The 53,376-nt window shown below is 62.3% G+C and carries 61 protein-coding genes and 2 pseudogenes (1 of these 63 cut by a window edge); 31 read left to right on the top strand and 32 right to left on the bottom strand.

From position 1 onward, the window contains the following. The first annotated feature begins 76 nt into the window (after positions 1 to 76). Positions 77 to 556 carry an Hsp20/alpha crystallin family protein gene (locus NKI39_RS08875; RefSeq protein ID WP_352831442.1) on the top strand — a complete coding sequence of 160 codons (480 nt, stop codon included), beginning with the start codon at positions 77 to 79 and terminating at the stop codon, positions 554 to 556. An 87-nt stretch (positions 557 to 643) separates the two neighbouring features. On the opposite strand, the gene NKI39_RS08870 is transcribed toward NKI39_RS08875, so the two are convergent. Then, a complete protein-coding gene (locus NKI39_RS08870; RefSeq protein ID WP_352458287.1) occupies positions 644 to 1,054 on the bottom strand; it encodes a CBS domain-containing protein in 411 nt (136 codons plus the stop codon). 315 nt (positions 1,055 to 1,369) lie between these two features. On the opposite strand from NKI39_RS08870, the gene NKI39_RS08865 reads away from it, so the two are divergent. The 6 genes and pseudogenes from NKI39_RS08865 to NKI39_RS08840 form a co-directional block, all read left to right on the top strand. Further along, complete coding sequence (locus NKI39_RS08865; RefSeq protein ID WP_352471473.1) at positions 1,370 to 2,086, top strand: phosphoribosyltransferase; 717 nt, start codon at positions 1,370 to 1,372, stop codon at positions 2,084 to 2,086. Positions 2,087 to 2,097: 11 nt separating this feature from the next. After that, on the top strand, positions 2,098 to 2,775 hold the full coding sequence (locus NKI39_RS08860; protein ID WP_352471474.1) for a dienelactone hydrolase family protein: 678 nt from the start codon (positions 2,098 to 2,100) through the stop codon (positions 2,773 to 2,775). 122 nt (positions 2,776 to 2,897) lie between these two features. Continuing rightward, positions 2,898 to 3,398: a DUF6496 domain-containing protein gene (locus tag NKI39_RS08855; RefSeq protein WP_352451168.1), complete on the top strand. Its 501-nt coding sequence runs from the start codon at positions 2,898 to 2,900 to the stop codon at positions 3,396 to 3,398. Between the two features lie 370 nt (positions 3,399 to 3,768). Next, on the top strand, positions 3,769 to 4,656 hold the full coding sequence (locus NKI39_RS08850) for an arginase family protein (RefSeq protein WP_352831440.1): 888 nt from the start codon (positions 3,769 to 3,771) through the stop codon (positions 4,654 to 4,656). A gap of 190 nt (positions 4,657 to 4,846) precedes the next feature. Next, positions 4,847 to 7,378 (top strand): NAD-dependent epimerase/dehydratase family protein, encoded by a 2,532-nt coding sequence (locus tag NKI39_RS08845; protein ID WP_352831438.1) that lies wholly within the window; start codon positions 4,847 to 4,849, stop codon positions 7,376 to 7,378. A gap of 225 nt (positions 7,379 to 7,603) precedes the next feature. After that, positions 7,604 to 7,870 (top strand): annotated as a pseudogene (locus NKI39_RS08840) (substrate-binding domain-containing protein); the annotation flags it as partial. Between the two features lie 20 nt (positions 7,871 to 7,890). Here NKI39_RS08840 and NKI39_RS08835 read toward each other — a convergent pair. The 5 genes and pseudogenes from NKI39_RS08835 to betI all read right to left on the bottom strand — a co-directional run bounded on the left by NKI39_RS08835 (position 7,891) and on the right by betI (position 11,296). Further along, entirely contained in the window at positions 7,891 to 8,685 is a 795-nt protein-coding gene (locus NKI39_RS08835; protein WP_352540227.1) for an inositol monophosphatase family protein, read from the bottom strand. A 54-nt stretch (positions 8,686 to 8,739) separates the two neighbouring features. Continuing rightward, complete coding sequence (locus NKI39_RS08830; protein ID WP_352831437.1) at positions 8,740 to 8,955, bottom strand: hypothetical protein; 216 nt, start codon at positions 8,953 to 8,955, stop codon at positions 8,740 to 8,742. A 45-nt stretch (positions 8,956 to 9,000) separates the two neighbouring features. Further along, positions 9,001 to 9,192, bottom strand: a pseudogene (locus NKI39_RS08825) (aspartate aminotransferase family protein); the annotation flags it as partial. 12 nt (positions 9,193 to 9,204) lie between these two features. Next, a complete protein-coding gene (locus tag NKI39_RS08820; RefSeq protein ID WP_352831435.1) occupies positions 9,205 to 10,503 on the bottom strand; it encodes a flavin monoamine oxidase family protein in 1,299 nt (432 codons plus the stop codon). Between the two features lie 76 nt (positions 10,504 to 10,579). Next, positions 10,580 to 11,296, bottom strand: a complete 717-nt coding sequence (gene betI, locus NKI39_RS08815) for a transcriptional regulator BetI (protein WP_502898552.1) — start codon at positions 11,294 to 11,296, stop codon at positions 10,580 to 10,582. A 72-nt stretch (positions 11,297 to 11,368) separates the two neighbouring features. Here betI and NKI39_RS08810 point away from each other — a divergent pair, with 72 nt between their 5' ends. Further along, positions 11,369 to 11,629 (top strand): hypothetical protein, encoded by a 261-nt coding sequence (locus NKI39_RS08810; protein WP_352831459.1) that lies wholly within the window; start codon positions 11,369 to 11,371, stop codon positions 11,627 to 11,629. A 2-nt stretch (positions 11,630 to 11,631) separates the two neighbouring features. Beyond that, positions 11,632 to 11,892: a hypothetical protein gene (locus NKI39_RS08805; RefSeq protein WP_352814978.1), complete on the top strand. Its 261-nt coding sequence runs from the start codon at positions 11,632 to 11,634 to the stop codon at positions 11,890 to 11,892. 42 nt (positions 11,893 to 11,934) lie between these two features. Here the strand turns inward: NKI39_RS08805 and NKI39_RS08800 are convergent, their stop codons facing one another. From NKI39_RS08800 to NKI39_RS08785, 4 genes are all read right to left on the bottom strand, one after another. Beyond that, positions 11,935 to 12,993, bottom strand: a complete 1,059-nt coding sequence (locus tag NKI39_RS08800; RefSeq protein ID WP_352500772.1) for a dipeptidase — start codon at positions 12,991 to 12,993, stop codon at positions 11,935 to 11,937. A gap of 186 nt (positions 12,994 to 13,179) precedes the next feature. Continuing rightward, complete coding sequence (locus NKI39_RS08795; RefSeq protein ID WP_352451160.1) at positions 13,180 to 13,479, bottom strand: GNAT family N-acetyltransferase; 300 nt, start codon at positions 13,477 to 13,479, stop codon at positions 13,180 to 13,182. After that, positions 13,472 to 14,107 carry an alpha/beta hydrolase gene (locus NKI39_RS08790; RefSeq protein WP_352821307.1) on the bottom strand — a complete coding sequence of 212 codons (636 nt, stop codon included), beginning with the start codon at positions 14,105 to 14,107 and terminating at the stop codon, positions 13,472 to 13,474. Before NKI39_RS08790 ends, NKI39_RS08795 begins: the two co-directional genes overlap by 8 nt. 10 nt (positions 14,108 to 14,117) lie before the next feature. Next, positions 14,118 to 15,050: a VOC family protein gene (locus NKI39_RS08785; protein WP_352831431.1), complete on the bottom strand. Its 933-nt coding sequence runs from the start codon at positions 15,048 to 15,050 to the stop codon at positions 14,118 to 14,120. Positions 15,051 to 15,258: 208 nt separating this feature from the next. Between NKI39_RS08785 and NKI39_RS08780 the strand changes: the two genes are divergently transcribed. Then, positions 15,259 to 16,851 (top strand): alkaline phosphatase family protein, encoded by a 1,593-nt coding sequence (locus tag NKI39_RS08780; RefSeq protein WP_352831429.1) that lies wholly within the window; start codon positions 15,259 to 15,261, stop codon positions 16,849 to 16,851. 52 nt (positions 16,852 to 16,903) lie between these two features. Here the strand turns inward: NKI39_RS08780 and NKI39_RS08775 are convergent, their stop codons facing one another. After that, positions 16,904 to 18,271 carry a PRC-barrel domain-containing protein gene (locus NKI39_RS08775; RefSeq protein ID WP_352540232.1) on the bottom strand — a complete coding sequence of 456 codons (1,368 nt, stop codon included), beginning with the start codon at positions 18,269 to 18,271 and terminating at the stop codon, positions 16,904 to 16,906. 252 nt (positions 18,272 to 18,523) lie between these two features. Here NKI39_RS08775 and NKI39_RS08770 point away from each other — a divergent pair, with 252 nt between their 5' ends. Further along, complete coding sequence (locus NKI39_RS08770; protein ID WP_352821302.1) at positions 18,524 to 19,444, top strand: diacylglycerol/lipid kinase family protein; 921 nt, start codon at positions 18,524 to 18,526, stop codon at positions 19,442 to 19,444. A gap of 58 nt (positions 19,445 to 19,502) precedes the next feature. Here NKI39_RS08770 and NKI39_RS08765 read toward each other — a convergent pair whose 3' ends face one another. Then, positions 19,503 to 19,676, bottom strand: coding sequence for a hypothetical protein (locus tag NKI39_RS08765; RefSeq protein WP_292659198.1), 174 nt, complete (start codon positions 19,674 to 19,676; stop codon positions 19,503 to 19,505). Positions 19,677 to 19,822: 146 nt separating this feature from the next. Here NKI39_RS08765 and NKI39_RS08760 point away from each other — a divergent pair, with 146 nt between their 5' ends. Next, on the top strand, positions 19,823 to 21,349 hold the full coding sequence (locus tag NKI39_RS08760) for a sensor histidine kinase (RefSeq protein ID WP_352613535.1): 1,527 nt from the start codon (positions 19,823 to 19,825) through the stop codon (positions 21,347 to 21,349). Between the two features lie 48 nt (positions 21,350 to 21,397). On the opposite strand, the gene NKI39_RS08755 is transcribed toward NKI39_RS08760, so the two are convergent. Both NKI39_RS08755 and NKI39_RS08750 read right to left on the bottom strand, forming a co-directional pair. After that, positions 21,398 to 21,877 (bottom strand): hypothetical protein, encoded by a 480-nt coding sequence (locus NKI39_RS08755; RefSeq protein ID WP_352540234.1) that lies wholly within the window; start codon positions 21,875 to 21,877, stop codon positions 21,398 to 21,400. 10 nt (positions 21,878 to 21,887) lie between these two features. Next, positions 21,888 to 22,214, bottom strand: coding sequence for an ElaB/YgaM/YqjD family protein (locus NKI39_RS08750; RefSeq protein ID WP_023678546.1), 327 nt, complete (start codon positions 22,212 to 22,214; stop codon positions 21,888 to 21,890). A gap of 110 nt (positions 22,215 to 22,324) precedes the next feature. Here NKI39_RS08750 and NKI39_RS08745 point away from each other — a divergent pair, with 110 nt between their 5' ends. After that, on the top strand, positions 22,325 to 22,822 hold the full coding sequence (locus NKI39_RS08745; protein ID WP_352821300.1) for a response regulator: 498 nt from the start codon (positions 22,325 to 22,327) through the stop codon (positions 22,820 to 22,822). A 29-nt stretch (positions 22,823 to 22,851) separates the two neighbouring features. Here the strand turns inward: NKI39_RS08745 and NKI39_RS08740 are convergent, their stop codons facing one another. Next, complete coding sequence (locus NKI39_RS08740; protein ID WP_023678544.1) at positions 22,852 to 23,403, bottom strand: sigma-70 family RNA polymerase sigma factor; 552 nt, start codon at positions 23,401 to 23,403, stop codon at positions 22,852 to 22,854. 3 nt (positions 23,404 to 23,406) lie between these two features. Further along, positions 23,407 to 23,610: a NepR family anti-sigma factor gene (locus tag NKI39_RS08735; protein ID WP_023678543.1), complete on the bottom strand. Its 204-nt coding sequence runs from the start codon at positions 23,608 to 23,610 to the stop codon at positions 23,407 to 23,409. 217 nt (positions 23,611 to 23,827) lie between these two features. Between NKI39_RS08735 and NKI39_RS08730 the strand changes: the two genes are divergently transcribed. From NKI39_RS08730 to NKI39_RS08710, 5 genes are all read left to right on the top strand, one after another. Further along, the gene (locus NKI39_RS08730) at positions 23,828 to 24,622 is read left to right on the top strand and encodes a response regulator (RefSeq protein ID WP_352471123.1); all 795 of its coding nucleotides are present in this window, start codon (positions 23,828 to 23,830) and stop codon (positions 24,620 to 24,622) included. Positions 24,623 to 24,848: 226 nt separating this feature from the next. Next, entirely contained in the window at positions 24,849 to 25,013 is a 165-nt protein-coding gene (locus NKI39_RS08725) for a DUF1328 domain-containing protein (protein ID WP_023678541.1), read from the top strand. Between the two features lie 191 nt (positions 25,014 to 25,204). Next, complete coding sequence (locus tag NKI39_RS08720) at positions 25,205 to 26,239, top strand: sensor histidine kinase (protein ID WP_352451150.1); 1,035 nt, start codon at positions 25,205 to 25,207, stop codon at positions 26,237 to 26,239. A 131-nt stretch (positions 26,240 to 26,370) separates the two neighbouring features. Then, a complete protein-coding gene (locus NKI39_RS08715; protein ID WP_352685923.1) occupies positions 26,371 to 26,541 on the top strand; it encodes a hypothetical protein in 171 nt (56 codons plus the stop codon). A 346-nt stretch (positions 26,542 to 26,887) separates the two neighbouring features. Next, positions 26,888 to 27,133 (top strand): YMGG-like glycine zipper-containing protein, encoded by a 246-nt coding sequence (locus NKI39_RS08710; RefSeq protein ID WP_006328050.1) that lies wholly within the window; start codon positions 26,888 to 26,890, stop codon positions 27,131 to 27,133. 98 nt (positions 27,134 to 27,231) lie between these two features. Here NKI39_RS08710 and NKI39_RS08705 read toward each other — a convergent pair whose 3' ends face one another. The 4 genes from NKI39_RS08705 to xylF form a co-directional block, all read right to left on the bottom strand. Further along, positions 27,232 to 28,854, bottom strand: a complete 1,623-nt coding sequence (locus NKI39_RS08705) for a CHASE domain-containing protein (RefSeq protein ID WP_352821298.1) — start codon at positions 28,852 to 28,854, stop codon at positions 27,232 to 27,234. Between the two features lie 129 nt (positions 28,855 to 28,983). Next, the gene (locus NKI39_RS08700) at positions 28,984 to 29,784 is read right to left on the bottom strand and encodes an ATP-binding cassette domain-containing protein (RefSeq protein ID WP_352831427.1); all 801 of its coding nucleotides are present in this window, start codon (positions 29,782 to 29,784) and stop codon (positions 28,984 to 28,986) included. 15 nt (positions 29,785 to 29,799) lie between these two features. Then, on the bottom strand, positions 29,800 to 31,164 hold the full coding sequence (locus tag NKI39_RS08695) for a sugar ABC transporter permease (protein ID WP_352831425.1): 1,365 nt from the start codon (positions 31,162 to 31,164) through the stop codon (positions 29,800 to 29,802). A 141-nt stretch (positions 31,165 to 31,305) separates the two neighbouring features. After that, complete coding sequence (xylF, locus tag NKI39_RS08690; protein WP_352685929.1) at positions 31,306 to 32,346, bottom strand: D-xylose ABC transporter substrate-binding protein; 1,041 nt, start codon at positions 32,344 to 32,346, stop codon at positions 31,306 to 31,308. Between the two features lie 285 nt (positions 32,347 to 32,631). On the opposite strand from xylF, the gene NKI39_RS08685 reads away from it, so the two are divergent. Continuing rightward, positions 32,632 to 33,876 (top strand): ROK family protein, encoded by a 1,245-nt coding sequence (locus tag NKI39_RS08685; protein WP_352685931.1) that lies wholly within the window; start codon positions 32,632 to 32,634, stop codon positions 33,874 to 33,876. Between the two features lie 9 nt (positions 33,877 to 33,885). Here the strand turns inward: NKI39_RS08685 and phoB are convergent, their stop codons facing one another. The 6 genes from phoB to pstS are packed head-to-tail and all read right to left on the bottom strand — an operon-like array spanning position 33,886 to position 39,097. Continuing rightward, entirely contained in the window at positions 33,886 to 34,575 is a 690-nt protein-coding gene (gene phoB / locus NKI39_RS08680; protein ID WP_031212149.1) for a phosphate regulon transcriptional regulator PhoB, read from the bottom strand. Positions 34,576 to 34,591: 16 nt separating this feature from the next. Then, entirely contained in the window at positions 34,592 to 35,299 is a 708-nt protein-coding gene (gene phoU, locus NKI39_RS08675; protein WP_023678534.1) for a phosphate signaling complex protein PhoU, read from the bottom strand. 32 nt (positions 35,300 to 35,331) lie between these two features. Beyond that, on the bottom strand, positions 35,332 to 36,135 hold the full coding sequence (gene pstB, locus NKI39_RS08670) for a phosphate ABC transporter ATP-binding protein PstB (protein ID WP_352451144.1): 804 nt from the start codon (positions 36,133 to 36,135) through the stop codon (positions 35,332 to 35,334). After that, entirely contained in the window at positions 36,132 to 36,983 is an 852-nt protein-coding gene (gene pstA / locus NKI39_RS08665; protein WP_352613520.1) for a phosphate ABC transporter permease PstA, read from the bottom strand. Before pstA ends, pstB begins: the two co-directional genes overlap by 4 nt. 3 nt (positions 36,984 to 36,986) lie before the next feature. Beyond that, entirely contained in the window at positions 36,987 to 37,976 is a 990-nt protein-coding gene (pstC, locus tag NKI39_RS08660) for a phosphate ABC transporter permease subunit PstC (protein ID WP_352831423.1), read from the bottom strand. A 59-nt stretch (positions 37,977 to 38,035) separates the two neighbouring features. Then, the gene (pstS, locus tag NKI39_RS08655) at positions 38,036 to 39,097 is read right to left on the bottom strand and encodes a phosphate ABC transporter substrate-binding protein PstS (RefSeq protein ID WP_352685935.1); all 1,062 of its coding nucleotides are present in this window, start codon (positions 39,095 to 39,097) and stop codon (positions 38,036 to 38,038) included. A gap of 653 nt (positions 39,098 to 39,750) precedes the next feature. Between pstS and NKI39_RS08650 the strand changes: the two genes are divergently transcribed. Next, a complete protein-coding gene (locus tag NKI39_RS08650) occupies positions 39,751 to 40,104 on the top strand; it encodes a hypothetical protein (protein WP_352831421.1) in 354 nt (117 codons plus the stop codon). An 84-nt stretch (positions 40,105 to 40,188) separates the two neighbouring features. Here the strand turns inward: NKI39_RS08650 and NKI39_RS08645 are convergent, their stop codons facing one another. Next, on the bottom strand, positions 40,189 to 41,160 hold the full coding sequence (locus NKI39_RS08645; RefSeq protein WP_352831419.1) for a DUF2865 domain-containing protein: 972 nt from the start codon (positions 41,158 to 41,160) through the stop codon (positions 40,189 to 40,191). Positions 41,161 to 41,493: 333 nt separating this feature from the next. On the opposite strand from NKI39_RS08645, the gene NKI39_RS08640 reads away from it, so the two are divergent. After that, a complete protein-coding gene (locus tag NKI39_RS08640; RefSeq protein ID WP_352768213.1) occupies positions 41,494 to 41,709 on the top strand; it encodes a hypothetical protein in 216 nt (71 codons plus the stop codon). A gap of 137 nt (positions 41,710 to 41,846) precedes the next feature. Here the strand turns inward: NKI39_RS08640 and tolA are convergent, their stop codons facing one another. From tolA to NKI39_RS08620, 4 genes are all read right to left on the bottom strand, one after another. Further along, positions 41,847 to 42,251 (bottom strand): cell envelope integrity protein TolA, encoded by a 405-nt coding sequence (gene tolA, locus NKI39_RS08635; protein ID WP_352471136.1) that lies wholly within the window; start codon positions 42,249 to 42,251, stop codon positions 41,847 to 41,849. 364 nt (positions 42,252 to 42,615) lie between these two features. After that, complete coding sequence (locus NKI39_RS08630; RefSeq protein WP_352831418.1) at positions 42,616 to 43,482, bottom strand: glutathione S-transferase family protein; 867 nt, start codon at positions 43,480 to 43,482, stop codon at positions 42,616 to 42,618. Between the two features lie 27 nt (positions 43,483 to 43,509). Then, positions 43,510 to 44,091, bottom strand: coding sequence for a VOC family protein (locus NKI39_RS08625; protein ID WP_352540244.1), 582 nt, complete (start codon positions 44,089 to 44,091; stop codon positions 43,510 to 43,512). 406 nt (positions 44,092 to 44,497) lie between these two features. Further along, positions 44,498 to 44,938, bottom strand: a complete 441-nt coding sequence (locus NKI39_RS08620) for an SRPBCC family protein (protein WP_008873905.1) — start codon at positions 44,936 to 44,938, stop codon at positions 44,498 to 44,500. Positions 44,939 to 45,053: 115 nt separating this feature from the next. On the opposite strand from NKI39_RS08620, the gene NKI39_RS08615 reads away from it, so the two are divergent. From NKI39_RS08615 to NKI39_RS08590, 6 genes are all read left to right on the top strand, one after another. Continuing rightward, on the top strand, positions 45,054 to 46,121 hold the full coding sequence (locus NKI39_RS08615) for an adenylate/guanylate cyclase domain-containing protein (protein WP_352540245.1): 1,068 nt from the start codon (positions 45,054 to 45,056) through the stop codon (positions 46,119 to 46,121). Between the two features lie 472 nt (positions 46,122 to 46,593). Beyond that, positions 46,594 to 47,319: a hypothetical protein gene (locus NKI39_RS08610; protein ID WP_352831416.1), complete on the top strand. Its 726-nt coding sequence runs from the start codon at positions 46,594 to 46,596 to the stop codon at positions 47,317 to 47,319. 645 nt (positions 47,320 to 47,964) lie between these two features. Next, entirely contained in the window at positions 47,965 to 48,303 is a 339-nt protein-coding gene (locus tag NKI39_RS08605) for a hypothetical protein (protein WP_352831414.1), read from the top strand. Positions 48,304 to 48,409: 106 nt separating this feature from the next. Continuing rightward, the gene (locus NKI39_RS08600) at positions 48,410 to 50,203 is read left to right on the top strand and encodes a phage tail tape measure protein (protein WP_352831412.1); all 1,794 of its coding nucleotides are present in this window, start codon (positions 48,410 to 48,412) and stop codon (positions 50,201 to 50,203) included. 84 nt (positions 50,204 to 50,287) lie between these two features. Next, positions 50,288 to 50,422 (top strand): hypothetical protein, encoded by a 135-nt coding sequence (locus NKI39_RS08595; protein ID WP_352704493.1) that lies wholly within the window; start codon positions 50,288 to 50,290, stop codon positions 50,420 to 50,422. After that, complete coding sequence (locus NKI39_RS08590) at positions 50,415 to 50,783, top strand: hypothetical protein (protein WP_352831410.1); 369 nt, start codon at positions 50,415 to 50,417, stop codon at positions 50,781 to 50,783. Before NKI39_RS08595 ends, NKI39_RS08590 begins: the two co-directional genes overlap by 8 nt. Before the next feature lie 142 nt (positions 50,784 to 50,925). Here NKI39_RS08590 and NKI39_RS08585 read toward each other — a convergent pair whose 3' ends face one another. After that, the gene (locus tag NKI39_RS08585; RefSeq protein ID WP_352831408.1) at positions 50,926 to 51,219 is read right to left on the bottom strand and encodes a helix-turn-helix domain-containing protein; all 294 of its coding nucleotides are present in this window, start codon (positions 51,217 to 51,219) and stop codon (positions 50,926 to 50,928) included. Between the two features lie 41 nt (positions 51,220 to 51,260). Here NKI39_RS08585 and NKI39_RS08580 point away from each other — a divergent pair, with 41 nt between their 5' ends. The 4 genes from NKI39_RS08580 to NKI39_RS08565 all read left to right on the top strand — a co-directional run. After that, entirely contained in the window at positions 51,261 to 51,983 is a 723-nt protein-coding gene (locus NKI39_RS08580; protein ID WP_352831406.1) for a hypothetical protein, read from the top strand. Next, on the top strand, positions 51,973 to 52,377 hold the full coding sequence (locus tag NKI39_RS08575) for a hypothetical protein (RefSeq protein WP_352831405.1): 405 nt from the start codon (positions 51,973 to 51,975) through the stop codon (positions 52,375 to 52,377). Before NKI39_RS08580 ends, NKI39_RS08575 begins: the two co-directional genes overlap by 11 nt. Before the next feature lie 67 nt (positions 52,378 to 52,444). Then, entirely contained in the window at positions 52,445 to 53,047 is a 603-nt protein-coding gene (locus tag NKI39_RS08570; RefSeq protein ID WP_352831404.1) for a hypothetical protein, read from the top strand. A 4-nt stretch (positions 53,048 to 53,051) separates the two neighbouring features. Beyond that, positions 53,052 to 53,376: the beginning of a head maturation protease, ClpP-related gene (locus NKI39_RS08565; protein ID WP_352831402.1), read on the top strand. Its footprint extends 524 nt past the window's final position; 325 of the gene's 849 nt are visible here — the first part of the coding sequence; the start codon lies at positions 53,052 to 53,054; the stop codon falls past the right edge of the window.

Below are 53,376 nucleotides of genomic sequence, written 5' to 3'. Positions count from 1 at the left end.
GGGTGGACGAGTTTTGTTTGCCGTCGCCGATCACATGGCGACGAGTGATGCAGACACAAAAAACAGGAGAAGAACCATGGCACATCACGAGTTGGCGCCCCGGACGCCATCGCGCAGCCTCTACCCATCCGCGCGCGACCCGCTCACGTCATTCCACCGGCAGATTGACCGCCTGTTCGACGACTTCTTCGCGCCGATGGCCGAAGCGACTACGGCCGGCGATCTTTGGCCGAGCGTCGACGTACATGAAACAGACCAAGCCTATAAGGTCACCGCCGAATTGCCGGGGCTCGAGCAGAAGGACGTTGAGCTCAAGCTGCGCGAAAACACCCTCTTTATTACGGGCGAGAAGCGTTCGGAGCACAAGGAAGGCGAAGGCGGCCGCACCTACAGCGAACGCAGTTATGGCCGGTTTCAGCGGACCATCCCGCTGGAAGCGGAGATCGATGCCGACAAGGTGCAGGCCACTTTCAGAAACGGCATTTTGGCTGTCGAGCTTCCGAAGAACCCCGCTGCAAAGGACAAGACACGCCGCATAGAAGTGAAAGCGCGATAGTTGCCAAACTGAAGGCTGCCTGAGCAGGCGGCGTTCAGCCCAGATGGAGAAGAACGGCGAGCACGGCGGCAACCGCCCAGCGAGCGTCTAGCGCCGGGGATCGTCCGTTGCCTCGGAAACGCCTTCGAGAGCGATTTTGGCGGCTTCCTTATCGGTCCGCCCGAGGTCGGCCAGGGCAATGACGCCGACGAGGCGCTTGTCGTGATTGATCACCGGAAGACGACGCACCTGATGCTTGGCCATGATCTTCGCCGCATCGGTGATATCGGCGTCATCGAAGCACCAATAGACATGCTCGGACATGACCTCGCGAACGGTCGTGTTGCCGGCTGAGCGCTCCTCGGCGACGCCGCGCATCACGATGTCGCGGTCCGTCACCATGCCGACCAGCCTGTCATTCTCGCCGACCGGAAGGGCGCCGAGATTGTCGGCACGCATTTTCCGGGCGGCATCCCTGATTGTCGTGTTCGGGCCGACCAGTTCGGTCCGACGGCTCATGATCTCCTGAACTTGCATGGGATATTCCTTTCCCTGATTGCTGAGGCAACAAGTCGCCAGACGGCCCTGTTGCCACGCATCGCTAGATTGCCAGCTGGCCGGACGAGGCATGTACGGATCACTATCTTCGATCTTCCCGATCCGCGCTGAGGCGCGTGCCGGTGCCGGCACCTCGCGATCGAAACTATTCTTGGAACGTCCAGGCAGCGAGCGAGTTCCAAAATGGTACCGGTGCCGCAGCCATCCCACGGAATGTGGACGCAGGCTGGTGAAAAAACATCCACCGGGAAAACAGATGCACGCGGATTGAAGGTCATGGCTATCATCTTTTCAGATCGCCGCGAGGCCGGGCGGCAACTCGCCGGGGAACTCGTTCGCTTTGCCGGCCGCGACGATGTGATCGTATTGGCGCTGCCCCGAGGCGGCGTGCCGGTCGGCTACGAGGTCGCGCAGGCACTCAAGGCACCGCTCGACGTCTTCGTCGTGCGCAAGCTCGGCGTCCCCGGCCACGAGGAACTGGCCATGGGGGCGATCGCGCCCTCAGGCGTACGTGTCCTGAACGACGAAATCGTCAACGGTCTCGCGATCCCGCCACATGTCATCGACGCGGTCGCTGCAAGGGAGGAAAAAGAGCTTCTGCGCCGCGAGCACCTCTATAGGGACGGGCGACCCCCACCGCAGTTGAATGGACGAACCATTATCCTCGTGGATGACGGGCTTGCGACCGGATCGACCATGCGGGCCGGGATCAAGGCGCTGCGAAAAAACCACGCCGCCCATATTGTCGCGGCCGTTCCCGTCGGTAGCCCCGACACTTGCGACGCGATGCGGGCGGACGCCGACGAGGTCGTTTGCGCGACGACACCAGAGCCGTTGCTGGGTGTCGGGCGCTGGTACGTGGATTTCTCGCAGACGAGCGATGAAGAGGTCCGCGCGCTCCTCGCCAGGTCCGGGCCCAAGCCCGCCGCTTCCGAAGAGGAATTGGCTGGGCGCGCGGGCGCGGGTCCGGCGCCTGGCACCAGATCGACATAGCGGAGATGGATATGGACCGGGATAGCGAGCACGTCGTGCATGTTCCCGCGGGACCTGTCACGCTTGAGGGCAATCTTTCGTTGCCCTCGGATGCTCGTGGCCTTGTGCTCTTTGCCCATGGCAGCGGAAGCAGCCGCCACAGCCCGCGCAACCGCTACGTGGCAGGAAGGCTGAACGAGGCGAACCTCGCCGCCTTCCTCATCGACCTGTTAACGGCCGAAGAGGAGCGGATCGACCAGGTCACGGCCGAGTTGCGCTTCAATATCGGACTGCTCGCCGACCGGCTGGTCGGCGTCACGGATTGGCTCGGCGCCTCGCCGGAAACATCGGGGTTGCGTCTTGGCTATTTCGGCGCGAGCACGGGCGCCGGTGCCGCCCTGGTGGCGGCGGCCGAGCGGCCCGACCAGGCCGCGGCCGTGGTTTCGCGTGGTGGCCGGCCCGATCTTGCAGCGCACGCCCTGCCGCGCGTCCGGGCGCCGACCTTGCTCGTCGTCGGAGGCGCGGACAAGCAGGTGATCGCGCTCAACCGCTCGGCGCTGGCGGCGCTCCACTGCGAGAAGGAGCTCGCCATCGTCCCTGGCGCGACGCACCTGTTCGAGGAACCCGGCGCCCTGGACGAAGTCGCGGGCCTGGCGAGCCGATGGTTCTTGCGCCATCTGATTTCGGACAGATCGGCGTCGACGTCCTGACAGCTGGGGCTTGGATCACCAGTCCCGGGATCATTTGCGTCCTCAACGCGTTATGATCCTCATAAGACCGCGCGCAGCTGCAACCCGAATGGCTGTCGCAACCCGTATGAGGGAGAAAGACAATGCCGGACAAGAAAACCATCGAGAAGGCCCGAAAGGACAAGCGCGAGGGCAAATCGCCGAGCACACAGGCCGGCGAGTTCGTGCACGAGGAGATCGATAAAATCCGCCGCGGCGAGCACGGCGCGCGCTCGACGCAGCAGGCCATCGCCATCGGGCTTTCCGAGGCAAGACGCGCAGGCGTAGACCTGCCCCCGCCCAAAAAGGGCAAGGTGAAGGAGAGCACGCGCAAAAGCGCCGAATACGCCTATGAGGCCGGCCAGGGTGAACGCACGCCGAAACGCCGCCCGCGGGTGTCGAAAGCCGTCTCCAAGGTGCTCGAGCACGAGCCGAGGAGTACGGCGTCGCACGAGGCGCTGGCGCAGCAGGCCAAGCGTGCGGCCTCGCGCCGGACGGCTGAGGAGCGCTCGGCCGCTGCCAAGAAGGCCGCCGAGACGAAAGGCGCCAGCGGAAGGAAGGCGGCGGCGCAGAAGGCCGCCAGAACGCGCGCGCACCACGCATAGTTCAAAGACGGCAGTTCGCCTCCTGGAAATCCGATATGGCCCAAGCGACCGGTATCGAGATCTGCCCCGGCAGCGCGGGACAACGCCGCTGCCCAAGGCGAGCCTGCATCCGCGGGACAACATCGACTTCGAAATCACCGCTGACGAAACGGTGGCGCTGAACGAGCAATACTCGTCGCTCGCGATGCTGCCTGACGCGTGACACCGACCGGAGGTACACGGCGGCAAGGGCAGCGGGAGACCGGTCAGGAAAGCGCAGCCTGTTTCTTGAGCATGATGCGTATCGCCCATAACGCGGAGAACTCTGATCATGACCTCAGCTGCCAGCACGACAATGCCGCGAGACACCACTCAGACGAGACATATCGCTTTGCTCGGCGCGCCCTCTAATCTTGGGCTGATGCCGCAGGAGGGTGAGCCGGAGCCCGGCGTGTGGAAGGCGCCGGAGACACTTCAATCGCTTGGTCTCGCCGACCGTTTAGGCGCCGGTCCGTTGCGCTCGGTTCGGGCTCCGCCTTATCGGCCTGAGGTGGATCCTGCGACGGGCGTGCGCAATGCCCAGGCCCTGCGCCAGTATTCCAAGACGCTTGCCGAAGCGGTCGACGAGGAGCTGAACTCGGGAGGGTTCCTGCTCATGCTCGGCGGCGATTGCAGTGTGTTGCTTGGCCCTGCGCTCGCGCTACGGCGTCGTGGCCGCTACGGCCTTATCTTCTTCGATGGGCACACCGATTTCAAATTGCCGGATACCTCGCCGTCAAAGGGAGCCGCGGGCATGGATTTGGCCTTCGTGACCGGCCATGGCCCGACGCTCCTGACCGATTTCGGCGAGCACACTCCTTTGGTCCGTGAGGCCGACGTAGTCGCGTTTGGCTATCGCGATGTGCAGGACCCCGCGACTTACACGTCCAAGGCCGTCTTCGACACCGATGTTCACCGGATGGATTTGGCTGAAGTGCGGCGGCGCGGCTTCGCCGATGCGGCACGCATAGCGCTTGACGCGATCGCAGGGCAGGACATCGAGGGTGTATTCGTTCACTTCGATGTCAACGTGCTGGACAGCGAGATCATGTCGGCTGTCGATACGCCGGAGGCCGGCGGTGTCTTGCCCGACGAAGCTGTCGAAGCCCTTCGCACATGGTGCAACGATCCACGCGTGATTGGGATGGAGGTGACGATCTATGATCCCGACCGCGATCCGGATCGTCGCTGTGGCGAGCTGCTGATCGACATTCTGGTCGCTTCCCTTCGCGGCCGGTAGACCAATGGGAGTCCTGCACTTGTGCACAAATGCAATCCGCCGGCACGAATGGCCGTCGGTCTGACGGATCGCCGCGCGCACCCATTCTGTGGTGCTACCTCATCGGGAACCGTTCTCAACGAACATGGTTCGGAGTGTGCGACCGAAGCATTCGGCTTCTTCTACCCGGCTATCGCCAAGGAGATTCGCCATGACCGGCAAAACCCGTCCCACCGTCCTGATCACAGGCAGCAGCGGGTTTCTGGGCCAGGCCATCGCTCGCGGCTTGATGGAGCGCTACGACATCATCGGCCTTGATGTTGCCCGACGATCTTTGCCCGGCGTCGAGACGATCGAGATCGACCTTACCTCGGACGCGAGCGTGGCGAAGGCACTGGCCGAGGTACGCGAGCGGAGCGGCGGCCGCGTTGCCTCGGTGATCCATCTCGCGGCTTATTACGACACGACCGGCGAGGATAATCCGAAATACGGCGCGGTGACCGTCGAGGGAACGCGCCGGCTGCTGAACGCGCTGAGGGGGTTCGAGACGGAGCAGTTCGTGTTGTCGAGCACGCTGCTGGTGCATGCGCCGAGCCCGGCAAAGGGCGCCAGGATCGACGAGCGATCGCCGATCGATCCGGCCTGGGCCTATCCGAGATCGAAGGCCGAGACCGAGACGCTGATCCAGAAGGAGCACGGCGACATCAAGGTTGCGATCCTGCGACTGGCGGGTGTCTATGACGAGGATTGTCACGCGGCCTTCATCGCCCAGCAGATCGCCCGCATTTTCGAGCGCATGCCGACCGCCTATCTTTTCACCGGCGACATCACCACCGGCCGGCCCTACCTGCATCTGGACGATCTCGTCGACGCCGTGGTGCGCACCGTCGACCGGCGTAGCGCGCTTCCAAACGAGACCGTACTGCTGATCGGCGAAGAAGAGACGCCGTCCTACGACGAGATGCAGAAGCAGATCGGGCAGCTCCTGCATGGCGAAACCTGGCGGACCCTGTCCCTGCCAAAAGAGGTGACGAAGCTCGGCGCCTGGATGCAGGAGAAGGTTCTCGACCAGGAGTCCGACATCAAACCATGGATGATCGAGAACGCCGACGATCACTACGAGACCGACATCTCCCGCGCCAGGCGCCTGCTTGGCTGGAACCCGCGGCACAGCCTGACCGCTACCTTGCCGGAAATGATCCGGCGGCTGAAGGCGGATCCTACCGACTGGTATAAGAAGAACAAGCTTGAACCGTCGGCGGCCGCCGCTTCCGCGCCCGAGCTCGACCAGGCCGCCGAACGGCTGCAGCGCCCGCTCGAGCGCTCGGACGACGAGGTCGAGGCGGAAACCGAACGCCGCCGGGCCGCAACGCTCTGGGCGCCGCTGACCAACGTTGCGATCGGGCTGTGGCTCGTGGCGTCGCCCTTCACGCTCGGCCTGTTCGATCCCGCTTCAGCACCGATTCCGCCGGCGCTCGGACATGAGATCGCCTCGCCGGAGACGCGCGACGGCAGGCTCGGCATCAGTGAGATTGTATCCGGCCTCGCCATCCTGTCGCTGGCGCTCGTCGGCATGCGCCGGCGCTGGCACGGGCTGCAATGGATCACCGCCTCGATCGGGGTTTGGGTGATGTTCGCGCCGCTGCTGTTCTGGACCACCAGCGCCGGAGCCTACGCGACCGACACGTTGGCCGGCATGCTGATCGTCGCGTTCGCGGTGATGATCCCGCCGACGCCGGGTATCAGCCGGCGTGCCCTTGCCGCCGATGACGACCGCCCGCTCGGCTGGAGCTATTCGCCCTCCCTCTTCACCCAGCGCATTCCCATAATCGGCCTCGCCTTTGTCGGCCTGTTCGTCTCGCGCTATCTCGCTGCCTATCAGCTAGGGCACATCGACAGTCTTTGGGATCCGTTCTTCGGCCCGGGCGAAACGCCGGCCGGCAATGGCAGCGAGGCGGTGGTCACCTCCTGGGTCTCCAAGGGTTTTCCGATCGCCGATGCCGGGCTGGGCGCCTTCGCCTATGCGCTGGATATCCTCGCGGGCGCGATCGGCGACCGCCGCCGCTGGCGCACCATGCCATGGATGGTGCTGCTGTTCGGCTTGCTGGTCATCCCGCTCGGCGTGGTCAGCGTCGGCTTCATCATCATCCAGCCGCCGCTCATCGGGGCGCTGTGCACGCTCTGCATCGTCCAGGCTGCCGTCACGGTCGTGCTCATCCCCTATTCGGTCGACGAGGTGCTGGCGAGCTGCCAGTATCTTTGGCGTGCGAAACAGGCGGGAGAGCCGTTCTGGCGCACATTCTGGTGCGGCGGCCCGGCGCTTTCGGAGGACCAGACGCCGACGCCGGATCTCGACCGGCCGCTATCGGCAGTGGCGCGGGACTTCGTCACTGGCGGTGTGAATTTCCCCCGGACCCTTGTCGCCAGCACACTCGCCGGCGCCCTGCTGATGATCACGCCGCTTGTCTTCGGCACCAGCCCGCCGCTCTACTTCAGTGACCATGTCACCGGCTGCCTGGTCATCATGATCGCCGTTACGGCGATGGCCGAGGTGGCGCGCGCCGTCCGCTTTGTGAACATAGCGCTTGGAGCCTGGATCGCCCTCTCTCCGTTCATGCTCCCCGGCGGCGCGGCGGCGAGCCTCGCCAATCTGGCGATCGGAGCGCTGCTGGTCGGGCTCAGCCTGCCGCGCGGCACGCGCAGCGCTGCGCATTATGGCGGCTGGGACCGGGCCATCGTCTGAGAATGTTCGGCGGCGCAGGACGGTCGGCCAGGTGGCTGCAAAGATTGATCCGCATCAACCTGTCGAACACATCGAGCGGGAAGTCGGCGAAAGGCGCAAAGGCGGCCGTACCCTTCCAACTTGAATTTTCCGCGTATCTGCATTTCATAAGTCGGCAAATAAATTAGGGAGGAATTTCAACATGATAAAAGGGCAATTCTCTGCGCCGGCATCCTCGCCGCCGGTATGTGGGCCGCGTCGTCATCGGCGTCCGCCGAAAGCCTGACCATGTCTTGCGGCGTTGACGAGGTCTGGTGCCAGCAGACGGCGCGGGCGTTCGAGGAGAAGACCGGCATCACCGTCAATATGACCCGCAAGAGCGCTGGCGAATTCTATGCGCAATTGCGCGCCGAGGCCGCCAACCCAAAGGGAGACATCTGGTGGGGCGGAGCCGGCGATCCGCATCTGCAGGCAGCCGAGGAGGGCCTGACAGTGGAATACAAATCGCCGCTGCTCATGCGGGCCGGTTCTGATCAAAGCTTGAAGGATTGCACGCAGAGCTGGCGGACCTGGGCGAACACGCCGCTGCCGGCGCAAATCACCAGCGCGCCGTTTGCCAGCACCGTCTTTGGGTCGGGCTTGACTATAGTGCCGCCGGCTTCTTCCACCAGCAGCATGCCTGCCAGGCAATCCCAGGCGTTCATATGCTCTTCGACATAGCCGAGCAGCCTGCCGGCGGCCGCATAGGCGAGCATCAACGCGCCGGATGCGTTACGGAAAAACACGCCGCCCTGTGAAAACAGCAAACCGATGAGCGTTGCGACGTTCTGCATTTCGGCGCGGTTGGAAAAGCCGGTGCCCAACGAGCCGTCGGTCAGGCTGGTGGCCGCGCTTGCCCTGATCGGCTTGCCGTTGAGAAAAGCGCCGCCGCCCTTACGGCAATGGAACGTTTCGCCGGTAGAGGGCTCGTGGATGACACCCACGACAGTGTCGCCGTCCTTGGCGCAGGCGATGACCACACACCAGGCCGGAATGCCCCGCACGAAATTCGCGGTGCCGTCGATCGGATCTATCACCCAGACATGCCCGCTAGATCCGGTGACCGAGGCATGCTCCTCGCCGACAATTCCATCGGTCGGGTAAGCGGCTTTCATTGCCGCACGGATGAACAGCTCGACCTCGCGGTCAGCCTGCGAGACCATGTCCTGATGACCTTTGTTCTCGATGGCGAGGCTGTCGAGGTCGCGAAAATACTTCAGGCCGAGCGCGCCGGCGCGCCGCGCGAGATCGATGGCGAACTGTTCGCGCGTTGCTGTGTCGGGTGTCATGAGATCCTTGGGATGGCGAATGTGATCTGAGGAAAATACCCCAGCCAAAGAAGCTTAGCGGTGAAGATAAGAGCGTGCAAATGACGAGCCCTGCCTTTTGCAGGGCGGCCCCGAGGCCGACCGGTCTTCCATGCGCCCGACAGCGACAGTCGCGCTCATACGGGTCCGGGTCATGTCGCCTTCGATATAGATGATCTGGCCGGTCATGAAGCTCGACGCGTCGGAAACCAGGAAGATCGCAGCACCGCCCAGTTCATCGACCTCGCCCACCTTGCCAGCGGCCGACCAATGCCACGGCTTGCCGGCGATAAACGCCTATCCCCGCCAGACATCTTCGCGGCGCAGATCGTCCATCGCGCGCGAAATGCCTTCGCGCAGGATCGACACCATATCGTCGATCTACTGGCGCTTGATGATTAATGGCGGCGACATCACGCACATGTTGATCAGTAGCCGGACCAACAGGCCGAGCTCGTGGCAATGCGCGTCGATGCCGGTCGGCACCTCGATCCGCCTCGCTTATGACCCTGAGGCTCTGCTGGCGATAACCTGAATAATTTTTTGCGCAGCAGTGCGACCGGCGACGATCGCGCCCTCGACATAGCCCGGAAATGACGGCGACAGCTCCGACGAGGCAAAATGCACCGGCGGGGCGCCCGCCCGGATAATGCATTCGGCATCCGTTGCCGCCGCATCGACGATCGAATCGCTGTAACCGCCGCCGCTCCAGTGATCCCCGGTCCAGTCGCGATGGCTGAGATCGGTGACGCCGGCCGCCTCGATACCGAGCGCATCTTGCAGCTTTGATGTCACCGTTGCGCGTAGCGCCGCGCTGTCCATATCCCGCCAGCGCTGCGCCAGCGGCCCGCCGATGAAGACGACAAGTGCTGCATGATCCTCGTCCTTGCTGGCATCGCAGGCAAAAAGTCCGTGCGGCTCCCGCCACATCACCATGCCGCTCAAGCCCCTGTCGCGCCAGAAAGCCTTGGGATAGCGCACCAGCATTTTGATCACCGCGCCGCTTTGCCAGACGCCGAGGGCTCTCTCCAGCGCAGCCGGCAGCGGCGGCACGAAATCCACTCTCGAGGCCATCATCGGCGGTAGCGCGACCAGTACCGCTCGTGCCTCGGTCACGCCGGCAGGCGAAACGACGCGAACCCCTCCCGGCCCGTGCTCAATGGCCTTGACAGCTATATTCAGCCGCAGTCGATCGCCGAGATCCCGCGCAAGATCATCCGCCAGCGAATGCATGGTTTCGCCCACGAAATACTGCAATTCCGACACCTCATTGGTGATGCGGCGATCATTGTCGATCAAGTACCAAAGCGGCAGCGTTTCCATTGCCAGGCACCACAGGCCCTCGATCATCGACCGAAAGGCGGCCTTGGCATCGTCGGGATCGTTCTGGCGATCGAGCCATGCCGCGACTGTCAAGCCGGCGATGGCCGGGTCGGTCGGTGCGATCGCGTTCATCCGCTCGCGCATTCGCATCGCGGTGCCGTAAGTGCGCCCGGCTTGCGCCTCGCTCATTCGCGGCTGTGTGACGAATTCGCCTGCGACATGGGTCTCGACCAATGTCTTGCCGCGCGCTCGCACCAGCGCCATTAATTCCGGCATGTCTTCGCACAAGAACTGGCCGCCGCTGTCGATCCGCTCGCCGAGCCCGTTCTGCACGGCTTCGACGCGGCCGCCGACACGGTCGCGGGCTTCGAGCAGCACGACATCGATGCCGGCGTGGTTCAATTCACGCGCGGCCGACAGGCCGGTGAAGCCGGCGCCGACGATGGCCACATCGGCTCGTTCGATCTTGAACTTCATTGGCCGGCCTTGATCTTCTCGAATGTCAGGCGCCGGATCATTGTCTTCATTGCTGGTCCACCCTCTTTTTGATGGTTCATGCCGGCCTGGCACCGCGGGCTGCTGAGTTCGGATAGTGCTTGGGGAATGCCGCAGACAGGAACTCGTTCGCGGCCTGCAGCGCCGTCTCGCGTGTGGCGTCCTCGGTGCCCATCATCAAATGCAGCCACAGACCATCCAGCATGGCGCTGAGCGCCAGCGCCATGACTTGCGGCTCATAGGCATAGAAGCCGCTCTGCTTGAGCGCCGCGCAAAGATCGACGAATATGTTCTGGTAGACGGCATCACGTGCGCTGCTCAGCGCCTGATATTTCGGTCGCGATTTGGCCTCGCCCCAGAAGGCACACCAAGCAGCCAGCTTGCGCTTGTTGCAGATCGAGCGGTTGAAATCGGCTGCCACCAATGCCTGCAGCTGGCGGGCGGGATCATCGCCGGCCCTTTGCAAGGCGCTGCGCCAATGCGCCGAATACTCGTCATGCATGTATTGCAAAGTGGCGACGAGCAGCTTCTCCTTGCTCTCGAAATGGAAATTGACGATGCCGCGCGACAGGCCGGCGCCGTCGGCGACGTCGGCCATAGTCGTTTCCGAATAACCGCGCTTGGCCAATGAATCGATAGTCGCTTCGATCAGTTGAACCTGCCTTGTCTCTTTCGACGCTTTGCGGCCGCGCTTTTCGGAATCGCTTTTTCGCGCCGGTTCGAGGAGGGCTTCGCGCGCCTCTGTTGTCTTCATCGGGGTGATGGTCTCCAGCATCGCCGGCTAGCCGACCGGCATCGGCCGCGAAGATCAGTGGGACGGTGTTTGCCACTGTCAAGCACCTTCTGCATGGCTGCCCATATTCGAATGTTCTCGTCGAGATTGCATCCTTGGATAAAACGTCGTCGAAGGCATCCGTCGGCGAAAGGCAGCGATCCCGGCGATGGAGACCAGATCAGCGCCGCCGAGCCCGCCTGCAGCGGACCTTGGGTCGAGATCTACGCCGGGCGCGAGCTGCAATATCAAAAGCTGCTGAAGCGTGCCAAACTGGTGCCGCGGCTGGTCGTCAGGCTCGGCCGCCGCACTGCCAATCCGCCTGCGGATTTCTAAATATGGCCGACGACACCGACAGTCCCAAACTCGCCGCCGAAGCCGCCGAACAGTGGCAGCTGATCAACACACCGCTCGGCGAAAAATGGTCGGGCCGCACCCGCTATGCTGCGGCCATGTTCTTCTACAAACGCGGTGAGATGAGCGCTGAAACGCTGGAGGCCTACCGTATTTGTGCCAGGCTGGATTCGACCGATCCGCTGCCGATCATCCGCGACCGCGGCATTGGCCAGGACTGGCTTAAACGCATGGGTTTCGAATAGTCGGCCTCCAAATCGCATTCCGGTCAAGCCGGCATCACCCGCTTAGCCGATGGTCTTTTCCAGCATGCCGAGCCAGTTGCGATAGGCGATCTTCTCGATCAGCGCGCGCCCGAAGCCGCGAGCCGCGAAAGCGTCGAGCAATCTTGGCAGGCCGGCAACGTCGCCTATCACGGCCGGGATCATGGCGCCGTCGAAATCCGAGCCCAGGCCGACGCCGTCTTCGCCCAGCGCCTGCAGCAGCGAATCGACATGGCGCACCATGATGTCGAGACTGGTGTCGGCGTTCATCCTGCCGTCCTCACGCAGGAACCCGGTGGCGAAATTCAGCCCGACCATGCCGCCGGAGTCGCGGATCGCGCCGAGCTGCCATTCGGTGAGGTTGCGCGAATGGCCGCAGATCGCGTGCACGTTGGAATGGGTCGCGACCAGCGGTGCGTCGCTGATCTCGACGACGTCGCGGAAACCTTTTTCGTTGAGATGCGAAAGATCGATCATGATCTTCAGCTGGTTGCAGGCTTTCACCAGCGCCTTGCCGGCATCGGTCAGCCCCGGCCCTGTATCGGGCGACGACGGGAAACGGAACGGCACGCCGTGGCCGAAGGCATTGGGACGGCTCCAGACGATACCGAGCGAGCGCAGGCCGGCTGCGTGGAGGACATCGAGCAGGGTGAGCTCAGGGTCGATCGCCTCGACCCCTTCGATGTGGAAGACCGCCGCGATCGAGCCTTGCGCCATCGCCTTCCTCACATCGCCGGCGGTGCGGCAGACAGTGAGCGCCGAAGCCCGCTCCAGCCTGAACAGGATCGAGGCCATCGCTATGGTGGAGTTGAGCGCATCGGCGCGCGGAACCTCGGGCGGCATGGGCTCGCTGTCGCTCGGCGCCAGCGGCACCGCGCCGCGCTTGGATTTCTCGACAGGCGGCGGGAAGATCGCGAACATGCCGCCGGCAAATCCGCCTTTCTTCGCGCGCGGCAGGTCGATGTGGCCACTCGGCGTCCCCTCGACGAACAGCTTTTCGACGTCCGCATCCTTCGACTGGTAGAGCCTGAGCAGCGTGTCGTTGTGGCCGTCGAAGACGGGAATGAGATCGGATTCGGTCATGGAGGGCCATTCGGTTGAAGTGGTCGGGCCGCGGAGGGCGAGCCGGTTGTTGCCAATACTTAGGCAAGGCGAGCGCTCTGCGCAAATCCCGCATGTTTGCCTTATGTTTGTACGCCGCCAATGGTCGAAGCGGCACGCGGTAAAGCCGCGCACCCTTTGTCCTGTCATTCATCGAGGGGCAGTCTCTTACCGCTTCAGCACGTCCGCCCATTCCGGATGGCGGCGGAACTGAGCATTGGCGAACGGGCAAAGCGGGATGATCGTCTTGCCCGCCGCACGTGCATCCTCGACGGCACGGGTGACGAGGCGAAGTCCCGCGCCCTGGCCGCGAAATGCATCCGGCACTTCGGTATGGTCGATGATGATCTGGTGCTCGCCGACCTTGGTGAAGGTCATCTCCGCCTCGGCGCCGCTCGGCCCACGCAGGAAGTAGCGGCCCTTCGAGCCGCGGTCCTCCAGCTCGATCTCCGGCAATAGGTCAGACATGGCTTGCGGTCCTTTCATCCGGCGCTACGGCGAACAACTGCCGCGCCGCCTCGATCTCGCTCGGCCGCACCTCATGGCCGCCGTCATGCCACTCGACTGTGACATCGGCACCATCGGCGCGCAAATAGGCTTCAAGCCGCGCCGTCAAATCAGGCGGACAGATCGGGTCTCGCCTGCCGGCGGTGACCAGGATGCGGCTGCCGTCAAGGCTGCCCTTGACCTCCGGCTCGAACGGGATCAGCGGATGCATCAGCACCGTTGAGTCGAACAGCGAGGGTTCGGCAAACAGCACCGAGGCCAGGATGTTGGCGCCGTTGGAATAACCGAGGCCTAGCACCAAAGATGGCTTTGCCGCCTCGACATGTGCCTTGACGAAGCCGGCCATCTTGTCCGTCGCTCGCGTGAGATCGCCCATGTCGTAAACGCCCTCGCCGGTACGGCGAAAGAAGCGTGCGGCGCCTTGTTCCGAGACATCGCCGCGCGGGCCGACGATCGTCGCTTGCGGCGCAAGATCGCGCCCAAGCGACAGAAGCTGATCCTCGTCACCGCCAGTGCCATGGAAGACGAAGAGCAACGGTCCGCCCAGCGAACCGGGCAGCACCTTGTGAATATACGAATCCTTGCTCATAACCCTGCCCTCAGTCTTCCAGTTTCTGCAGATGCTGCTCGAGATAGGGCCGCAAATGCTGGTGTTGCGACGGCAGTTTCAGCGCCTCGCCGAGATGGGCGGTATCCTCGTCGCGGTCGAAGCCCGGCTCGTTGGTGGCGACTTCGAACAGCACGCCCCCCGGTGTGCGGAAGTAGATCGCCCAGAAATAATCGCGGTCGATCACCGGCGTCACCTGATAACCTGTATCGAGGAGTGCCTTGCGCACTTCGATCTGCTTGACGCGGTTCTCGACGGCGAAAGCAACATGGTGGACCGAGCCGGCGCCGAGATTGGCGAAGCCGGCCCCTGGCAGCGATTCGATATGGACGACGTCGGCGCCGTTGCCGTTCTTCACCGCCAGCCGCCTGATGTTGCCGGACTTGTCGACCTCCTCATAACCCATGAATTTCAGCAGCTCTTCGGTGGCGCCGCCATCTTTCAGCCTGAGCGACACCGAGTGAAAGCCGCGGATCGCCACGTCGGTGGGAATGCCACCCTTGGCCCATGGCGCACGGTTGTCCGCTCTGTCTTCGACCAGCGCAAACCCGTCGCCGTCGGGACCGGCGAACGCAAGACGCTTCTCGCCGAACGTCTCCTCATGGGACAGCCCGGTGACGCCTTGGTCGGCAAACCGTTTCTCCCAATAGCCGAGCGTGCCCTCAGGCACCGAGTAAGCGGTGGTGCCGACCTCGCCAACGCCATGGCGGCCCTTGCCGATGTTTGGAAACGGGAAATAGGTCATCACCGAGCCGGGTGTGCCGACCTCGTCGCCGTAATAGAGGTGGTAGACATCGGGTGCGTCGAAATTGACGGTTTTCTTGACCCGCCGCAGACCGAGCGTCCCGGTGAAGAATTCATTGTTCTGGCGCGCATCGCTGGCCATCGAGGTGACGTGATGCAGGCCCTTGACCTGGTCGAGCATGTTTCTGCTCCTTTCCTTGTGCCGGTGCGGCCCTTGCCGCTGTCCACGCAAATATGAGCATCCGCCTCCTGGCCGCAAAGGCGGCAAACACAGAATGGACTGTGCTGTTAAAGTGAACGACGAAGCAGGTTTTGTTCACCATTCGGCAAACTGGACCGGCTTGCATACTCGCCGAAATTGCGCTCCATGAGCGACGCATGTAGCCAGCATGAGGATACAGCGGTTGAGTGGAAAACGCCCCAATATTCTCCTGATCACCTGCGACCAGTGGCGGGGCGACTGCCTGTCAGCTGCTGGCCACAAGGTGGTAAGGACACCGAATGCCGACGCGCTGGCTGCCGAGGGCGTTTTGTTCCAGAAGCACTATGGCGGCGCCGCACCTTGCTCGCCGGCGCGCGCCTGCCTCTACACCGGCCTCTACCAGATGAACAATCGTGTCTGCCGCAACGGCACACCGCTCGACGCCCGCCACGGCAACATAGCCCTCTGGGCACGCGCCCTCGGCTATGATCCGACGCTGTTCGGTTATACCGACATGGCGCGCGACCCGCGCACGCTGGCGCCTGGCGACCCGCAGCTGAAAAGCTATGAAGGCGTGCTGCCCGGCTTCACCGTGCGCCAGCTTCTGCCCGAGCACCAGAAGCCCTGGCTGTCATGGCTCAAGGCGCGCGGCGTCGATGCCGGCGCCGGCTCCCCCGCCATTCACCGCCCGGCGGGCGAAATCCTGGAAAACGACGGCGCGATCAGCAACGGTCCGCCAATCTATTCGAAGGACGAGACGCCGTCGGCCTTCCTGGCCGGCGAATTCATCCGCTGGCTCGGCGAGCAGGAGCGCGATGCCCCGTGGTTCGCGCATCTTTCCTTCATCAGCCCCCACCCGCCCTTCATCGTGCCGGCGCCTTACAACGCCATGTACAATCCGGCCATCGGTCCAGCTTTTGACCGCGCGGAAAGCTGGCAGGCCGAAGCAGCAAGCCACCCTTATCTCGCCTATGAACTTAGCCGGCAGGAACGGTCGAAATTCCGTCCCGGCTCGGAGGGCAAGGTGCGCGACTGGGGCGACGACAATTTTCGCCGCATCCGGGCGCTCTATTACGGCATGATCTCGGAGGTCGACGCGCAGCTTGGCCGTGTCTGGCAAGCGGTCAAGGCGGCCGATGCATGGGACGACACCGTCATCGTGCTGACCTCCGATCACGCCGAGATGATGGGCGATCATTTCATGCTGGGCAAGGGCGGCTTCTTCGACGGCAGCTTCCATATTCCGCTGGTCATTCGCGATCCGCGCCGCCACAAGGCGGCCGGCAGCAGTGTCGACCGCTTCACCGAGGCGGTCGATTTGGCACCCACCTTGGTCGAGCTCACTGGGCTCGAGCTCACTGGCGGCGAAGTCCTGCCGCATCTCGACGGCCGCTCGCTGGCGCCTTTCCTGGACGCAACGGAGCCGGACAATTGGCGCGATGCGGCGCATTGGGAGTTCGATTTCCGCTCGATTGCGGATGGTGATGCAGAACGCTATTTCGGCATCGGTCCGCGTCAGTGCAATCTCGCCGTCATCCGCACCCAAAAGTTCAAATATGTGAATTTCGGCGGCGGCCTGCCGCCCTTGCTCTTCGACCTGGAAAAAGATGCCGGCGAGCTGACCAACGTCGCTGACGACCCAGCCTATCTGCCGGTGCGGTTGGAATTTGCCGAGAAGTTGCTCGCCTGGCGGGCCGAGCATCTCGACCAATCTCTGGCGCTCGCCGAATTGACGGACAATGGCGTTGCCGGCCATGTCGCGGGCTTTCCCTCGACATAAACAAAGCCCGCGCCGTTGCCGGCGCGGGCTTCTCTGTCGGCCTGTGTGCTGCTTAGCGCATGATCATGCGCTGTTTGTCGCGATTTTGCGCATAGCTGGCCTTGTCATAGGGAGCCTGCGCCTCAAGCTGCTCCTTGGTGAAGTTCGTGTAGAGATAGCGCTTGCCGTTCTTGTCGGTCATGAATTTCAGGTTGTCCATGCCGACCGCCACCTCCTTCTCGCCGACGCCAAGGAAGCCGCCAACGTCGATGATGACTGCGTCGACCTTCTTGTCGCTGCCCAGCACGATATCGCCGATCTCGCCGACGTTGACATCGTTGGCGCCATAAACGGTGGTTCCAACCAGATCCTCGGCCCGGATTTCGCCCATCGGCATTTCGGTTAGCGTCGACTTGTCGATCGACCCGGTCTTGGTCTGGTCGGCCGTGGAATTAGCCGGAGGCGCCGCTGCCGGAGCGTTTTGAGCCGTCTTGCCGGCCTGGTCAGCGTTGTTAGTCGTTGCGGTGTTGTCGTTCGGCGCAGTGTTGCTGGCCATCACGGTGGGCGTGACGGTAGCAGGCGCATTGGCATCGTTCGACGCAGTGGTTGCCGGCGCCGGATCATAGGCCTTGCGGTTGAAGTCTGGCTGCGCCTGCAGCTCTTCCTTGGTCGTTTGCGCGACCAGCCAGCGATCGCCGTTCCTCTCGGCCCACTGCGCCTTGTCGAAGTCATAGGCGACGTTCTTTTCGCCGATGCCGAGGAAGCCGCCGACACCGATGATCAGCGATTGCGCCTTGGCTTCCTTGTTGATGACGATGTCGTTCACGTCACCGATGTTTTGGGCGTCGTCGCCGGTGCCGTTATAGACGGTCTCGCCGATGATATTGGTGGCGAGATTGCCTTCGGCGCGCTTCACTGGCTCAGCCGGCGCGGCAGGCGCCGGGGTTGTATTTTGCGCGCTGGTGGAAGGGGCGGCAGGCGCCGCATTATCCGCCGAAGCTGGTGGCGGAGTCGGATCGTAAGGCCTCCGGTCGAAATCCGGCTGAGCCGTCAACTCATCCTTCGTCGTTTGCGCTATCAGCCAACGGTCGCCATTTCTTTCGGCCCATTGCATCTTCTTGTAGTCGAAAACGACGTTCTTGGTTCCTATGCCAAGAAAACCGCCAACGCCGATGACGACGGATTTTACCTCGCCGCGCTCGTCGAAGACGACATCGGTGATCTTGCCGATATTCTCTGCATTGTCGCCGGTGCCGTTATAGACCGACTCGCCGATGATATTGGTGACAAGGCTGCCCTCGGCGCGTTGCACCGGAGCGGCTGGAGCGGAATTCTCTACGGCGGGTGGTTGCGCCGGCGCCGGGGTCGTCGCCGACTGCGCAAATGCACCCGTCGCAATCAATGTTGCGACTGCTGTCGTGGTTAAAAGGGTGCGGATCATCTTAGTGTCTCCTCGTCGGTGATTTCGTGCACGCCGTACCCGCCTGGCGTCACTGCGGGCGCAGCGTCTTCTGCATGTTCACAACGTTGTGACCACACTGTTGTTCCGAAAAAAGCCGTGGTGCACCCGGTGCGATGTCAATGGTTCTCGGATTCGCCGCGTTGGTCGAAAGGAACATTTTCTCGGCCGCCCCGTTCCACTCCCGGCTGGGGCTCCGTCCCGGCCCGATAGGTGCTGGAAAATGGAACGGCCATGCGGTTTGCAGCGGTGCTGAACAAGGACGGGGGCACCCTGCGCACCATCGATCTTGAGGCCTTCGCCAGTCGGATGCGCAGCACCCTTGAGAGTGCCGGCCACTCGATTGATATCGAAATCGTCGCCGGCAAGGATATCGTCGCCACGCTGGACGGCGTAGCTTCCAGGCGCGGCATCGACGTCCTGCTGGCTGGCGGCGGCGACGGCACCATTTCGGCCGCGGCAGCCCGTTTGATGAATGGGGAGAAGGCGCTGGCAATTCTGCCGGCTGGCACAATGAACCTTTTTGCGCGCGGCCTCGGTATCCCGCAGACCCTCGATGCGGCACTGAAATCGTTTGCCGACGGCGAGGTGATGGCAATTGACATTGCAACAGCCAACGGCCGGCCTTTCGTACATCAATTCTCGATCGGCATGCACGCCAAGATGGTGCAACTGCGCCAGAAGATGGAATTCGGCTCGCGGCTGGGGAAGATGCGTGCCTCGGTGCGGGCCGCTTGGGCAACGATCAACAACCCGCCGGCCATGAACGTAACGCTGACGGTCGGTGAGGCCGAGATCAGAACGCGGATCACCGGCATCGGCATCACCAACAATCTGTTCGGCGAGGGCCACCTGCCCTATGCCGATAATCCGGCAGGCGGCGTGCTGGGCATCTATGTCACCGTGGCAAGGCGGCGCGGCGAATTGATCAGGTTCCTCTTTGACGTCGCCCGTGGGAAATGGCGCGGCAACGAGCATGTCGAAATCCATCAGGCAAACCGCGCCGTTTTGAAAATCCATTCGACTAACAGGAAAGTTCAGGCCGTCATGGACGGCGAACTGGTAAAGCTCGATCGCGAGACGACCGTCGAAATCCATCCGCGCGCGTTGAATGTTCTCGTCCCGGCGCGCGCTGTCGAGGCAAAGGTTGCCTGACGTGGGATGCGTGATGTGGGGTTGCGTGATGCAAACTGGCGCGAGCGATGGAGAGAACCTAGCCGCTGGGCGTGTTGCCCTGTTCGGTCTTCGGCGTCTCGATCATCCAGCCGTAGATTTCGGCGACGCCCCAGGCGATAAAAGCCAGCAACAGCGCGGCGATCAGGATACGAAGGACATGCCGACCCCGCCGCCCTTGACGGGCTTTGTTTTCAGGAATGGTTTTTGGCATTGTCTGGCTCCATATTTGGCGCCGGCAGGCGTAACTGGCGGGGCGTTGGCTGGTAACGGTCCCCCGCCGCGAAAGTTCCGGCACTGCAAGGCGGCAGACGGGCCGGTTGGCCTGACCAATCAGCGGAGCCGGCCACCGGGGGCATAGTGGACGACAATAGCCAGAACACGCCGGGCCTGCCGGCCGATATTCGCCGTGTGGTGGGCGCCGCGGACCGTCTTGCCGTGCTGCACGGCCTCGACACGCTGGACGGGGCTGCCGACCCTGATTTCGATCGTATCGGCGGTCTTGCCGCTTCGGCGATGCAAACGTCTGTCGCACTGATCACGCTGGTCGATGCCGAGCGGCAGTGGTTCAAGTCCTGTATCGGCCTCGACGAGACCGAAATCGCAACCGAGACATCGTTCTGCGCCTATACCATCGCAGCCGGCGACGTGCCGATGGTGGTGGCCGACGCGGCGGCGGATCCGCGGTTCAAAGCCAATCCGCTGGTCACCGGCGAGCATCATATCCGCTTTTACGCAGGCGTGCCCATCGTAGTCGACGGCGCGCTGATCGGCACGCTGTGCGTGCTCGACCGGAAGCCGCACGCACGTCCCTCCTCTGTCCAGCTCGACCAGCTGTCGGCGCTGGCCGGCCTCGCCGCCAGCCTGTTCACGCTGAAGGATGCAACCCGCAGTGCGGCGATTGCCAAGGCAGCACTGGTTCGAGAGGAAAAGCGGCGCGCTATCGCGCTCGACGCGGCTTCGCTTGCCAGCTGGGCATGGGATATCCGCAGCGATATGATCGACTGCGATGTCCTGCTGTCCGAATTGTTCAACCTGCCGAAGTCGAACAGGCTGAGGGCGCGCGACATCCTGACCGCCATCGACCCGCGCGACGTTCACCAGACCGAAACACGCTTTCGCGACGCGCTGACCGGCAGCGACGATTATTTTGGCGAATACCGTGTCAAAGGCCTCGATCCGCCGCGATGGATCGCAACACGCGGCCGCGTCATAGAACGCGACGGCGATGGCAAGCCGACGCTGATCTTCGGCGTCAACTACGACATTACCGAACGCAAGCTTGGCGACGAACGTCAACGACTGTTGCTGCGCGAGCTCAATCACCGCGTCAAGAACACTTTGGCAACCGTACAGGCGCTGGCGACGCAGACCGTTCGCCATGCCCGCCAGCCAAGCGAATTCCTCGAAGCCTTCAGCGCCAGGCTGCAGGCACTGGGCGTTGCGCACAGCCTGCTGTCGGACCGCGAGTGGCGCGGCATCGGCATCCGCGAGCTGGTGGAGATCGAGCTAAAGCCGTTCCAAGCCGCCGGACAATCGCGCATGGCGATCTCCGGCGCCGATGTCCTGCTCTCACCCGACCAGGCAGTCGGGCTCGGGCTGATCCTGCATGAACTGGCAAGCAATGCACTGCAATACGGGTCGCTCTCGGTTTCCTCCGGAAAGGTCGATCTCGATTGGAGGGTACAAGGCAGGAAGGGCGCACGCCGTCTGTTGCTGGCCTGGCGCGAAAGCGGCGGCCCGCGGGTTGCGCCGCCCGAACGCCATGGCTTCGGCTCGATCCTGATCCGCCGCAGCCTGGCCAAGGTCATTTCCAGCGAGGTGATCCATGAATTCCGGCCGGACGGCGTGGTCGCGGAAATATCGATTCCGCTCGAAGATTTGTGATTTTGCGACCGGCGCCAGAATCGTTTGCCCCGAACTATCCCCTCCGAACTATTCACGTTTGCCGGTATCCGGATCATCGGAGCCGCGCTTCACGTTCTCGCGGTAGATGGCGTAGGCAGCGAGTGCTATCGCCGGGCCGAGAATCGCGCTCAGTCTGGCCTTTCCCGGGCCATCTTTGCCCTTGAGCAGCGCCGGCAGCACGGCGAGTGCCGCAGTGATGCCGATAGCCTTCATGTCAGCGTTGCGTCGCTTCGCCCGGCGCCTGGCGCGCGAGCCGGCCGACATCCGGTAGACGAGCAGGATGAGACCGGCGATTGCGAGAAAGCCGATCCCGAAGCTCAGGGAAGCTGCCATCGGCCCATAGCGGGCCGCCGTCCAGATATAGGCCGCCCCGACCAGGAAGCCGAGGCCGCACAGCGCTACGACCGCTGCGACCGAATAGACAATTGCAGCCACACGCGCGCGTTGCACCGCCGCAATGGTTTCGCCCGAGGCGAGGCCCGAGATCAGCGATGCAAGCATTCCCATGCGTGCAGAACTAGCGGCGCGCGAGAAGCGCGAAGAGGAACCCGACGCCGGCGGCGATCGCCAGCGACGTCACCGGCTTCTCGCGCATATGCGCTATCATCTGCGCCTCGATGTCCCTGGCGTTGCTGCGCAGGCTGTCGAAGGCTGCCTCGCCCTGGGTTCGCAACTGCTCGACGCTTTCGGCGGCGGCTCGCCGCGCTGCCCCGTAGCCATGTTCGCCAGTTTTGGCCAACAGCTTGGTAAGTTGGTCGATGTCGGCCTTCAGTTGTGCGATGTCGGCCTCAATATCGGAATTCGTGCGGGCTTCGTTCGCGGCCTTTCCTGCGGCAGTCGCCATTGCTTCACTCTCCATGCTTTTGCTCGGTCGAAACGCCCGACAGACCCCAAGGTTCCGGCACGAACCTCTTCTAACCCTATCTCCGGCAGCGCGCGTTGCAAATGCCTTGCATGGGCCGAGGCCGACGCATCCGCGCCAGCGCGTCTTTTTTAAATGACAGCATGCCAAATAACGATCATGACTTCCCCCGTTTCACGATCGAGACGAATTTAAGGAGATATTGCTGCGTGCGCGCATCACTCGACGGTTTGCGGATTCTTATCCTGGAAGATGAGTTCCTGATTGCCATGGATATCGAGCAGCTTTGCCGCGACTACGGCGCGCTCAATGTGGTCATCGCCCGTGATCTGACTGAGATCGAACAGCAAGACGTTGCCGCGCAGTTCGATGTGGCCATCGTCGACCTCATGCTGAGCGGCGTTTCGACGCTCCAATTTGCTTCGCGGCTGCGTGAAGCGGGCATCCCGTTCGTCTTTGCCTCGGGCTATTCGGATACGGACGAGATCAAGAAATCCTTTCCCGGCGTCAGACTGGTCACCAAGCCCTATTCGGGAGACGATCTCGTCGAGGCAGTGGCGGCGGCCTGCAGGCGAACGCCTCTCCGCTGAGGCGCGGAGCGGTTCGAACACGCCGCGCTTCACGCAGCCGTCGACCCGGTTACCTGAGCCGAAATTGCGTCCGGGCCATACTCGTCTTCACCGGAGATCTTCAGAATTTCCTGCAGCCGTGTGCGGGCGCGGCTGACGCGGCTCTTGATCGTTCCGACGGCGCAGCCGCAGATCTCGGCCGCTTCCTCGTAGGAGAAGCCCGACGCGCCGATGAGGATAATGGCTTCGCGCTGGTCTTCTGGCAGCAATTCGAGCGCGCCGCGAAAGTCCTCGAGGTCAAGTTGGCCGTGCTGGGCCGGGTGAACGGCAAGCCTGGCCGTCATGACGCCATCGCTGTCCTGCACCTCGCGGCCGCGCTTGCGCATCTGCGAATAGAATTCGTTGCGCAAGATCGTGAACAGCCATGCCTTCAGATTGGTGCCGGGCTGGAAGCTTTCATGCTTGTCCCATGCCTTGACCAATGTTTCCTGCACCAGGTCGTCGGCCTTGTCGGCGTTTTGCGTCAGCGACACGGCAAAAGCCCGCAGGCTCGGGATCGAGCCGAGCAAGTCGGTCTTGAAGCCCTGGGAGACGGCCGCCATGCCTCAGTCCTTCTTTTGTACAGGTTCGGCTTTTTCCAACTGGCTGAGCAGTTGGGCGAAGCGATCCGGCACATTGTCGGAGACCAGCTCGTCGTAGTATTGTTTGAGTTTGCGGCCGATTTCCGAGTTCGGCCCAAGCGGGTCGCGGGAAGCAGCCCGGCGCCCGTTGCCAACGCCACCCATGGTAGCTTTCGTCATGTTCTTCATTTCGCCCTTTTGTCCCAGCCTTAAGCCGCCCTTCAACACATAACGCAAGGCAAGCGGCAGCCTCGTCTGGTTGCCCAACCCGCCCCTAAACGCCAGCCCATATATTTAGTTCCGCATGATCGGAACTTTTTCGCAGAACCCGCGTTTTCAACTCTGGGCTTGCGAACCGTTTTTTAGCTGTAACATGCAATCACGTCATATGAGGGAGACGTCCAATATGAGCCTATCAGCCACCATCGCTCCGCACCTGCCGTTCCTGCGTCGCTTCTCGCGCGCAGTATCCGGATCGCAGGAGAGCGGCGACGCGCTGGTCGCCGCAATGCTCGAGGCCATCATTGCCGATGTCGACATCTTTCCGAACGCATCGAACGACCGCATCGCGCTCTACAAGGTCTTTGCCAAGCTCTTCACCTCAGTGGCCATTCGCGTTCCGCAGGAGCATGCCCAGTCGGCATGGGAACAGCGTGCCGCGGCCAATCTGAATGCAATTGCGCCTCGCCCCCGCCAAGCCTTTCTGCTGGTGGCGGTCGAAGGCTTCAGCGAAGACGAGGCGGCGGAGATTCTCGACGTCGACGAACAGGAATTCTCCGAACTCCTCGCGCAGGCGAGCAACGAGATCTCCCGTCAGGTGGCAACCGACGTGCTGATCATCGAGGATGAGCCGCTGATCGCCATGGACATCGAGGAAATGGTCGAAAGCCTCGGCCACCGCGTCGTCGGAACGGCGCGCACCCACGCCGAGGCGGTGGCGATGTTCGGCAAGGCGCGGCCAAAGATGGTGCTTGCCGATATCCAGCTTGCCGACGGAAGTTCGGGCATAGCGGCCGTGAATGAGATCCTGTCGTCGACCTCGGTACCGGTGATCTTCATCACCGCCTTTCCCGAGCGCCTGCTCACCGGCGAGCGGCCGGAACCGGCATTCCTGGTTACCAAGCCGTTCAATCCGGACATGGTCAAGGCTCTTATCAGCCAGGCCCTGTTCTTTGACCGGCACGCGAAAGCCGCGGCATGAAACAGCGGGCGGCCGAACTGCGGCCGCCGAGACAGCCGCTCCCCAGGATCAGAGGGGAGTGACGCCGGCTCAATTCACTGGCAACCAACTGGGGCAACCAACTGGACCTTTCCACACACCGCGGCAATTCGGGCCCTGAAGATTTTCAGCATCGTCTTTTTCGGAAAATGGTGGAACAAACGGAGGCGAATCACGTTTTCACCGCAGCATTGGAAGGAGATCGATCATGCTTTACTGGGCGCTCGTATTTCTCGTCGTGGCGATCATCGCCGGTGCGCTTGGTTTCGGCGGCATCGCTGGCACCTCGGCCGGCATAGCGCAGATATTGTTCTTCATCTTTCTCGCCTTCCTGATCATATCGCTTATTGCCGGCCTGATCAGACGAGCGTGAATGCCAAGCGGCCATTCAAGCGAACACTGGAAGCCGCACCCCTCAAACGGTTTCCAGCCACCGCCGGGCAGTGTCCTCCAACGGGATGCCGCTCGGCGGACCGCTTTTTAAGGTTTGATACGAACCTCCTCCTTTTGGAACCCATTTTTCCGCGAACCGTTCAGCCCGACATGGGTTGAGCAAATTGACCGATGCGTTCCAGAGTCGGAAAAATGAAAGACCGCGGCCAGAGTGATGAGATCATCGCTTTGCATCCCGCCGAAAGCGGGATGCAGCTTGGTCGGGCCCTTCTCCATGCACTGCACAATGCCGGGATTTCCGTCCTGTACCAGGATCGCGAGATGAAGACGGTGTGGGCGCGCAACATGCGCGCGCCCTGGACTTCCGATGCCTCCGACAACAACGGCATCTTGCCGCCGGCGCAGGCAGAGCGTATCGGCGCCGCCAAGCACGACGTCATCGTCTCCGGCAATCCTCAACATCTTGAGCTCAGTGTGCCGGCCGATGACGGCGCCCGCTGGTTTCAGGTGTGGATAGACGCCGACCGCAGCGAGACCGGCGCGGTGCAGGGCGTCGTGACCACCATGGTCGAAACAACCGAGCAGAAACGCCGGGAGCAGACGTTGAAGGCGCTGCTGCGCGAAGTCAGTCATCGCTCCAAGAACCTTTTGGCCATCATCCAGAGCATCGCCACCCAGACGGGCCGTTATTCCGGCAGCATTGACGATTTCCTGACGCGCTTCCGGGGCCGATTGCAGTCGCTGGCCTCCTCGCAGGATTTGGTTACGTCATCCAACTGGCGGGGAGCGGCGCTGCGCGAGCTGGTTTCCGGTCAGGTCGGCAGGTACGGCGCGGATCCCTTGCACAGCCTACGTTTCCGCGGCGCAAATCCATATCTCAACCCCAATGCCGCCTTGCACATCGGCTTGGCCATGCATGAGCTCGCCGTCAATTCGGTCAGCTATGGCGCACTGTCGCGCAGCGACGGTTTCGTCGAGGTGACGGCCGATCTGACGGCAGCTTCCGCTGGCGAGCCTGCGCTGTCGCTGACATGGGCCGAAGTGATCGGAGCCAACGACAATCAGCGCAGTGAGAAGCGTTTTGGCAGCGTCGCGCTCGAACGCGTCGTGCCCACTTCATTGAATGGAACGGCGACCCTTGAGATCACCGGGAACCGCCTCGAATACCGCCTTGTCGTTCCTCACGGTAATTTCGAGACGGATTAACGAGCGGCGGTCGCCGCGCGAAGGCTTGCTGCGCATCGCCATCTTTAACCGACTGTTCACCATAAAGTCCGATCCTGTGCGAACGTGCCGATCCGCCGGATTGAGTTTGGCACAAAGTGAAGGGATGGGCGTTGACGGCTGCAGACGTGAACAGACTGGAACAGGCCGCTCGCGTCTCGATGGGCGGTTTTCAGGATCCCGACGCGCCCGCAACGCCCGCGCCTCGTGCTTCGCCCCTGCGCTTCGCCGCCGTCGCGCTTATGGCCGCGATCGTCCTGACCGCCGCGTCCCAACTGATCTGAATCGAACTCGCCTCTGCTTGATCGCTTTGAAACCACTGCCCGAGTGCTCGGCCGTGCCCGTTCGCGGTCGCTGACCTGCAGGGCCAGGCCCAACATGTCGGCGCCAGATGCCTTGCCGTCGATCCGGCGCTCGAGAACGACCATGACAGGATCGTCTGGAACGTGCGCCCCAACGGCACGCTCGATGCGTCCTTGGAGATTTCCGGGTTCGTGGTAGCATCGAACGGCGCACGCCCCGAAAAAGACTATCTTAATCAACAATGAAATCGTGCGGGCAAAGGCCGTACTTTCATGCTAAATGGCGGCTGGAGCTTATTAAAGTGAGGACAAAAGTGAGGATGACTCCATGCGGAAGATGATTATTGCCATGGTTGCCGTGGTTGCGGTCAGCGGCTGCACCACCACGGAAGAGAACGTGGGTATCGGCACTGTGGGCGGCGCGCTCATTGGTGGCGCTGTCGGCGGCGGTAAGGGCGCTTTGATCGGCGCCGGCGCTGGTGCGATTGGCGGTCTGCTCGTTCGCCGGCTGCAAAATGGCTACTGCCAATACAGAGATCGTCACGGCCGGATTTACACAGCTCGCTGCAACTAGTTTCGAGCTCCAGGCGAACAGCAAACGCGGAGGCAGGCCACCTGTCTCCGCGTTTGCTCTTTAAAGCGCTGTTGCGATGCGGCCCACGAGACGGCGTTTCAGGCCGGCAGCGGAACCTTGATTTCCACGTTCAAGCCATCTTCGCGAAAATCGCGCCTGATTGTGCCACGCAATTCGCGCGTGACGTTGAGATCGATCAGTCTGGTGCCAAAACCACTCTTTGCCGGTCTCTCAAGCTTCTTCTGACCGGCCTCGCGCCAGTTGAGAGCCAATGTCCGGGTGCCGCTACGGGCTTCGAGCGACCAGTCGACCTTCAGCGCACCGACTGAATTGCCGGCTTCGCCATGCTTCAGCGCATTCGTCGCCAGTTCGTGAAAGACGAGGCCGAGTGCCTGCGTCGTCTTTTCATCGAGAAGAATCTGCGGTCCCGACAGCAGCCCTTCAGGAAGCTCGCTGCCGAACACCTGGCCTAGCTCGATGCGCAGCAGGTCGCCGAGATCGGCTTTCTGCCAGCGTGAGCGCGTCAGCATGTCCTGGGAAGCCGCCATCGCCTGCAGCCGGGCCGAGAAAGAAGCCGAGAATTCCTGGACGTCGGTGGTGTGCGATGCTGTCTGGCGCGCGATTGCCAGCACCCGCGTGATCGAGTTCTTGATGCGATGCTTCATCTCCTGCAGCATCAGGTCTTTTTCCAGCAGGCTCTTTTCGGTCGTTTCGTGAAGCAGCGAGACCGCCTCATAGGCCCGCTCCTGATAGCGGGCCACCAGCGCGATGGCGCCCGCAAGCAGCAGTCCGAACAATCCGAGCATCACCGGGATGGCGCGCGAGGAAGGTTGCGAGAAAGCACTTGTCGGCCTGAACAGGACGACCCACGGCCGGCCGGCGACGGTGACCTTGCGGGTGACCAGCAGCCTGTCGCCGAGGCTCGAAACAGGCGGCGTTTCCGATTGGAACAGCAGGTTGTCGCTGTCCACCGTGCCGTCATAGATCTCGGTGTTGACCGGCAGCAATGGTGCCCGGCTGAGCGCAGCCTGGAACAGATCACGGGCGCGGAAGGCCGCATAAAGGAAGCCGGCAGTCGAGGATCTCGTCGCGTTCACGGCGTCCGGCGCGGTTTCGACATTGAGCCGGACGAAGACGAGGAACCCGGTAAAGGTCTGCGCGGCACCCGTATCCTTGCCGAACTGCACGAGCCCGCTGGCGTGCTGCTGGTCGTCGGCCATCGCCTTTTCGATCGCCTCGCGCCGCGCCGGCCCGGTGAACATGTCGTAGCCGATGCTGGATTTGTTGGACGGATCCAGCGGTTCGAACAGCACGATGGGCGTACGCCACGGTAAGTTCGTGTCGGGATAGATCGGATGGCTTGCGCCGTGATCGTGCAGGATGTCGCGCTCGACCGCCGCCTCGTTGCCAGTTTTCGCCAGGCGGAGGAAACCGATGCCGCGCAGGCCGGCGAAATTATTGTCGACGTCGAGCGCGTTGAAGAAAGCCTTGAACTCGCCCTGCGAGATACCGCCATTGCGTGCGTCGAACAGCGCCCGGGTCGAACGCAGCAGCGACAGGTCCAGGTCGATGCGGCTTTCGATCCGGTTAAGCGCGTCGTCTGCCGTCGCCTCGAATTTAATGCGGGCCGCCTCCTGGGTGGCAAAATAGGCAAAACCCGCCATCGTCAGGCTGATCAGCGCGACGGCGATAAAAGCGACGGTCGGAAAAAGCTTCTTCAATTGCTGATACGTCCCGTGGACGGTTCGGCATCTTTATGGGCAAGTCCTGACGCCAACACAATGGCGAGGCCAAAGCATGGTGACGGCTGGCACATTTTGGCGGCGTGTGATTAGCCGGCTAATTCTCGTTCATGCGGCGATCTTCAGCGCGCCCGGCCCCGGAATGGCGCGGGGTGGGCACTTGCCGAGGATGATCATGCCGAGCACCTCGTCCTGGGTGACGTCGGTTGTGCGCGCCGTTCCGACAACCCGACCGTTCTTCATGACGCAGACACGGTCGGCAAGCTCGAACACGTCGTGAATATCATGGCTGATCAGGAAGATGCCGATGCCGTCGGCCTTGAGCTGCCTGACCAGTTCGCCGACCTGCGCCGTCTCTTGCGGCCCGAGTGCAGCCGTCGGCTCGTCCATGATCAGGATGCGAGCATTGAACAGGATGGCGCGGGCGATCGCCACCGACTGCCGCTGGCCGCCCGAAAGCTTTACCACCGGCTCCTTGAAGCGTTGGAAACGCGGATTGAGCCTGCCCATCACTTTGCGCGCCTCGGCCTCCATGGCGACGTCGTCGAGCGTTCCCCAGCCGGTCATCAGCTCGCGGCCGAGAAACAGGTTGGCGGCCGCATCGACATTGTCGGCCAGCGCCAGCGTCTGGTAGATCGTCTCGATGCCGTACTTCTTGGCGTCGCGGGGATTGGAGATCGAAGCCTCCTCGCCGTTGACCAAAATCTGGCCCGCATCGCGCTTGTAGGCGCCGGACAGGATTTTTATCAACGTCGATTTGCCGGCACCGTTGTGACCGAGCAAAGCCATCACCTCGCCCGGGAAAAGGTCGACAGAGGCATCGTCGACGGCGCGAATGCCGCCGAAAGCGATGGAGATGTTGCGCATGTCGATCAGCGGCGTGCCCGTGGGAGCGGTTTTGTCTGCCATGATCGTTCCTCCTCCCTACACACGTTTGCGATAGACGGTATCGAGCCACACCGCGAGCACCAGCACGGCGCCGACAACGATGCTCTGCAGCGGTGAATCGATGCCGAGCAGCACCATGCCGGACTGCAGCGACTGCATCAAAAGCGCGCCGGGCATGGCGCCGAGCACTGTGCCGGAGCCGCCGGCGAGCGACGTGCCGCCGATCACCGCCGCCGCGATGACCAGCAGCTCGTCCAACGTGCCCAGCGCATTGGTCGACGAGTTCTGCCTGGCTGACGAGATCGCCGCGGCGATCGTCGCCAGCACGCCCATGATCATGAACACCTTCATGGTCACCCAGCGCGTGTTGATACCGGCAAGGTTGGCTGCTTCCGGATTGCCGCCGATGGCGAAGACATAGCGGCCGAAACGGGTACGCTTGGCGATGAAGGTCATGATCAGCCCTACGGCTACAGCCATCAGCACGGGTATGGCGATGCCATGGGCGATGAACAGCCCGCCTTCGGGAACCGTTATATTGTTGGCCGCCGCATATCTGTTCACGATGCCGACCGGCCAAGGATAGGAATTGGCAAGCCATATGGCGCCCATGATGGCAGCGCAGGTGAGGACACCGAGGAACGTCTCGGCCCAGATCGGGCGCAACGGAAAGCGGAACCGCTTGCGCTGCACCCGCCCGTTGAGCAGCATGAACACAACCGCTAGGCACGCGACAATTCCGACGATCCAGCTCCATCGCGCGCCGATCGAACCCGCCGGCCCGCCCCCCATCAGCTGGAAAGTGGCATCAAGCGGCGCAATCGTCTGACCGCTGGCGACCCACCATGCGGCACCCCGCCAGACCAGAAGGCCGCCCAGCGTCACGATGAAGGCCGGCACCTCGAGATAAGCGATGATGTATCCCTGGAACGCTCCGATCAGAAGGCCAAGCGCCAGGCCGATGGCCAGTGCCAGGATCCAGATCCAGGGATTGCCTAATTGCAGACCGATCATTCGCACCAGGAAATGCACCTGCGCAAAGCCCATGACCACGCCGATCAGACCTTCGGCGGAACCGACCGACAGGTCGATATTGCGCATGACGATAACCAGCACCATTCCGGCGGCCATTATGGCCACGGCGGAAGTCTGCACCGACAGGTTCCAGAGATTGCGTGGCGTCAGGAAGGTCCGGCTGTCGAAGTCGAACGGATTGACGCCGAGCCGTACGCTGGAAATGACATGCAGGCCGACCCAGATGACCAGCAGCGCGCCGACCATGCCGAGCATGCGCGTGTCGAGTTCGGTTGCCTTGAGAAATCGGGCAACGATGCCGAGCTCGGATTCCCGTGCCCGGTCTGCCGTGCTGTCGACCGGCGTGTTGGACGTGGTGTCGGTCATGATGTTTCTCCCGCCGGGTTGCCGTCTGCCGCGGATGCCGGAAGCAGCCTAGAAGTTATCCGCCGGAAGCGGAAAAACAACTCTTGTTGAAAAACGCCGCGGCGAGCGGCCGCGGCGTTCGGACTTCTCGGAAACGTCGGCTCAGTTGCAGACTGCAACAGTGCCAGCCGTCACGCCGGCGCAGACCTCTTCTTTCTTGATCCAGCCGGCGTCGATGACGACGTTGAGGTTGTCCTTGGTGATGGCGACCGGGGTCAGGAACAGCGACTTGACGGTATTGCCGCCGGGCGTGGTGAAATCCTTCACGCCGGCAATGTCGGTCATCTGCTTGCCGTCGGCCAGCTGCGAGGCGATCTCGGCGGCATTCTTGCCGAGCTCGCGCGCATCCTTCCACACCGACACGGTCTGTGTGCCGAGCGCGATGCGGTTCAGCGCGGCGTGGTCGCCGTCCTGGCCCGAAACCGGAACCGATCCGGCCAGCCCTTGCGCTGTCAGCGCGGCGACGACGCCGCCGGCAGTGCCGTCATTGGCCGCGACCACGGCATCGACCTTGTTGTCGTTGGCGGTCAGGAACTGTTCCATGTTCTTCTGAGCGTTGGCCGGCAGCCAGCCGTCGGTATAGGCCTCGCCGACATTCTTGATCTTGCCGCTGTCTATTGCCGCCTTCAGCACCTCCATCGAACCGGCAAACAGGAAATCGGCATTCGGATCGGAACCCGAACCCTTGATGAAGACATAGTTGCCTTCCGGCTTCACCTTGAAGACTTCCCGGGCCTGCATGCGGCCGACTTCCTTGTTGTCGAAGGTCAGGTAAAAGACGTCCTTGTTCTCGATCAGCCGGTCGTAGCCGACAACCGGAATACCTTCGTCCAGCGCCTTTTGCACGGCCGGCCCGATGGCCGAGGCGTCCTGCGCCAGGATGATCAGTGCGTTGGCGCCCTGCGAGATCAGGCTCTCGACGTCGGTGAGCTGCTTGCCGGGGTTGGACTGTGCGTCGGCGGAAATATACTTGTCGCCTGCGGCCTCGATGGCCGCCTTCATTGCGGCCTCGTCGGTCTTCCAGCGCTCTTCCTGGAAGTTCGACCAGGAAACGCCGATGACCTTGTCTTTAGCCTGCGCCACCGACGCCAGCGCCAGCGTCATGGCGACACCCGCCAGAATGGCGGTCGTGAATTTCTTCATCATATCCTCCCTGCGCCGCGTACGGCGTGACCAATTGGCTCAAAGACCAGCTTAGAAGCTCTAATTTTTTCGAGCCTCGAAAAAATACTGGTCCGATCTCCGGCTGCTGTCAACATCGATTCTGATGGATTTTGATGACTCTGCGAGTTTTTTCGAGCGTCGGAATAAACGATGACAGCGCCACCTGCATCTGACACTATTTGCCTCATCCGACACTATTTGTCGGACATTACCGACGGCTTCCGGTTCATGAGCGGCCGCGGCAACCGGGAGGAAAGCAAAACAATGTCGGTCGGAATCCGCCATGACGATTTGCGCCGGCGCAACCGGGCGATGGTGATCTCGGCGGTGCGCCGGGCCGGCCAGCCATCGCGTACTGAGATCGCAGCTACCACCGGCCTCAGTCATTCGACCATATCGGCGATTTCTTCCGACCTGATACGGGAAGGCATCCTCGCCGAGAGCAAGCCAAGTGAGCCCGTTTCGTTGAAACGCGGTCGTCCGCAAGTCGGCCTCGCCCTCAACCCGGAAGCGGCGGCGGTGCTGACCGTGGTGTTGTCGCTGAATTTCCTTTCGGCCGCCATTATCGACTACACGGGACAGGTGGTCGCCGAGGAACAGCGCCGGCTGGACACGCTGACTATGCCGCGCGACGAGCTGATCCGTGAATGCATGGCCATCGTCCGGCGCCGGCTGCAGGATCCAGATCTTGACGTCCGCAGTGTCGCCCGCATCGCCCTGGCGATTCAGGGCATTACCGACTCCCCTGCACGCGCCATGCTGTGGTCGCCGATCACGCCGCAGACCGACATCGCCTTTGCCGACATGCTGGAGGACGAATTCGGCATCCCGGCAACGGTGGAGAACGACTGCAACATGATGGCGGTGGCTTTGCGCTGGCGCAATCCGGATCGCTATCGCGATGACTTCATCGCCATCCTGCTTTCGCATGGCATCGGCATGGGGCTGGTGCTGAAGGGCGAACTGTTCACCGGGACGCATTCCTCGGGCGGCGAATTTGGCCACATGATCCATCGTCCGGGCGGCGCGCTCTGCCGTTGCGGGCGGCGCGGCTGCATCGAGGCGTATGCCGGCAACTACGCCATCTGGCGCAACGCCAGGCAGATGAGCGAAGACAGCGAACCGGTCGCCGACGTCAGCGACGCCGACATGCGCGCACTGGCGGCCCGGGCGCGCGAGAAAGATGGGCCGGAACGCGAGGCCTACCGCAAGGCCGGCGAAGCGCTGGGTTTCGGTCTCGGCTCGCTGTTCGCGCTGATCGATCCGGCACCGGTCGCGATGGTCGGCGCCAGTGCCGCCGCCTTCGATCTGATCGAGCCGGCCTTGCGGAAGGCAATCGCCCAGACCGCCGGCGGCCAGCATTCAGGCTCGATCTCCTTCGATACAGAGCCGAACGAATTGCCTCTGATCCGCGAAGGCTGCGCGATGCGGGCGTTAAGCTTCGTCGACCAGGAGATTTTCGCGCCGGGCGCGCAAATGAGGCCCAGCGTCAGAAAGAACGTAGCCTGACCAGGCGGGTCAATCTTCCCTGATCGCATAGCCGGCGCCGCGGATGGTGCGGATGACATCCGGCATCCGGCCGTTGTTGACGGCTTTGCGCAGCCGCCCGACATGCACGTCGACGGTGCGTTCGTCGATGTAGATTGTCTCCCCCCAGACATTATCGAGTAACTGGCTGCGCGAGAAGACACGGCCCGGATGCCGCATCATGAACTCGAGCAGCCGGAATTCGGTCGGCCCGAGCCTGATTTCGCTCTTCTTGCGATAGACCCTGTGCGATTCGCGATCGAGCACGATGTCGCCGACCTTCAGCACGCTGGACAGCACTTCCGGCTTGGCGCGCCGCAGCAGCGCCTTGACCCTGGCCATGAATTCCGGTGTCGAAAACGGCTTGACCAGATAGTCGTCGGCGCCGGTCGAAAGACCGCGCACCCGGTCGCTCTCCTCGCCGCGCGCGGTCAGCATGATGATCGGCAGCCGCTCGGTTTCGGGGCGCACCCGCAACCGACGACAGAGCTCGATGCCGGAAACCGCTGGTATCATCCAGTCGAGCACCAAAAGGTCGGGCACATTCTCCTGCAAACGGATCTCGGCTTCGTCGCCGCGTGTCACCACCTCGACCTGGTAGCCTTCGGATTCGAGATTGTAGCGGAGCAGCACACCCAACGGCTCCTCGTCCTCCACCACCATTATGCGTGGTGCGATCATCGGCTGGGCACCCCCATCATGTCACCGGTGCGGACATTGTCGTTTCGTCCTGCTTCGGACGATTGACCGGCAATTGCTCGCCGGTCAGCACATAATACGCATTTTCGGCGATGTTGGTGACATGGTCGCCGATCCGCTCCAGATTCTTGGCGCAGAACAGCAGGTGCGTGCAAGCGGTGATGTTGCGCGGATCTTCCATCATGTAGGTCAACAGCTCGCGGAACACGGACGTGTATTTAACGTCGATGCGCTCGTCGGCGGCACGAAGCTTGGCCAACGCGGCCGCATCGCCTGCAGCATATTCCTCGATGACACCCTGCACCTGGATGAGAACCAGCTGCGCCATCGCGTCGATGGAATGCGACAGGTCCCGCGGCGTGGCGCTGAGGCCGACCGCACTCACGCGCTTGGCGATATTCTTGGCAAGGTCGCCGATGCGTTCGAGGTCGCCCGCCATGCGGATCGCTCCGACCACATGGCGAAGATCGTGGGCCATCGGCTGGCGTTTGGCGATCAGGGTGATGGCGCGGTCGTCCAGTTCGCGTTGACGCGCATCCATGATGGCGTCGTCGGAAACGACGCGTTGCGCCAGCACGTTGTCGGAATTCAACAGCGCCTTGGTTGCCCCGCCGACCATCGAACCGGCGAGGTCGGCCATGTCGCGGATCAGCTTGCTGATCTGCTCGAGATCCTCGTCGAAAGAAGCGACTGTGTGTTCGCCCATGGTCCTGTCCTCATATGCATGATCGGAACGGCTCAGCCGAAGCGGCCAGTGATGTAGTCCTGCGTGCGCTTCTCGCGGGGCGACGTGAATATCTTCTCGGTCCGGTCGAACTCGACCAGTTCACCCAGATACATGAACGCCGTCTGGCGCGACACGCGCGCCGCCTGCTGCATGTTGTGGGTGACGATGACGATCGTGTAGTCGGCTTGCAATTCGTCGATCAGTTCCTCGATCTTGGCAGTCGACAGCGGGTCGAGCGCCGAAGCCGGTTCGTCGAGCAGAATGACTTCCGGCTTCACCGCCACGGTGCGGGCGATACAGAGCCGCTGCTGCTGGCCGCCGGACAGGCTCAAGCCGCTGGCGTTGAGCTTGTCCTTGACCTCGCTCCACAGCGCGGCGCGCTTCAACGCCTGTTCGACGCGGCCGTCCATCTCGGACTTGCCGAGGTTCTCGTAGAGCCTGACGCCGAAGGCGATGTTCTCGTAGATCGACATCGGGAACGGCGTCGGCTTCTGGAACACCATGCCGATCTTGGTCCTGAGGAGGTTGAGATCCTGCGACCGGTCGAGAATGTTCTTGCCGTCGAGCAGCACCTGGCCCTCGGCCGTCTGTTTTGGGTAGAGCTCATAGATGCGGTTGAACACACGCAGCAGCGTCGATTTCCCGCAGCCCGAAGGGCCGATGAAGGCCGTGACGCTGCGCTCGGGCAGCGACAGGCTGATGTCCTTCAGCGCCTTGCTCTGGCCGTAGTAGAAGTTGAGGTTCTTGACCTCGATCTTCGTCTTCTCGGCGACCGTTTCGGCCATCGTCATGTCTGGGGACAACATCTGTGTCATCTGTCCTCTCTGCGTCCGGTAAGGCTGCGGGCGAGGATGCTCAAGCCCAGAACCGTCAGGGTGATTATGAGTGCGCCGGTCCACGCCAGTTGCTGCCATTCCTCGTAAGGGCTGAGAGCGAACTGGAAGATGGTCACCGGCAGGCTGGCCATCGGCGCGTTGATATTGCTGCTCCAGAACTGGTTGTTGAGCGCGGTGAAGAGCAGCGGCGCCGTCTCGCCGGAAATGCGTGCTATCGCCAGCAATATGCCGGTGACGATGCCGGACAATGCGGCGCGGTAGGCGACCGAACGGATCACCACCCAGCGTGGCGCGCCGATCGCGGCACCGGCTTCACGCAACGCGTTCGGCACCAGGTTGAGCATGTCTTCAGTGGTGCGCACGACCACCGGAATGACCAGGATGGCAAGCGCAACGGCGCCGGCAATGGCCGAGAAATGTCCCATTGGCCGCACCATCAGCTCATAGACAAACAAGCCTATGATGATCGACGGCGCCGACAACAGGATGTCGTTGATGAAGCGGACGACGGTGGTGATGCGCGAAAAGCGTCCATACTCGGCCATGTAGGTTCCCGCCAGCACGCCGATCGGCGTGCCGACGACAACGGCGATGATCGTCATCAGCAGGCTGCCCGTGATGGCATTGAGCAAGCCGCCGGCCTCGCCCGGTGGTGGCGTCATCTCGGTGAAGACCGCGAGCGAAAGCCCGGCTGTGCCCTTATAGACCAACGCGCCGAGAATGAGCGCCAGCCAGGCAAGCCCGATGCCGGCGGCGACGACGCAAAGCGCCATCATCACCGAATTCCTGGCTTTGCGGCGGCTGTGGAGCGATGAGGATGTCGACATCGGTCAGGCTCCCGTACGGGCGTCGATCCGCATCAGCATATAGCGGGCGGCGGCGAGGATCAGGAAGGTGATGACGAAGAGGATCAGGCCGAGCGAAACCAGCGAGGAGGTGTAGAGGTCGCCGTCGGCCTCGGTGAATTCATTGGCGATGGTCGCCGAGATCGTCGTGCCCGGCGCGAACAGGGAGGCACTGATGCGATGTGCGTTGCCGATGACGAAAGTCACCGCCATGGTTTCGCCGAGTGCCCGGCCGAGGCCAAGCATGACGCCGCCCATGATACCGATGCGGGTATAGGGAATGACCACGCGCCGGGTCACTTCCCAGGTCGTGCAACCGATGCCATAGGCCGATTCCTTCAGCACCGCCGGCACCGTATCGAAGACGTCCTTGGTGATCGAGGTGATGAAGGGCAGCACCATGATGGCGAGGATCAGCGCCGAGGTCAGAAGGCCGATGCCGTAAGGAGGGCCGGCGAAAAGGCTGGATAGTCCCGGCACGCCGTGGAAGATGTTGATGATGAAGGGCTGTATCGTCGTCTGCAGGAACGGCGCGAACACGAACAGGCCCCAGATGCCGTAGATGATCGAAGGAATGCCGGCCAACAGCTCGACCGCTATGCCGATAGGACGCCTGAGCGGGCGCGGGCAGAGCTCGGTGAGAAAGATTGCAATGCCGATGCCGATCGGAACCGCGATCAGGATGGCAATGGCCGCCGTCACCAGCGTGCCGTAGATCGGCGCCAGTGCGCCAAATTTTTCCGTAACGGGATTCCAGCTCTCAGTCGTCAGGAAAGAAAAACCGAACGACGACAGCGCCTGCCATGAGCCGGCAAACAGCGAGATGGCGACACCGCCGAGGATGACCAGCACAAGAATTGCGGAAGCGCGGGTGAGTCCGCGGAATATGGCATCTGTGAGCGCGAAGCGCCGCACCGTAGCTTCCCTGGCCCGGGCTGCTGCAGATGATGGCACGGCATCGGAAGCGATGGTCATTGGGTCCTCGCGATTAAAGGCAACAGGGAGGGCGCCATCGACGCCCTCCCTGGAGGAGATTACATAGCCGAGTAGAGCGGCTTGCCGTCGTCGCCGACGACTTCCTTGGCCCACATGGCCTTGACGCTCTCAACCACCTTGTCGGGCATCGGAACGTAGTCCAGCTCGCCGGCCATCTCGTCGCCCTTGTCGTATGCCCAGGCGAAGAATTTGAGCGCTTCGCCGGTGGTCGCGGCATCATCCGGCTTCTTGTAGAGCAGGATCCACGTTGCCGCCGTCATCGGCCAGGACTCGGCGCCCGGCTCGTTGGCGAGGATGACGCCATAGCCCGGCTGCGAGCTCCAGTCGGCATTGGCCGCTGCCGCCGAGAACCCCGCCGCGGTGGGCTCGACCTTCTTGCCGTCCTTGTTGATCATATCGGTGTGGGTGAGCTTGTTCTGCTTGGCGTAGGCATATTCGACATAACCGATCGCGCCGCCGGTCTGGGAGACGTTGTTGGCAACGCCCTCATTGCCCTTGGCGCCGATGCCGACCGGCCATTCCACGGCCTTGTCGACGCCGACCTTTTCTTTCCAGACCGCGCTGACGTCGCCGAGGTAATAGGTGAAGTTGAACGTCGTGCCCGAACCATCGGAACGGTGAACGACCGCGATCGCCTGCGAAGGCAGCTTGACGTCGGGATTGAGCTTCTTGATCGCTTCGTCATCCCAGCTCGTGATCTTGCCGAGGAAGATGTCGGCCAGCGTCGGGCCGTCGAGAACCAACTCGCCCGGCTTGATGCCTTCGAGATTGACGACGGGAACGATGCCGCCCATCACCATCGGGAACTGAGCCAGTCCGGTCGCTTCAAGCTCGTCGCCCTTGAGCGGCGCATCCGAAGCGCCGAAGGTAACGGTCTTGGCCTTGATCTGCTTGATGCCGCCGCCGGAACCGATCGACTGGTAGTTAAGGCCAACGCCGGTGTCTTTCTTGTAGGTGTCGGCCCACTTCGCATAGATCGGGTAGGGGAAGGTGGCGCCGGCGCCGGAGATGTCCGCGGCGAGCGCGGCGGACAGGGTGAGGGTGGTCGTCGCCGCAGCCATTGCAATCGCAACGGCCGCCGAGCGGATGAAATGTCTCATGTGGCCTGCTCCTGTTCGGAATATGGTCTCTCGGCGCCATTCCTCCGGCGCCCGCTGAGGCCAATAGCCCCCGATTATTACAGTCGCATGACAGTTTCATGTCGCTCCGGTAACGACGTCCAGCCGGGTTAAGAAGGAGCGGCCGCGGGCTTTTGTCGGCATGGGCCGCGGTTTGCCGCTGGAATCAGCAGCTTGCGTGAATTCCGGCCGGCATCGTCTGCTCGGCGATCGCAGCCACCGGCTTTAAAAGAAAAAAGCCGGACGGGAGCGCGTTGCATGCAGCCAGAACGTGTCATGGCCGCGCCATCGCCGAAACAGGTCCGTTGGGGTAAATCTGACCCTGTTTCTTGCCGGCGGTCGCTGCTCCCGCCCGTAACTGGAGGAGCGGAACTTCGAATATCCCATTGTCGCCACTGAGCGCGGCTTTGGTATGGTGCGATCGCACCATGGCCTTACGCTGGAAGCGTTGACGAATCGCAAGGTTCTAACTCGCGCTGGACCTCCATCCGCGCCCGACCCGGCGCTCGATCTTCGAGCAACGCCTTCCACTGGAAGTGCGACGACTCTACTTCACGGTATCTACTCCCTTCGCCCTATTCCGCCGGTTGTCGGTTAGGCCGAAGCAGCGTTATAAGCTTGCAGGGGTATTGCTGATGTCTCGACGGATTCTGCCTGTCTTCCTGTGCCTGGCGCTGCCTCTGGGAAGCGGCTGCGCGCGCAGCTATGACGGCACCGTCATCATTCCCAAGCCGCTCGATGTTCGCCGTTTCTGGGACAGGCCTTCGCCGCAGGCGCAAGCCGAACAGTCGCAACTGGAGACCGACGTCTTTCCAGTGGCGCCGCAACCGCCGAAAAGGCCGGCGGTGCGCAGGAGCGCGGCTTCCGTTGCAGCGCCTCGGAGGAGGGTCACCAACAACCCGCCCATGCTGTCGCCGGAGCCGACGAAGCCGCTAACTTGCAAGAATGTCAGCGAGCCCGGCAAACGGGCCCGCATGGTCTGCGAATAGCCAACCGTCCGTCGGTTGATGCGCACGGCTCCAGGCCTTGAAGCGGCTATCCGGCCAGCCGTCTCGGAACATCGCCCGCCTTGGTCAGTCCGCTGGGAAGAAGGCCGGCCCGACCACTCTCACCGGCCGCGCGCCGATCGCTCTTTCGATCGACTGATGCTGGGCAGCCCCCTGCACTTCGGCAGCCTGCGTTTTTGCCTCTGCCGGAGCGGCACCGGCGGTTTCGATCCCGGATTCAGGAATTTCCGCGACGACGCCAAGATCCGGCTTTGCCGTCGGCAACGGTATGATGGCGTTGGTCATGTTGGCCGGTGTCACGGTTCGTGCCCTGAGCTCGGCGACGCGCCGGTAATAGCGCTTGACGTCGCAGGCCTTGAAGTTCGCGTCGTCGCGGTACCGGAACGCGGCAGGTAGCTCCACATAGGGTTTTCCCGACTCGAGCGCGACCATCTCCTCGGTCTCGCGAGTGGCGTCGCTCAGCGTATAGAGGTCGACGCCGGCATCGTCGCAGATGTAGCGACACTGATCGACCGTTTCCCTCTGATCGTCGCTCTTGGCGAACTGCGATTTTGGCGCGGGGAAGAAATATCCGTCCGACAAGCGAACGCAAAACAGCATCCGATTGCCGCCAATTGTTGTGCCTGCGGACTGGGCCTTGGGTGCCGTGCGTTGCTGCGCCGGCTGTTTCTTGGCAGCGGGGGCGGCGCAGCCCAGCGCGACAAACCTGGCCTTCAGTCCGGACGTGTCCCTGCTCGAATTCGACAGTCTGGCGATCTGCCGTTGCACCTCCGCCTTGCTGCTGACCAGGTCGGCGCAGGGATTGAAGAAGAAGCCGGCGGTTTTCGCTGCGCATCTGCGTTGTCTCTCAAGCTTTTGAATCGCGGCGAGTTGCCGGCGCAGTTGGGCAAGCTCGGGGCTGGTCCCGCCGCTGCGCCCCGCCGAAAGCAATTGGCTCCTGATGGCACCGCAGCTATCCGCGTAGGAGAAGGATGTGCCGAGCGCAACGGCTATTGCCGACACCAGCATCAGAATCGTGAGGGGCCAGAAGCGTGTCATTGGAACGACCATTATCCTTGTTGCACCGAGAACAGGATTTCTTTGTCGACTATGGATAAGTACTAGCTAAATCAGTTTTTCCTAATTGAAGTAGATCAAACCGCCACCAGAGACTTTAGCTCTAGTGTATTAGATCCACTCGTGTAAATTCAATATTACATTTTTATTTCAAGATTAAGACGAACCGGCAGCAACGCCGGCGGACGCCCGCCACGGCGAAGTTTGATGCGCGCGGCGGGTTCGGCATCGCGATCAATCCGGCGTTACCGGCCGGCCGTCGCTGAAACCTTAGCCCTGGGATCGGCGTTGAGCGGCCAAAGGAGGAGACCGCAAATGTCGATCCACTTCACTGTCGCGGACCTGACCAGGAATCTGTTCCATTCACTTTGGTTGGACCATGAACGCGCACCGAGGCCACTCGACCACGAGCAGAGGCTTTTGCTGGAGTGCTATCTCGCCGGCCAGATACCGGAATCGGCTTGGAGCGACTATGTCTTCGAGGTGCCGGAACTGGCGCGACATGTCGAGGCGAGACGAAGGCGCCACTAAAGCGCATCGCGGTCGACCGGGCGTCATGCGACGCGCTTAGGTTCTTGTCTAATGCATGTCGTTGTCGCAAAACCGCTGCACGCTTTTGCGCGACATGCATTAGGTCCCGAAAAGTGGAATCCGGTTGTCGGAAAAGATCAAGGCGAAGCCTTCACTCGCGGTGCAGCCTGTTCTTGTTTGGGCGAGTTGAATTGCAGAGTGAACACCTTGCCCGGGATGCCTTCAGCCAGCGCCGGTGAAAAGCTCAACGGCAGGCAATGGTCCACGGCCGCGACCGCCGCGTCGACAAAAGCTTGGCGCGTCTTCTCCTCGCCGGCGACGCGGATGGCGGTCGGCTTGGGCCGGCCGATCAGCGTGCCATCGCGCCTGAAGCTGAAGCTCAGGGTGACGGTGGAATTCCCGGCATTCGCCGGAGGGGTCCAGCACGCCTGGATGGCAGCCCCGACCTCGGGCATGGTGTTGAGCGTCGCTGCATTCGATTGACCGGCTGCACCCGCCAGCATGGCGCCTGCAATCACCATCATTCCAGCAATGCTTTTCATGACAGGGCCTCTGTCCTTGAACCGCCATCGAGGACGGGACTACTTCGATGGTAGGGCCCACATCGGCGATGGCAAGATGCCGGCAACGCGCTTCATCAGCCATTCAGGCGTCGTGAAGCGCCGTCAGCCGCAAACTTCGGCAGGGCTGCAATAAGCAAAGGCCGGCGAGCAGCCGACCTTTGCTTTCCATCCGCGCCAGTACATCCGTGGTCGCAAGCTGGAGGTGGATACCAGTAGAAAGGGTTTCGGTTAACGAAACCTTAAGCTCCCCACATCGTGCAAACAGGGGAGAGTAAGAAAGAATTACCTCAGATCACTACCGGCTCCCGCAGAACGTGCGGACGATCGCCGGCCTGCACGTGCCTCAGGCGTTGGCCTGCGACCGCACATAGGCGATATAGCCGCGCACGTCGCTGGCCGGCTCGGCATAGGCCTTGCCGAGCTTCTTCTCGATCGCCGCCATATAGTCTTTTGCCCATTGGGGCAGCGCGTAGTCGATGACGGCGAGGAATTCGAGCGTCGCCGCCAGGCGGATGTCGGCGATCGACGGGTTCTTGCCGCCGATGAACGGCTTGCCGTTCCTGAAGAAGCTATGAAACACCTCCAGCGGCTCGGCTATCGCTTCTATAGCGGCCTTCTGGGCTTCCGACTTCTTGTCGGGATGAGCGTCGCTGTGGCCGACCTCGCCGGCATATTGCGGGAAATTCAGTACAGGATATGTGGCGCGCGCCACATAGGGGTAGAGCGTGCCGATCAGGTAGAACATGGCGCTGTCGATCATTGCCCGCTTGGCCGGCGCCTTGGGATATAATTTCTCCAGCCCGTGCTTGTTGGCGAGATACTGCATGATGGCGCAGCTTTCCCACAAGACACCTCTCGGCAGGCCCTTGTCCTCGATCATCGGCGTAAGATGGGCCGGGTTTCGCGCCATATATTCGGGCGAGCGCGTGAGGCCCCAAACGTCGGTTTCGGAATGATCGAGCCCGGCGGCGCGTGCAAACACCCGAACGCTCATATTGTTGACGCTGGGCTTCAGCATGCTGAGCGTGAGCGCCGGCTTTTTCGCCGGTTTCGCCTTGGCCTTCGGCGCCAGCTTCTTGGCGGAGACCTTGGCCGCCGGCTTTGCCACTTTCGCCGCTGACTTGCCGGCGGCTTTGGCCGCCGGCTTCGCTCCTGGCCTGGCTGCCTTGGCCGCGGGCTTCGTGGCACTCTTGGTTGCTGTCTTCGCCATTGTATCCTCCCTTTGTTCGGCGTGTCGTCAGTATGGATTTTTCGGTGCGCGATCCTCCGACAACGTCGTGCGCGAGCGCTCGACAAGCGCCTGGATCGCATCGGCAAGGTGCACTTCGGCGATGTTGTAGTCGCCGCGCGCGACGCGGATCTTGTGCGCCTGCATCAGCACGTCGGCATGGGTGAAGCCCGCCGGCGGTTCGAAACGGTAGGAGGCGAGTTCGATCAGCAGGCCGAGCGGATCCTCGAAATAGATCGAGTCCATGAAGCCGCGATCCTTGACGCCGCTGTGCTTGATGGCGCGCTCGTCGAGCCGGGCAACCGCCTGCAGAAAGGTGACGCGCGACACCGCGAAAGCGATATGATGGACGCAGCCCGTGTCGGTCGGCGTGCGCCGCTTGACCGGCGTGCGGCTTTCGTCGGTGAAGACGGTGATCAGCCGGCCGTCGCCCGGATCGAAATAGAGATGGCTTTCGCTTGCCTTATCGAGATTGGGCTGCTCGAAGATGAAAGGCATGCCAAGCACGCCCTCCCAGAAATCGATGGAAGTCTGGCGCCCGGCCCCGACCAGCGTGATGTGATGAACGCCTTGCGATTGCAGCTTTTGCATCTGACTCCTCCCGGCCACGCCGTCTTGCCGCCGAACGGAAGTTCGGATGCCCAGTCGCGCTTGGCATGTGACCGCGCCCGGCCTCGCTCGCCTGCGCTCCGCATTCCGCATCCTGCAGGAGTGCGGCCGGAGCTTTGATGAACGGATGCTAATTCAATCCGCGGCGTTGCGCCAGAAGCGCTGAGTTTCAAGAACTCCACGCAGGCGCCAAGAGCGGCACCGGGATCGCGGACGCCTTCGCCGAGCTCGCTGAAACGACCCGTCGCCGGCAGCTGTAGTGGTGCGGCGGCCCGCAGGTCGCTGGGTTTCCCGAGCGCCGGTTTGGCGACGGCAGGTCAAAGGGGCCCTCGTTGACGCATGCCGCGCCTGGTTCGGATTACGGGCATCCGCGGCCCTTAGACGAAAATCACATATTCTTCATCGGCACGTCGGGATCGACATGTCCCCCATCGGCAGTGATCTTCAGCCTTGAGAGGTAGTGCTCCCATCCCCTTCGGTGGCTGTCACGCTCCTTTGCGTTCGGCAGTCCGCTGTGCGTGAAGCGGATCAGTGTCCCCGCATCCCTCGCGATCAGGTCGATCTCGACATGACTGGAGCCGGGGGGCACGGTCTCGTTGTCTTCCCAGCCAAAACTGTAGGCAAGACGGTGGACCGGGATCACCTCGGTGAACTCACCGCGCGCCATATGGCGACCACCGACATTGACGAGGAACAGACCGCCCGGCGTTGCATCCAAATTCGCTTCGGTCCCGATCCATCGCACAATCTGGTCCGGATCCGTCAAAAGCGCGAACACGGTCGCTTGTGGCGCCGCGACCTCAATCTCTGTGTAAACCGATTCCGCCATCGCTCACTCCAGGTCACATCCGCAGCGAATACCTGCATGATTGAAGCGAATGTGGGGAGTTGCAAGAAGATGTTCGAGGCGTAAGCATAAGCCGGTGCCGAGTGACCTTCTACCCATGCTTCTCGCAAAGTCGCTTTCATTCCTTCTGGACGACGCCGCGCATATTGGCGACGGTGGGCGACTTCTATTGCAGCTCTCAACGCATTTGATTGAAGACGGCTTGCCGATCATCGCCGGCGCGCTGGCGCAGGATGCTCCCGACCCGATTATCTCACGCCGCATCTGGCTCTGGCGAGCGCCTGGGGGTGAAGTGGTCGAGGCTTTGGGGATAGGCGCCGACCGCCAGAATGCCGATCCCCGGCTCGTGCTGCGGGAGTGGCTTGGCACGACGCGGGCGATCGTGTTCGACGAGCGAGCGGGCGGTGTCGCACCGACTTTGGTGTGGGCGTTCGATCATACTCCGGATGAGGCGCAGTCAGAGCTGCTGCGGCAAATCTCCCGGTTTGCTGCGGCTCCGATGACCGCACTCGCAGAACGGTCCGCGAAACGCGCATTGCTCGAGGCATATTTGGGAAAGCGCAGTGCAGCACATGTGCTCAACGGTCATTCTCGTCGAGTAAAGGGAGAGACGATACGGGCTGCGCTTCTGTGCGCGGACCTTCGAGGTTTCACCGATCTATCCGAGGTTCATGATGCAGACGAGATCGTATTGGTACTTGATGCCTGGTTCGATTGCGTCGCCGGCGCGGTGCACGCATTTGGTGGTGAGGTTCTCAAGTTTATAGGTGATGGCGTCCTCGCGATTTTCCCGATTGGCGAGCGCGATGCAAATGCCGCATGTGACGCGGCGGTACGCGCCGTGAAGGCCACGCGCGCCGGGATAGATCATCTCAACCAAACTCGGCGCCGCAATGGCGGCCCTGAGCTCGGATATGGCATTGGCCTGCATGTCGGCGAGATACTCTGGGGGAATATCGGCACTGCCGGCAGGTTGGACTTCACCGCGATCGGCAAGGCTGTAAATCTTGTCAGCCGCATCGAAGGGCTGTGCAAGCCGTTGGGACGGACGGTGCTCGCGTCGACAGTGTTCGAGGCAGAAACTACCGAGCCGATGATCGCCATGGGCAGTCATCCGCTCGGAGGAATAGCAGGCGCGCAAACACTTTTCGGCTTGCCGGAATAGATCGAATGGTTGAGCCCGCCGTGGATGTGTCGTTCGCAGCATATCTTGGTATCGTGCGAAGCCATGACTGAGAGAAATTCGAACGGCAAAGAAGCTACGATACTGCAACTGGAGTATGGCGCGTTTAGAGCCCAGCCATGCGCGTCGCGCGCAGCTTTCGCTGGCCGGTGCTAAGGGCCTTCCCGGCATCCACCCTTCGAGGGAGAGGCGCCTTCGCCGAGTTCGCCAAAACGATCCGCCGCCGGCAGCTGTAGCTCAGGTCGGCTCCAGGCAGTGCCGACCAGCGTGATGGACGCCTTGTGATTGTAGTTTCTGTATCTGGCTCCTCCCCGCGTGGCATCGACTGCCCTGTTCAGCGCGACGTTCTGCGCGCCGCTAACGCTGTGCCTCAAGACCCACGATGCAATGCTAATGCAATCAGCTCCGCTTCACCAGAAGCGGCAATGAGCCAGACCCGCCGCGACCCAAGGCGATGGATCGGATTGATGGTTTGCCGAGAGCTTGGAGAGACTTGGTACGCCCAAGGGGCGTGCTTGTTTCTCGCAAGATCAAGCACTTAGGTTGCCCAACCGGTCGCAGGACCCCCATTGAAAACATTGCAGCTTTCGCCGCGTTGTCCAACCGGCCTTCCGTCGATGAGCGAAAGGGCGTCGGCACCGACGCGTCGGAAGCCGTAGCATCGCCGAACTCGGAAGATCCCGCGCCGACGGCCGACGAACGCGCCGGCATGGCTTGGTGGAACGCGTTGGACGAAGACGGCCGGCGCGACTGGATGCAGCAGGCCGGTAACACTGGGCGCGCTGCCGACGCATGGAAAGCCTATAAGCGCGCCGCAGCTGCCGAAAACTGGTCGGAGCTGGCGTCGAAAGCCCAAGTTGTCGACGCTGCCTGTCGGTTGTTTGGGGCCAGAGCAGCGCGTCAGCTGTGGCAGGATCTCGGTCTTCCGCCAGTTGGCAAATCCCCCGGACCCCCTGACTTGAGCTTGCTGCACTACGTCGCCGCATTCGTCGAGGCGCGCTTGGTCGCAGACTGCCGGGTCGGCATCGCTGCACGGCAGCTTCACAAAGCCTACATCGAATGGGCGGACGAGACGATCGCGCCTCATCTGACCCTCACGAGGTTTGGATTGCTGATGCAGAAGACCGGCATTCGGCGTGTTGCCGGCCGCATCATCACCTATGAAGCGCGGTTCAAATGACTAAAACCCCGTACCCCCGGTTTGGGTCAGCGCACTGCCGAAATGTGGCGCTTTCGTTGTTTTCATTAGCTTTTCCGGCGCGACACTTGCGACACTTTGCGATACTTCGCGACACCTTGTTCAGCGAGATAAAGGTAACGATTTCAAATAGTTGCGACACCCTGCGACACTTATACGCGTCCCTATATACGAGAGAATTTAAAAATCAAAACACAATTTTATAGCTATAGGCGACGAAAAGTGCCGCAAGTATCGAACCTATTGATATCTCACGATAAACTATCGCTTAAAGTATCGCTAAAGTATCGCTAAGTGTCGCTAAAGGTGGTGAATAGGAATGATGGATAAGAGTCATCAGTTGGCAACCGGCAGGGATGCAATCCGCAATGCGGATGTCATTGGTCTGAGGGCCGTGCGGCGACCCTATCCAAGCCGGTCGCCAGCAAGGGGCTCGGCAACACCGACCATCTTGCCCCCGCTGACCCCACCCCCACCCCCCGGTGTAGGGACCGTACCAAGGGCCTCTGACCTATACGGGCCCGGGGGATCCCGGGATTTTTCTAGTAAGCGACTTCGCAAGCGGTACACGCAAACACGCGTTCCCACGCGTGCGGCACGCATTATGCAACCTGAAGGAGAATGCCAATGACCGAGAAGACCGTCACCCTGTCGCGGCGCTATGAGGCACATGGCACCATCTTCGAAACGGTGAAGGTGCGCGAGCCGCGGTTCAACGATCTCATGCAGCTGGGCGAGCCCTACGAGATGCAGCGCGCCGCCGGCAACAACGTGGTCATCGAGAACGTCGAAACGGTCGCCGCCTATGTCCGCCGTTGCGTCGTCGAGCCCGGCTTCGACATGCTTGGCGAGCTCGGCCTCAAAGACGCCAGGGCGGTTCGGGTCGCTGTGCTCGATTTTTTTACGTATGGCGAGCCAGCAACCGCCTCGCCTGCCTCGAAGTCGGAACCCGCGCCGATGAGTTGATATTCCGGTTTGGCATGCGGGCGGCCGATGTCGCCTGCATGCCGATGTCGGAGATTCTCGCCTGGTTCGCGCGCGCCGTCGCATATCACAATCGTAGGAGCACGAAATGAGCAACCGTACCATCGAAGCCGTGATGCGGCTTTCTGCCAAGCTGGGCCCGATGGGCGCCTTCGATAAGATCGGGGCGAAGCTGAACCAGGTCAATCAGAAGTCGATCGCGTTCAACAGGACGCAGGGCCTGCTCAATCGCACGATGTCGGCCATGCCGATCGGGCGCTTCATTGGCCCGGCCGTCGCGGGGTACGCCCTCACGCAATCGATCAAGGAATTTGCCTCTGTCGAGCGCCAGCTCACGCGCATCGGCCTGACGCTTGGCGCGTCGCGCGACGACATGCAGGGCCTATATCAGGACGTGAACCACTATGCCAAAGCCTACGCCCTGCAGTCCGACCAGGTCATGGAAACGGTCGGCGCCTACGCGGCCGCCGGCGCCAGCCTGACGGACATCCGCAACGATCTGGACCTGCTCACCAAGTCGCAGCAGGCACTCGGCGCGTCGGGCGAGGATGTCGTGAACAGCTGGAACACCGCGCGCCTGTCGCTCGGCTTGACAACCAAGGACGCCGAAAAGTTCTTCTCGATCATCGCCGCCGGCAGCTCGGCCGGCAAATTTGAGGCGCCGGATATGTCGCGCTTCCTTCCCTCGCTGCTGCCGTCGGCGGCCAAGCAGGGGTTTCAGGGGATCGAGGGCGCGCAGCGCATGGTCGGATTCCTCGAGGTGATGGCGAACTATACCGGCACGGTCGGCGAGGCCGCGACGTCGGTCGGCGATTTCCTCGAAAAGCTTTCCAGTCCGGACGTCGAGAAGCGGCTGGCAAAGATCAGCGGAAGCTTTCTGAAGCGCATGTCGGCCGCTCGCGAAAATGGCGAGGACATGCTCAAGGTGACGCATGATATTTTGATGGAGGCCACCGGCGGCAAGGCGGACAGGCTGGGCCAGATTTTCGGCGACAAGGAAGCCCGCCAGGCCGCGACCGTGATCCTTGCACACTACGACGAGATCGTCGCCGCCCAAAAGGAGATCGCGGCGAATGCGCCTGGCGTCCTCGATCGCAACAACGCGCAGCTGCTGAAAAACACGCAGGCCGGTCTTGACCGGATCAAGGAAACCCTCAGCCAACTGCAGATTCAGGCCGGCGATTTCGCCGCCTCACTGGGCGTCGTCGACGGGCTGAAATACATCGTCGATACGCTGGGCTACGCGAACTCAGTCAATGCCGGTCTCGAAAAAAGCGGCGTTCACGGGTTCGCCGCGCGCACGGCCTGGGGCATCACTCACGGAGACGAGGACAAGGACATGATGGCCCGGCGAGGCGGCTATCGCTCCGATGAAGAGCTTCGCGCGGCTGCCGCCTACAAGCAATATGGCGATTCGCGGCGCGCCGGCATGCCTCGTGATCCCAGTTTCGGCGCCGGCACTGACGCCAATGGCGTGCCCATTCCGCTGCCCTACGGCGCGCCGACGCCGCTCGGTCCTGTGGTGCGCAGCAACCTCTACCCAGCCCAGCACGGCCGAGGATCCTCGTACCGGCCGGATAGCGCCTGGTCGCTTCCACCAGGTGGGGGCGGCGGGCCGCAGCCAGATGGCGACTGGTTTGCCCCCGTTGGCGCCGAGATCGAGGATAAGATCGCCAGTGGCGGCCAGCAGGCCGGCCAATCGATCACCGACGGCGCCAAACAGGCCGGAGGGATATTTGCAGCGATGGTCGCCGGCATAGGCAAGCAGCTCGGCACCGAGGCCGGTGCAGCGTTCAACGCGACGGCAAGGGCGCCGACGCTGGCAACAGTGCGCGCGGATACTGGACGGTCGAGGGCCGGCCATTTGATGGGGCCGCGCTGAACGATGTTCGACGGCGAATTTCTGTCGCAGCGGTTTCAGAGGATCGGTGGAGAACACGCTGAGCTGGTCAGGATCGCTTGCGCCATGGCCGAGATCGACGACCGGGAGGACCGGCTGTTTCGCAGGCTGATGATCGCCGAAGCAAGCAATCGTATCGCCGATCTCTGGCAGGAAGTCGCCGCACACCTGGCGGACGGGGGCGCGGGGGCCGATGCCTAAAAAGAAGTCGATCTCGTTGCCCGGCCGCACCTCACGGCCGTTTCAGTCCTCTTCCCGTGAAACATTGCCGACGTTTCACACTCGGGTCGCGCCTTTGCTGCCGGCGTTGAGCATCGCCACGGCGCAAGCGGCTGCGGTGCGACGGGCGACCGCGCGAGGCCACACCATGGGTCCATGGCGTCGCGAGAAGGGTGAATGGTGCACGATGTGCGATCGGTGCGGGGAAAAGCTCGACCTGGCGACAGGCGCGCTCAGCGCGGCCGGCGTGGCGGCCGTGAAGGCGCAGGGCGGCATTGCTGGCGAGATGGAAGGCGGCATCGTCTACGTGCTTGGGAGCGCGTTGGAGCCCTGTCCTCGCTGATCTTGCGAGGGTTTGCGGGCAGGGGCTCAGAATTTGAGGGGGGCCGGGGGCAAGGCTCTAATGTTCGCGCAAAACAGACCAGGCTGCGGGCGACTTTTTCCAAAATCTGATCGTCGGTTTCGTTTGCCATCCCCAAGGCCTCCTATTCTCTTTTCAGCGCCCTAAGCGCTGCGCCGGCTCTCGCCGCCACCTCCGCTTCGTAGACATCCTTCCGCAAGCGCACCCCTGGCCCGTCGCCGTTCTTATCGAGAAAGATCACGCCAGCCGTTTCCAAGGCGGCGCGCATGGCCGCGAGATTGTTAGGGTTTGGCATCCTCCGGCCCTTTTCGAAATCCACGACGGTATTTCGCGACACGCTAGCATTACGAGCCAAGACCGCCTGGTCCATCTCAACAAGGGCGCGAGCTGCCCGTATTTGTGCCGGTGAAATAGTCATCAAGCCCAACGTTGCGCATGGTGTTGACAATGTGCCCTTAGTTGGGCATCATGCGCAATAGATATCACGATGCCCAACTAGGAGCAACTGCAATGCCGAACGCACTCGTTGCGGCAGCCGCCGAAGGCTTGCCGTCAATCAACCGCCGCCAAGTCCTTCATAGCCTGGCGGCATCGTCAGCCGCCGCCGCTGCCTTGGTGGCGGCTATTCCGGCCGCGCCTGCCGCCGAGCATCCCGACGCCGACCTTTTCTGGCTTGATCAGGAAATGGCGGAAGCCGAGACCCAGATGAATCTGGCGAACAAAGCCTGCTGCCGGGCCGGCAAGATCGCCGACAAACTCTATCCGCCGCAGCCTGCCGCTTGGGCGGAACCGCGCATGCCGGACCACGTCCACGAAATGGTTGCATCCATGCTTGTTCGGGACCTTGCAATTCCGGAGAAACAGCCGGCGCCTTTGCGCGATTTCCACAGGGCTCGTGATCAGCAGCGGGCCGCGCAAAGGGCCCTGCAGGATGCCTTCCTCGACAAGGTGGATGAGATAAATCGCCAGGCCGGCGTTGATGCCGCCGAGGCCGCATACCGCGCGCGCTCAGCCGAGTTTTACAAGGTCGGCGACCGCATTTTGGCAATGCCGGCCAACACGTTGCAGGGGATCATCGTCAAGCTCCGGGCGGCCGACAAAATTGACGCCAAGAGCGAGGCCTTGATTTCGATCGCCGCCGACATCAGGCGCCTGGCGGGGGGAGGCGGTCGTGAGGGGTAAAACCCCCCGGCGCAGCCCCGACGCCAAGCTCCTCCGGCTCGAGGCCAAATTCAACGTCGCGAGCGATCGATGGAACGAGGCCACGCACCGGACGGCGAAGCTCGAGGATCAGCTTGAAGAGGCGATTAAGCGTCTCAGATCGCGTCTCATGCCGCGCATCGCAAAGGCGGAAAAGAAGGAAGAGAAAAGGGCCGCAGCTTTCGGTCGCGCGCTCGATAAGATCATGAAGACCAGGGCAAATACCATTGAGGGCCTGGCCGTGAAAGTCAGGGTTCGCGAGCGCGATTACACGGACGACGAGGATCTGGAGATAACCATTCTCAAAAGCCTGGTCGACGACATCAAGGCGATGGCCGACGATGCGTCCACTGGCGCGACCGAAAATCATGCTTGACGGAAAGGCGTCTTGTCGCATACAGAGTGTCAGTCATACATTTTGTCAGAGACAGGGTATCCAGAAAATGATTAGTCGCGCGCAATTCTTCGTCCTGACCAAACTCGATTCCGACGGCCTGTCGGCGCTCAAGCGTCGTAACCAGTTGCCGGTGGTCAATGCTGTTGACCGCGATTACTCGCCTTTCGAAGCGTTCGCATACCTGATCGCCGAAAGGCTTGTCGTCTCGCCCGACGGCCACGGCATGAACCGGTCGATGGCGGCAGAAATCGTCCGGGACGCGGCGTCCATCATTGCGCGCCGGGCTCCGGATATAGAGGCAAGCGCGCCGGCCTTTCGTTACGACGACGGGTCGGGCGATCTCTTCGCCGGGCGGTTGCATGTGGCGACTGAACAGTTTTCTCGGTCGGTCCCCTTCGTCGGAACCAAGGCGGAGCTTGCGGAGGCACTTGCGGGCGCCGGTACGGTGTTCGGCATCAATGTGACGAACGTCACGGCGTCCTTCGTCCTCCTGCAACGTCGAGCCGCTGGCGAGGGGATCGACATCTCCGGCATGTGGCCAGACCCGGCCTCGCTGCCGACCGCCGAAGATCGGGTCCAGCGGATTGCTGCGAATTGGCGGGCTGCTGTCGGCAAGACCAACAAAGACCGCGGCTTGGGCGAGGAGTAGGCAGATGGCTGACATCTATCGCGGCGCTAACAAGATCGATGCTTTCGGCGTCATCGGCGACAGTCTTTTCGACGAAGGATTTTCCCCATTTGATTTTGCGACAGCTCTGGCCAAGTGCGACAGGACTAAGCCCGTCGAAATCTCTCTCGATTGTCCGGGCGGCGTCGCTACGGCCGGCGTCACCGTTGCCAATCTGATCGCTGGATTTCCGGGCGGATCTCGGGTGACGGTGCAAGGGCTGGCGGCCTCCGCAGGATCATTGATCGCAATGGCAGCCGACGAGACCATCATGCGATCCGGCGCACTGATGATGATCCACAACCCCAACA

The sequence above is a fragment of the Mesorhizobium sp. M0664 genome (assembly GCF_040320565.1).
In the GTDB taxonomy this organism is placed as follows: domain Bacteria; phylum Pseudomonadota; class Alphaproteobacteria; order Rhizobiales; family Rhizobiaceae; genus Mesorhizobium.
Note: the sequence above shows the minus strand (reverse complement) of the source record. Positions and strands in the feature narration are given on the sequence as shown.

What these genes read in the sequence shown, in the direction of transcription:
- NKI39_RS08875 (WP_352831442.1), top strand. Translation starts at nt 77, where the DNA reads ATGGCACATCACGAGTTGGCGCCCCGGACGCCATCGCGCAGCCTCTAC.
- NKI39_RS08870 (WP_352458287.1), bottom strand. Translation starts at nt 1,054, where the DNA reads ATGAGCCGTCGGACCGAACTGGTCGGCCCGAACACGACAATCAGGGAT.
- NKI39_RS08865 (WP_352471473.1), top strand. Translation starts at nt 1,370, where the DNA reads ATGGCTATCATCTTTTCAGATCGCCGCGAGGCCGGGCGGCAACTCGCC.
- NKI39_RS08860 (WP_352471474.1), top strand. Translation starts at nt 2,098, where the DNA reads ATGGACCGGGATAGCGAGCACGTCGTGCATGTTCCCGCGGGACCTGTC.
- NKI39_RS08855 (WP_352451168.1), top strand. Translation starts at nt 2,898, where the DNA reads ATGCCGGACAAGAAAACCATCGAGAAGGCCCGAAAGGACAAGCGCGAG.
- NKI39_RS08845 (WP_352831438.1), top strand. Translation starts at nt 4,847, where the DNA reads ATGACCGGCAAAACCCGTCCCACCGTCCTGATCACAGGCAGCAGCGGG.
- NKI39_RS08835 (WP_352540227.1), bottom strand. Translation starts at nt 8,685, where the DNA reads ATGACACCCGACACAGCAACGCGCGAACAGTTCGCCATCGATCTCGCG.
- NKI39_RS08820 (WP_352831435.1), bottom strand. Translation starts at nt 10,503, where the DNA reads ATGAAGTTCAAGATCGAACGAGCCGATGTGGCCATCGTCGGCGCCGGC.
- betI (WP_502898552.1), bottom strand. Translation starts at nt 11,296, where the DNA reads ATGCTGGAGACCATCACCCCGATGAAGACAACAGAGGCGCGCGAAGCC.
- NKI39_RS08810 (WP_352831459.1), top strand. Translation starts at nt 11,369, where the DNA reads ATGGCTGCCCATATTCGAATGTTCTCGTCGAGATTGCATCCTTGGATA.
- NKI39_RS08805 (WP_352814978.1), top strand. Translation starts at nt 11,632, where the DNA reads ATGGCCGACGACACCGACAGTCCCAAACTCGCCGCCGAAGCCGCCGAA.
- NKI39_RS08800 (WP_352500772.1), bottom strand. Translation starts at nt 12,993, where the DNA reads ATGACCGAATCCGATCTCATTCCCGTCTTCGACGGCCACAACGACACG.
- NKI39_RS08795 (WP_352451160.1), bottom strand. Translation starts at nt 13,479, where the DNA reads ATGTCTGACCTATTGCCGGAGATCGAGCTGGAGGACCGCGGCTCGAAG.
- NKI39_RS08790 (WP_352821307.1), bottom strand. Translation starts at nt 14,107, where the DNA reads ATGAGCAAGGATTCGTATATTCACAAGGTGCTGCCCGGTTCGCTGGGC.
- NKI39_RS08785 (WP_352831431.1), bottom strand. Translation starts at nt 15,050, where the DNA reads ATGCTCGACCAGGTCAAGGGCCTGCATCACGTCACCTCGATGGCCAGC.
- NKI39_RS08780 (WP_352831429.1), top strand. Translation starts at nt 15,259, where the DNA reads ATGAGGATACAGCGGTTGAGTGGAAAACGCCCCAATATTCTCCTGATC.
- NKI39_RS08775 (WP_352540232.1), bottom strand. Translation starts at nt 18,271, where the DNA reads ATGATCCGCACCCTTTTAACCACGACAGCAGTCGCAACATTGATTGCG.
- NKI39_RS08770 (WP_352821302.1), top strand. Translation starts at nt 18,524, where the DNA reads ATGCGGTTTGCAGCGGTGCTGAACAAGGACGGGGGCACCCTGCGCACC.
- NKI39_RS08765 (WP_292659198.1), bottom strand. Translation starts at nt 19,676, where the DNA reads ATGCCAAAAACCATTCCTGAAAACAAAGCCCGTCAAGGGCGGCGGGGT.
- NKI39_RS08755 (WP_352540234.1), bottom strand. Translation starts at nt 21,877, where the DNA reads ATGGGAATGCTTGCATCGCTGATCTCGGGCCTCGCCTCGGGCGAAACC.
- NKI39_RS08750 (WP_023678546.1), bottom strand. Translation starts at nt 22,214, where the DNA reads ATGGCGACTGCCGCAGGAAAGGCCGCGAACGAAGCCCGCACGAATTCC.
- NKI39_RS08745 (WP_352821300.1), top strand. Translation starts at nt 22,325, where the DNA reads ATGGGCCGAGGCCGACGCATCCGCGCCAGCGCGTCTTTTTTAAATGAC.
- NKI39_RS08740 (WP_023678544.1), bottom strand. Translation starts at nt 23,403, where the DNA reads ATGGCGGCCGTCTCCCAGGGCTTCAAGACCGACTTGCTCGGCTCGATC.
- NKI39_RS08735 (WP_023678543.1), bottom strand. Translation starts at nt 23,610, where the DNA reads ATGAAGAACATGACGAAAGCTACCATGGGTGGCGTTGGCAACGGGCGC.
- NKI39_RS08730 (WP_352471123.1), top strand. Translation starts at nt 23,828, where the DNA reads ATGAGCCTATCAGCCACCATCGCTCCGCACCTGCCGTTCCTGCGTCGC.
- NKI39_RS08725 (WP_023678541.1), top strand. Translation starts at nt 24,849, where the DNA reads ATGCTTTACTGGGCGCTCGTATTTCTCGTCGTGGCGATCATCGCCGGT.
- NKI39_RS08720 (WP_352451150.1), top strand. Translation starts at nt 25,205, where the DNA reads ATGCGTTCCAGAGTCGGAAAAATGAAAGACCGCGGCCAGAGTGATGAG.
- NKI39_RS08710 (WP_006328050.1), top strand. Translation starts at nt 26,888, where the DNA reads ATGCGGAAGATGATTATTGCCATGGTTGCCGTGGTTGCGGTCAGCGGC.
- NKI39_RS08700 (WP_352831427.1), bottom strand. Translation starts at nt 29,784, where the DNA reads ATGGCAGACAAAACCGCTCCCACGGGCACGCCGCTGATCGACATGCGC.
- NKI39_RS08695 (WP_352831425.1), bottom strand. Translation starts at nt 31,164, where the DNA reads ATGACCGACACCACGTCCAACACGCCGGTCGACAGCACGGCAGACCGG.
- xylF (WP_352685929.1), bottom strand. Translation starts at nt 32,346, where the DNA reads ATGAAGAAATTCACGACCGCCATTCTGGCGGGTGTCGCCATGACGCTG.
- NKI39_RS08685 (WP_352685931.1), top strand. Translation starts at nt 32,632, where the DNA reads ATGTCGGTCGGAATCCGCCATGACGATTTGCGCCGGCGCAACCGGGCG.
- phoB (WP_031212149.1), bottom strand. Translation starts at nt 34,575, where the DNA reads ATGATCGCACCACGCATAATGGTGGTGGAGGACGAGGAGCCGTTGGGT.
- phoU (WP_023678534.1), bottom strand. Translation starts at nt 35,299, where the DNA reads ATGGGCGAACACACAGTCGCTTCTTTCGACGAGGATCTCGAGCAGATC.
- pstB (WP_352451144.1), bottom strand. Translation starts at nt 36,135, where the DNA reads ATGACACAGATGTTGTCCCCAGACATGACGATGGCCGAAACGGTCGCC.
- pstA (WP_352613520.1), bottom strand. Translation starts at nt 36,983, where the DNA reads ATGTCGACATCCTCATCGCTCCACAGCCGCCGCAAAGCCAGGAATTCG.
- pstC (WP_352831423.1), bottom strand. Translation starts at nt 37,976, where the DNA reads ATGACCATCGCTTCCGATGCCGTGCCATCATCTGCAGCAGCCCGGGCC.
- pstS (WP_352685935.1), bottom strand. Translation starts at nt 39,097, where the DNA reads ATGAGACATTTCATCCGCTCGGCGGCCGTTGCGATTGCAATGGCTGCG.
- NKI39_RS08650 (WP_352831421.1), top strand. Translation starts at nt 39,751, where the DNA reads ATGTCTCGACGGATTCTGCCTGTCTTCCTGTGCCTGGCGCTGCCTCTG.
- NKI39_RS08645 (WP_352831419.1), bottom strand. Translation starts at nt 41,160, where the DNA reads ATGACACGCTTCTGGCCCCTCACGATTCTGATGCTGGTGTCGGCAATA.
- NKI39_RS08640 (WP_352768213.1), top strand. Translation starts at nt 41,494, where the DNA reads ATGTCGATCCACTTCACTGTCGCGGACCTGACCAGGAATCTGTTCCAT.
- tolA (WP_352471136.1), bottom strand. Translation starts at nt 42,251, where the DNA reads ATGAAAAGCATTGCTGGAATGATGGTGATTGCAGGCGCCATGCTGGCG.
- NKI39_RS08630 (WP_352831418.1), bottom strand. Translation starts at nt 43,482, where the DNA reads ATGGCGAAGACAGCAACCAAGAGTGCCACGAAGCCCGCGGCCAAGGCA.
- NKI39_RS08625 (WP_352540244.1), bottom strand. Translation starts at nt 44,091, where the DNA reads ATGCAAAAGCTGCAATCGCAAGGCGTTCATCACATCACGCTGGTCGGG.
- NKI39_RS08620 (WP_008873905.1), bottom strand. Translation starts at nt 44,938, where the DNA reads ATGGCGGAATCGGTTTACACAGAGATTGAGGTCGCGGCGCCACAAGCG.
- NKI39_RS08615 (WP_352540245.1), top strand. Translation starts at nt 45,054, where the DNA reads ATGCTTCTCGCAAAGTCGCTTTCATTCCTTCTGGACGACGCCGCGCAT.
- NKI39_RS08610 (WP_352831416.1), top strand. Translation starts at nt 46,594, where the DNA reads ATGGATCGGATTGATGGTTTGCCGAGAGCTTGGAGAGACTTGGTACGC.
- NKI39_RS08605 (WP_352831414.1), top strand. Translation starts at nt 47,965, where the DNA reads ATGACCGAGAAGACCGTCACCCTGTCGCGGCGCTATGAGGCACATGGC.
- NKI39_RS08600 (WP_352831412.1), top strand. Translation starts at nt 48,410, where the DNA reads ATGAGCAACCGTACCATCGAAGCCGTGATGCGGCTTTCTGCCAAGCTG.
- NKI39_RS08595 (WP_352704493.1), top strand. Translation starts at nt 50,288, where the DNA reads ATGGCCGAGATCGACGACCGGGAGGACCGGCTGTTTCGCAGGCTGATG.
- NKI39_RS08590 (WP_352831410.1), top strand. Translation starts at nt 50,415, where the DNA reads ATGCCTAAAAAGAAGTCGATCTCGTTGCCCGGCCGCACCTCACGGCCG.
- NKI39_RS08585 (WP_352831408.1), bottom strand. Translation starts at nt 51,219, where the DNA reads ATGACTATTTCACCGGCACAAATACGGGCAGCTCGCGCCCTTGTTGAG.
- NKI39_RS08570 (WP_352831404.1), top strand. Translation starts at nt 52,445, where the DNA reads ATGATTAGTCGCGCGCAATTCTTCGTCCTGACCAAACTCGATTCCGAC.